Origin of the sequence: Pseudomonas sp. NFX15 (assembly GCF_049132105.1) — a bacterium.
GTDB lineage: Bacteria > Pseudomonadota > Gammaproteobacteria > Pseudomonadales > Pseudomonadaceae > Aquipseudomonas.
The window spans coordinates 1-56312 of the sequence record NZ_JAFMPV010000032.1; the positions used below are offsets into that span (position 1 = coordinate 1).

Consider the following 56312-nt stretch of genomic DNA (forward strand, 5'->3'; position numbering starts at 1 on the left):
TCAGAAGAAGACACGGATTGATGAATCGAACTATGATTTTTCATGGACTCGCCCTCGCTGTCGTTGGCTGTTTAGACTGCCACCGTGGCGCATTGACGCCTCGGCTTGGGCGAGTCCATCCAATTACGGGTTGGCTGTCGTTCAAATAATTTATGTTCAACGTAAATACTGTAGGAGCTGGCTTGCCAGCGAAAGCGGTGTGACAGGCGAAATGGAGATTGACTGTACCGACGCCTTCGCTGGCAAGCCAGCTCCTACAGGTTTTGCAGGCATAAAAAAACCCCTGAAGTCAGGGGCTGTTTTTTAATGCGGATTGGCCACCGTCAACATCTGGCCTGGCTTGAGTGCCTGGCCGACACGCGGGTTCCAGCGCTTGAGGTGCTGCATTTCAACGTTGAAACGCTTGGCTACCATGTACAGCGAGTCACCCTGTTGCACCTTGTATTTGGTTTGCTGTTTCTTGCTGTTCGCCGCAACCACGGTGTTGACGCGCCCGGAGCCGCCCTTGACGGCCTCGTGCATCACCAGCGTCTGGCCTGGCTTGAGGTTCTTGCCGGTCAGCTTGTTCCAGCGCTGCAGATCCTTCACGTCGACATTGTTGGCCTTCGCGATGGAGCCGAGGTTGTCGCCGCGCTTGACCCGGTACGACCGACGGACCGTGGCGATCCGCGTCTCGTCGGCGCCTTCGAAGACGGGCTTGAGGGGTTTCTTGCTGATCAGTTCTTCCGGACGCATGGTCTGCAGGCTGCTGGTCAGCAGTTGCGCCTTGGACGTCGGCACGAGCAAATGCTGCGGACCGTCGATAGTGGTGCGCTGCTTGAAGGCCGGGTTGAGTTGGAACAGTTCGTCTTCGTCGATGTTGGCGACTTCAGCGACCTTGGACAGGTCCATGCGCTGGTTGATCTCGACGACCTGGAAGTACGGTTCGTTGGCAATCGGGTTGAGGTTCACGCCGTAGGCTTCGGGCGACATGACCACTTGCGACAGGGCCAGCAACTTCGGCACATAGGCCTGGGTTTCGGCAGGCAGCGGCAGGTTCCAGTAGTCGGTCGGCAGGCCGAGGCGCTCGTTGCGCTCGATGGCCCGGCTGACGGTGCCTTCGCCGGCGTTGTAGGCCGCCAGGGCCAGCATCCAGTCGCCGTTGAACATGTCGTGCAGGCGGGTCAGGTAATCCAGCGCAGCGGTGGTCGATGCGGTGATGTCGCGACGGCCATCATAGAAACGGGTTTGACGCAGGTTGAAGTAACGACCGGTGGACGGGATGAATTGCCACAACCCCACCGCATCGGCCCGGGAATAGGCCATCGGGTTGTAGGCGCTTTCAATCACTGGCAGCAGCGCCAGTTCCAGGGGCATGTTGCGCTCTTCTAGGCGTTCGACGATGTAATGAATGTAGAGGCTGCCGCGTTCGCCGGCGTTTTCCAGGAAGGACGGGTTGCTGGCGAACCACAGGCGCTGCTGCTCGATGCGCGGGTTGACGCCCAGCCCGTCCTGCAACTGGAAGCCCTGGCGCATGCGCTCCCAGACGTCCTGCGGGATTTGCGGGCTGGGTTTTTCGCTGAGCCAGATCGGTTTTTGCTTGGCGCGCGCGGCGATGTTCGGCGAGTGCGAGACATCGGTCGGCGCATGGCTGGAACAGCCCGCCAAGGTGGCGGACACAGCCACCGCGATGGCTTGAGCCAGGCGGGTCAATGCGTCTGAATTGATGGCTTTGCGAATAGGTGACGACATTGGCTGGAAGTAAGTTCCGGGCAAAAATGTCGGGCGATTCTAGAAAGCGCACCCTGCGCGGTCAACCTTTCAGAATTGTTGCAGTCTTTGGAGAGCCTTTTAGAACGAGTCTTTCCAGCCTCGAAGCGCAGCAAAAACCATATCGGGCGCCGAGTTATCGGTGCCGGTCCGTTCGTCCGCTTTTTCTTTAACGGATGTTTCACCGGCACGCAAAAACGGGTTTGTGAGCTTTTCCAGCGCCAGGGTCGATGGCAGCGTCATGATCCCGGACTCGCGCTGGCGGCTGACTTTGGCCAGGCGTTCGGCGGTATCCGGATTGTTCGGCTCGACGGCCGCGGCGAATTTCAAATTGCTCAGGGTGTATTCGTGAGTGCAATACACCAACGTGTCTTCAGGCAATTCGGCGAGGCGTGTCAGCGAGCGGTACATTTGTTGTGGCGTGCCCTCGAACAAACGTCCGCAGCCAGCGGCAAACAGCGTGTCGCCGCAGAACAACAGGCCGTGATGGTAATAGGCAATATGCCCCAGGGTGTGGCCGGGGACGGCGAACACATCGAAGTCCCAACCGAGCACGCTGACGGTGTCGTTGTCCTTGAGCGCAACATCGCGCGCCGGGATCTTTTCGCTCGCCGGCCCATAGACTTTCGCGTTTGTCGCTTTCTTCAGCAGTTCGACGCCGCCGACGTGGTCATGATGGTGGTGAGTGATCAGAATATCGCTTAACACCCAGCCCGGATTGGCCTCGAGCCAGGCTTGTACGGGGGCGGCATCACCCGGGTCGACGACCGCGCAGCGCTTGCTGCCGTGGTCTTGTAACAACCAGATGTAGTTGTCGGTGAAGGCGGGGAGCGCAGTGATCTGTATCATCGTCGGATTCGCCAAGCGGGAAACAATGGCGCATCTTAGAACTTCCTGGCGCGTTGGAGAATGCAATGACTGATAAAGCGTTCGCACAGGCCGATCCTGACTGGCTGGCGTTGATCAGCGCGGCCCGCGAGTGGCTGGCCGGCCCTCTCGGGCAATTTCTGCTGGATGAAGAGCGGCGCATGCTCGAAGACGAGCTCGGGCGGTTCTTTGGTGGCTATCTGGTGCATTACGGTCCGTCGGCCCAGGCACCGCCGTCAGCGCCGCAGGTGCAGCGCAATGTGCGCCTGGGGGCACCGTTGCCGGGGGTCGAGATCGTCTGCGAGGAACAGGCCTGGCCCTTGAGCGAGCACGCCGCCGACGTGGTGGTGCTGCAACATGGCCTGGACTTCTGCCTGTCGCCCCACGGTTTGCTGCGCGAGGCCGCGAGCAGCGTGCGCCCCGGCGGGCACCTGCTGATCATTGGCATCAACCCTTGGAGCACGTGGGGCCTGCGCCATGTGTTCGCCCATGATGCCATGCGCAAGGCGCGCTGCATTTCGCCGTCACGGGTCGCGGACTGGTTGAACCTGCTGGGCTTCGCGCTGGAGAAACGCCGCTTCGGGTGCTATCGTCCGCCGCTTGCGTCACCGGCATGGCGAACCCGCCTGGCCGGTTGGGAACGCAAGGCCGGCGATTGGCAATTGTCGGGTGGCGGCTTCTATTTATTGGTGGCGCGCAAGATCGTGGTGGGCCTGCGACCGGTCCGCCAGGAACGTCGCGAACCGATGGGCAAGCTGATTCCGTTGCCGATGGCCAAGGTCAACCGGCGCAACATCGAACCGTAATACTCACTTTTATTTGTGGCCGGGCTTGCCCCGGCTTCGGGCGTCGTCGATCTGTGATCGGCGGGCCAACGCATTTTCTGGATAGATAGGCATGAGCGATAGCGTAGAACTGTTCACCGACGGCGCCTGCAAGGGCAACCCTGGCCCTGGCGGCTGGGGCGCACTGCTGGTGTGCAAGGGCGTCGAAAAGGAGCTCTGGGGCGGCGAAGCCAACACCACCAACAACCGCATGGAACTGATGGGCGCGATCCGCGGCCTGGAAGAACTCAAGCGTCCCTGCGAGGTGCTGCTGGTGACCGACTCCCAATACGTGATGAAAGGCATCAACGAATGGATGGACAACTGGAAGAAGCGCGGCTGGAAAACCGCGGCGAAGGAGCCGGTGAAAAACGCTGACCTGTGGAAGTTGCTCGACGAGCAGGTCAACCGCCACAAGGTTACCTGGAAATGGGTCCGTGGGCACATTGGCCACCACGGCAACGAGCGGGCCGACCAGTTGGCCAACCGTGGAGTAGATGAAGTGCGCGGGTACAAGCAGAGTTGATTCGGCTTTAACCGATACATTGAGTTGCGGCTGATCGCGAGCAGGCTCGCGCCTACAAGTGGTCTTCGTCTGTAGGAGTGAGCCTGCTCGCGATCGACGTTGCACGGTCTTCCTGAAAGCCCCCGACAAGCGTGTTAACATCGCCGCTTTTGCGCGATTGACCGATTGAGAGCTGAGCACTGATGGCCACCAGATCCGTTGTACTCGACACCGAAACCACCGGCATGCCGGTGACCGACGGCCACCGGATTATCGAAATCGGTTGTGTCGAGTTGATGGGCCGCCGCCTGACCGGCCGGCACTTCCATGTGTACCTGCAACCCGATCGCGAAAGTGACGAGGGCGCCATCGGCGTCCACGGCATCACTAACGAATTTCTCGTGGGCAAGCCGCGTTTTGCCGAAGTGGCCGAAGAGTTCTTCGAGTTCATCAAGGGCGCGCAGCTGATCATCCACAACGCGGCTTTCGACGTTGGCTTCATCAACAACGAATTTGCCCTCATGGGCCAGCACGAGCGTGCGGACATCACGCAGCACTGCTCGATCCTCGACACCCTGATGATGGCCCGGGAACGTCACCCGGGGCAGCGCAACAGCCTCGACGCCTTGTGCAAGCGCTATGGCGTCGACAACTCCGGCCGTGAACTGCACGGCGCCTTGCTCGATTCCGAGATTCTCGCCGACGTCTACCTGACCATGACCGGCGGCCAGACCAGCCTGTCCCTGGCCGGTAATGCTTCCGATGGCAACGGCTCTGGTGAAGGGGCGGACAACTCGGCCACCGAAATCCGCCGCTTGCCCGCCGACCGCCAGCCGACACGCATCATCCGCGCCAGCGAAGACGACCTGGCGCGCCACGCGGCGCGCCTGGAGATCATCGGCAAGTCTGCGGGGGCGCCGGCGTTGTGGGTGCAGTTGGCTGAGGCGTAAGGCCAGGCTTGATCCCACACTTGTGCTGAGTAGCTTTTGTGGCGAGGGGGCTTGCCCCCGTTCGGCGGCGAAGAATGCTCGTCCCTCGCCACAAAATGGTGCATCGTGCTCGCCACATCCTCTGCAACCCTCTACCCTGAGGTGATTGGCAGGCTCCGGCCTGCCGCCTCAGGACACTGAGTCTCATGTATAAGGATTTGAAATTCCCGGTATTGATTGTCCATCGCGACATCAAGGCCGACAACGTTGCCGGCGACCGCGTGCGGGGGATTGCCCGTGAGCTGGAGCAAGAGGGACTCAGCGTCGTCTCGGCGGTGGACTACACCGAAGGACGGCTAGTGGCCTCGACTTACCATGGCCTGTCCTGCATGTTGATTGCCTCCGAGGACGCCAGCAGCCATTCCCATTTATTGCAAAACATGGCCGAACTGATCGGCCTGGCGCGGGTGCGTGCGCCGGACTTGCCGATCTTTGCCCTCGGCGAAAAAGTCACCCTGGAAAATGCGCCGGCCGACGCCATGGCCGAGCTCAATCAGTTGCGCGGCATTCTTTACCTGTTCGAAGACACCGTGCCCTTTCTCGCCCGGCAGGTGGCGCGCGCTGCACGCAAATACCTGGATGGCCTGCTGCCGCCGTTTTTCAAGGCGTTGGTGCAGCACACGGCAGACTCCAACTATTCCTGGCACACCCCCGGACACGGCGGCGGTGTGGCGTATCACAAAAGTCCGGTGGGGCAGGCGTTTCACCAGTTCTTCGGGGAGAACACCCTGCGCTCGGATCTTTCGGTGTCGGTGCCGGAACTCGGCTCTCTACTTGATCACACCGGCCCGCTGGCCGAAGCCGAGGCCCGTGCGGCGCGTAACTTCGGTGCCGATCACACCTTTTTCGTGATCAATGGCACGTCCACGGCCAACAAGATTGTCTGGCACTCGGTGGTCGCGCGCGACGACCTGGTGCTGGTGGACCGCAATTGCCACAAATCGGTGCTGCACTCGATCATCATGACCGGCGCCATCCCGCTGTACTTGTGCCCGGAGCGCAATGAGCTGGGGATCATCGGCCCGATTCCTCTGAGCGAGTTCAGCCGCGAATCGATCCAGGCGAAGATCGACGCCAGTCCGTTGACCAAAGGCCGTTCACCGAAGGTCAAGCTCGCGGTGGTGACCAATTCCACCTACGACGGCCTCTGCTACAACGCCGAGCTGATTCGCCAGCAACTGGGTAACAGTGTCGAGGTGCTGCACTTTGACGAGGCCTGGTATGCCTATGCGGCGTTCCATGAGTTTTTTGCCGGGCGCTATGGCATGGGCACCTCCCGTGATGAACACAGCCCGTTGGTCTTCACTACCCATTCCACCCACAAGTTGCTCGCGGCATTCAGTCAGGCGTCGATGATCCACGTGCGCGATGGTGGCGCCCGGCAACTGGATCGGGATCGCTTCAACGAAGCGTTCATGATGCACATCTCGACCTCGCCGCAGTACGGCATCATCGCTTCGCTGGATGTTGCGTCGGCGATGATGGAAGGGCCGGCCGGGCGTTCGCTGTTGCAGGAAATGTTTGACGAGGCCCTGAGCTTTCGCCGGGCGCTGGCCAATTTGCGCCAGCACATCGCCGTCGATGACTGGTGGTTTTCGATCTGGCAACCGCCGTCGGCAGAAGGCAATGAGCGGGTCGTCACCGAGGACTGGCTGCTGCAACCGGATGCCGACTGGCACGGCTTTGGCGGCGTGACCGACGACTACGTGCTGCTCGATCCGATCAAGGTCACGCTGGTGATGCCCGGGTTGACCGCTGGCGGTGCCCTCAGCGAGCGCGGGATTCCGGCGGCGGTGGTCAGCAAATTCCTGTGGGAACGCGGCCTGGTGGTCGAAAAGACCGGGTTGTATTCGTTCCTGGTGTTGTTCTCCATGGGCATCACCAAAGGTAAATGGAGCACGCTGCTCACCGAACTGCTGGAGTTCAAGCGCAGCTACGATGCCAACGTCAGCTTGGCCAGTTGCCTGCCTTGCGTGGCGCAAGAGAATCACGCGCGATATCAAGGCATGGGCCTGCGTGATTTGTGCGACCAATTGCACGCCTGTTACCGCAGCAACGCCACGGCCAAACACCTCAAGCGCATGTACACGGTATTGCCGGAAGTCGCGATGAAGCCGGCCCACGCCTATGATCAGTTGGTGCGCGGTGAAGTCGAGGCTGTGTCGATCGATGCGCTGGGCGGACGCATTGCCGCGGTGATGCTAGTGCCGTACCCGCCGGGCATCCCGTTGATCATGCCGGGCGAGCGCTTTACCGAGTCGACCCGCTCAATCATCGACTACTTGGCGTTTGCCCGTACGTTCGATAGCAGTTTCCCGGGGTTCGTTGCTGATGTGCACGGATTGCAACATGAAGACGAGGGCAATGGACGGCACTACACCGTCGATTGCATCAAGGAGTGAGGACCTTTCCCAGTATGCAGCCGGTAATCAATCCAAATTTTCCAGGGCTGTCGGTGCGGGTCGCCGATGACGGTTTCGCCGCCTATATCTGGGGCAGTGATTTCAGTTTTGAAGTTGCCGCCTACGGGTCGGCTGAAATCGGCATGCCAGTCTCGCAATGGCCGGTGACGCCGATCACGCCGTATCGCAAGTGCTACGGCATCGACCCCGAGGAATTCAACAGCTTTCGCGATGCTGCCGACAGCGCGATTTTCATGGCCTATCTGGATGACCAGCCCGTGGGGCACCTGGTGGTGAGCACCAACTGGAACGGCTTTGCCCATATCGACGAGTTGGCGGTGCATGCCCCGGCCCGACGGCATGGCGTGGCCAAGGCGTTGCTGGATGTGGCGCAGTTCTGGAGCCGCAAGAAAAAACTCCCCGGCATCATGCTCGAAACCCAGAACAACAACCTCGGTGCCTGTCGGCTCTATGAGCGCTGCGGCTACGAGATTGGCGGAATCGATCACTTGCGCTATCGCGGGATTGATCCGAACACCGCCGAAGTTGCGCTGTTCTGGTATCGAATATTCGAAAACCCGCTGGAAAATCCGTTCAGCTCGTCAGCATCGCCGCGGCTTGTTCCGTGATGATTGCCAATAAGGTCTGAATCGCCGTTGAAGGCTCGGCGCTCTTCAACGACAGGGCGTAGAGGCTGATCGGCACGGCCGGTGCCAGCGGGCAGGTGTCCAGCCCCGAGGCTTTGGCGCCAAGGGCGGTGAAGGGGTCGACAATGGCCAGGCCTTCGCCGGCCTCGACCATGCTGCGCATCATCTGGTGCGACTGCACACGGGTCTGGATCACCGGCGCAGGGCGCAGGCTGTGCAACTTGTTGTCGAGCGTCGGGCTCAGCGGGTCGTGCCCCTCCAGGCCAATCATCGACTGACCGGCCAGGTCCTGAAGCGAAATGTATTTCTGTTTCGGTTGCAGCCAGCCATGGGGCGCGAGCACTTGCAGTTTGCCCTGGGCAATCACCTGGCACTGGATATCGGTGTGATCGGGATGATGCAGGCTCAACCCCAGCTCGCTCTCACGCAGCAACAGGCTGCGCACGATGTCGCGGGTGGGTTGGCTGAGCAGGGTGCAGGGCGCATCGGGCAGGCGTCGGCGCAGGGCGGCGATGCTGTGAGGCAAAAGGTGATTGGCGAGCGGCGGGGTGCAGATGATGCGCAGCGGTGGCGCCAGGTATTGCCGAAGGCTGTTGGCCAGGCGTTGCACCGGTTCGAGCGCATCGTAGACGTTGGTGATGGCGGCTTGCAGCTCCCGCGCCTCGCGAGTGGCCTGCAAGCGACCGCGAACGCTGGCGAACAGCATGAAACCCAACTGATCCTCGGCATCGCGCAGCAACCGCTCGACTTCGGCCACCGGCAACTGCAGCCATTCGGCGGCGGTGCCCAGGTGACCGGTCTGCAGGAGCGCCTGGATCACTTCGATATGGCGTAAGCGCATGCGTGAAGTCCATGTTCAGCAGGTGGAGGAGTCAGTGGCTGAATCCTACCCCAAGTCTGCGCATATGACTTCTGATCATAACGTCGGGTTATGAAGCGCTGGCGGTCAGGGGTTCGCGGGTAATGGTAATGCCGGCTTGTACCAGCAGGAATTCATTGTCGGCGACCTTGTTGACGCGGTCGCCAATCGCCAGTTTATACGTGGTGACAGGCGCTGAACCGTCTGCCGCCGGGGTGGATTCCTGGAACTCGTGCACCGAATAAATGCGGCCTTCCGCATCTCTTGCATGGAACTGACCGACGAGTACTGCTGCCATCTGCTTAGAACCTCTGGAGATAAATCACTCAATTTGCGGCTCTGTAGACCGTGCTTGGGCGAGGTAAGTTTTCCTACCGGAAAAAAATAGTCAGGGACGCTGATTTCAACCGTCCGCTGCTTGAATCGTCATCTATAACTACTAACTCTTCATATCGGACAGTCGAGAATCTCCCATGAGCAACGTCTATACGATCGCCGTCGTGGTCGGCAGCTTGAGAAAGGATTCGATCAACCGCAAGGTCGCCAAGGCCCTGGCTGAGCTGGCACCGGCCAATCTCAAGCTCAATATCATCGAAATTGGCGATCTGCCGCTCTATAACGAAGACATCGATGGTGCTGCACCGCCGGCAGCCTACAGCACTTTTCGGCAACAGGTGAGTTCATCCGACGCGGTGCTGTTCGTCACCCCGGAATACAACCGCTCGGTGCCGGCTCCGCTGAAAAATGCGATTGACGTGGGTTCGCGCCCCTACGGCAAAAGTGCCTGGAGTGGCAAGCCCGGCGCCGTTATCAGTGTTTCGCCGGGGGCCGTTGGCGGGTTTGGGGCCAACCACCATCTGCGTCAGTCCATGGTGTTTCTCAATGTGCCGATGATGCAGCAGCCGGAAGCTTATCTGGGCGGGGCCGGTTCGGCGTTCGACGAGGCGGGCAAACTGTCCGAGTCGGTGAAGCCGTTCTTGCAGAGTTTCATCAATGCCTACGGGCAATGGGTCGAGCAGCACAAGAAAGTCTGAGGTTCGCGCACCAGCGCTTCGGCCTACGAGGCGCTGGTCAATGCGACCAGGCGCTTGACCCGGACAGGCCAGGCCAGGTCCTGGGCTTGCACGACGTCTTCTTCCAGGCGCTTCAACAAATCATCCAGGCAATGCCGGGCATACCCGCAGAGCAAGGCTTCCTTGCTGGGGAAATGGTCATACAGCGTGCCAACCGCCACACCAGCTTCCAGTGCCACCTCGCGGGTGGTCAGGCCGGCCCAGCCGTCGCGTTGCCAAATCCGAACAAACGCCTGGTAAATCGCCTCGACGGTGAAGATCGCCCGGGCCTGGCTTGGCCGTTTCAGCGGCTTGGCGCGGGCATTGAGGGTGGGCACGCCGCCCTTTGAGTTTCCGAACCCGCTCTTCATCGGCTGTCATTACTCTTGTGGGACCCGCCACTGTGACGCAGCAGGAGACCGAACAAGCTGCTTCGCAGGCTCGGCGCAAAGCACGGGCGAGGCGCGTTTGACGGCAATCGAAGGGCCGCAACCGGTGTTCTTCTTCGCGCCGATACAAATCCGCAAGCGCAATGCCGAATGGGGGCCAGAAGGAGTCAGCCAGCATATTGGCGAAGGGTTGGTCGAGTTTTTTCGGCAGGTGACGGGGGGCGAAAAGCCGTTGATGGAGGTCATTGAGAGCCGGGGGTACGAGGCGGCGCAAACGGTTATTTCCCGTTTGTTTCATGGCCAGGTTCCGCCGGTTGAGGGGCATGTGATTCGTTTGTGATTTGTTTAAACCGGGCGGCCCCTTCGCTGGCAAGCCAGCTCCTACGCGCAGATTTTGTAGGAGCTGGCTTGCCGACGAAGAGGCCCGACCAAACAACACCATACTCAACTTTGCCCCGGCACATTCGGCCAAAGATCCGCCACCAGAAACAAACGTTCGGCCTCTTCCCAATCACCCTCGGCATTTTCCACCAGGCGCACCAGCAGTTGTGCGGGTGACAGTGGGTCCAGTTCGTCGAGCCAGGCCTGCATTTGCTCAGGGTTCCAGGTGTGTTCCGCTGCGTAATGCGCCGGTGCCAGCCAGGCATGGCGGGGCAGGGGTTGCCAGCGCCCGGGCGCGCTCTGGGCCAATAACGCCGACCAATCCTTCTGATGCAACCAGCGCCCGCGCAAATGCTGCGGATGGGCGCCCGCTGGCGGTTCGGCCCGTCCGGGCCAGGGATACAGCAAATAACCGCCCAGCCACAAATGCGCGTCGAAGGCCTGGATATCCAGTGCCGCCAGCACTTCACGGCTTTCGGGTCGGGCGGAAATCGGCAATTGATGTTGACTCAGGTGCGCCAGTTTGCGGTCGAGCCGGTCGTGACAGCCAGGGCCCAGCCACTGGGCAGTGTCGTGCCCGTCGCCGGCTTGCGGCCCGAGGTAGAGCTTGATCGCCAGTTCCAGGTGGTGTACGCCGTCGCGGTCGCGCAGCAGCATGTCCAGTTCACCGAGGGTATGGCCTTCGCGGCGAATGGGCAGGTTGGCGGCAATCAACTCGATGCCCGGGGCATGCTGCACGGCGAATTGCCAGAGGCGCTCGTAGTACAGGCCCAAGCGTCGGGTCCGGGCCTGGGCCAGCCAGTGCAGCAGGCCATAACTGTCACGATCCAGTTGGCGAAGCCATTGCTCCAGATGCTGCGGTGCCTGCACCCAATCGCTGCCGGCCAGCGGATGACGCTGCGGCCACGGGGTGTCGACGAGCATAGGCGGGGCGAGGATGACCCACGCCAGGTCACGCACTTCAGGATGGCGTAACTGATGGGGCAGGCGGAGCAAATCGGGAAATAGCATCATCTTGCGAGCATAGCCCGAAACCCGGGCACACCCTTGAAGCTGAAAGGATTTTGTCTACGGGCGGCTTTCGCCCATAATCGTGCTTTTCGCCGCCACGCAGATCCCCGCAGGAGCCCCATGGAGCAATTTCGCAATATCGGCATCATCGGTCGCCTGGGCAGTTCCCAGGTGCTGGATACCGTCCGCCGACTGAAACGGTTTCTGCTCGATCGTCACCTGCACGTGATCCTCGAAGACACTATCGCCGAAGTGCTGCCGGGGCACGGCCTGCAAACGTCGTCGCGCAAGATGCTCGGCGAAGTCTGCGACATGGTCATCGTGGTCGGCGGCGACGGCAGTCTGCTCGGTGCAGCCCGGGCGCTGGCCAGGCACAATATCCCGGTGCTCGGCATCAACCGTGGCAGCCTGGGTTTCCTCACCGACATCCGTCCCGACGAGCTGGAAATCAAGGTCGCCGAAGTGCTGGATGGCCACTACCTGGTGGAAAACCGCTTCCTGCTGCAAGCCGAAGTCCGCCGCCACGGCGAGGCCATCGGCCAGGGCGATGCGCTGAACGATGTGGTCCTGCACCCCGGCAAATCCACGCGAATGATCGAGTTCGAGCTGTACATCGACGGCCAGTTCGTCTGCAGCCAGAAGGCCGACGGCCTGATCGTCGCCACGCCGACCGGTTCGACCGCCTATGCGTTGTCTGCCGGCGGGCCGATCATGCATCCCAAGCTCGACGCTATTGTGATTGTGCCGATGTACCCCCATACCTTGTCGGGTAGACCGATCGTGGTCGATGGCAACAGTGAGCTCAAAATCGTCGTGTCCAAGGATATGCAGATTTACCCGCAAGTCTCGTGTGACGGGCAGAACCACTTCACCTGCGCGCCCGGCGACACCATTACCGTGAGCAAGAAAGCCCAGAAGCTGCGGCTGATTCATCCGCTCGACCACAACTACTATGAAGTCTGCCGGACCAAGCTCGGCTGGGGCAGCAAGTTGGGGGGTGGAGGCGACTGATGCTCGATCCCGCGCGTAGCTACGACCTGATCGGTGACGTGCACGGTTGCGCTCTGACCCTGGAGCACTTGCTCGACCGACTGGGTTACCACAAACAGGGCGGCGTCTGGCGCCATGCTTCGCGCATGGCCGTGTTCGTCGGCGACATCATCGACCGCGGCCCACGTATTCGTGAAGCGCTGCACATCGTCCACGACATGGTCGAGGCCGGTCAGGCGCTGTGCATCATGGGCAACCACGAATTCAATGCCCTGGGCTGGGTCACGCCGGCGCTGCCCGGCAGCGGTAAGCAGTTCGTGCGCGAACATACGCCGCGCCATGCACGCCTGTTGCACGAAACCCTGACCCAGTTCGAACACCATCCGGGTGACTGGCATGACTTCCAGCAATGGTTCTATGAGCTGCCATTGTTCGTAGATGCCGGGCGTTTTCGCGTGGTGCACGCGTGCTGGGATGCCGGGCTGATCGAGCCGCTGCGGGCGTTGTTCCCCAACGGTTGCATCGACGAGCATTTTCTGCAGACGTCGGCCGAGGCGGGTTCCTTTGCCTGCACTGTGTTCGACCGCTTGCTGCGCGGCACCGACATGCGCTTGCCCCACGGCCTGACCATGACCAGCGGCGATGGCCTGGTGCGTTCATTCTTCCGCACCAAGTTCTGGGAAGATGATCCGAAGACCTACGGCGACATCGTGTTCCAGCCGGATGCCTTGCCGGAACCGGTGGCCCAGACACCGCTGAGCTCCACTGAAAAGAACAGGTTGTTGCGCTATGGCAGTGATGAACCGTTGTTGTTCGTCGGTCATTACTGGCGCAGCGGCAAACCGGCGCCGATCCGCCCGAACCTGGCCTGCCTGGATTACAGCGCCGTGCTGTACGGCAAACTGGTGGCCTATCGTCTGGATCAGGAAACCCGCCTCGATCCGAATAAATTTGTCTGGGTCGATGTCGAGCGGCCCGAGGTATTGCAATGAGTGCTGTAGCGGTATTGCGTCTGCCCCTGGCGGTGGATTTGAGCGGGTTCGTCACGCTGCTCAAACGCATGCAAGTGCCCCATCGGGTCAGCGAAGAAGCGGGCGAGCAGGTGCTGTGGGTGCCGAGTAACATCAGTGAAGACGTGCGCGCATTGTACGAACGCTTTCCGGCGGGCGACCCCGACCAACAGTTGGATATCCCGGTGGCGCAAACCGTCAAGCGCCCGGGTTTTGTCGAGCAGTTGAAACACGCCAGGGCTACCGCGCTGATATTGCTGCTGAGCATCATCGTTGGCGCCGTCACCTTGCTCGGCGACAACCTGGAAACGATGCGCTGGCTGACGTTCCTGCAATTTCGTGTGGTCGGCGAATACATTCACTTCACACCGCTGGCCGACACCCTGGCGGCGGGGCAGTGGTGGCGACTGGTGACGCCGATGCTAATCCACTTCGGCATCCTGCACCTGGCGATGAACGGCATGTGGTACTGGGAGCTGGGGCGGCGCATCGAGTCGCGCCAAGGCAGCATCAACCTGATCGGCCTGACCCTGCTGTTCAGCCTGGTGTCCAACTACGCCCAGTATTATTTCAGCGGGCCGACCTTGTTCGGCGGCTTGTCCGGCGTGCTGTACGGCCTGCTCGGGCATTGCTGGATCTTCCAATTGCTGGCGCCGAACCCGGCTTATCGCCTGCCGCGCGGCGTGTTGGTGATGATGCTGGTGTGGCTGCTGCTGTGCCTGTCGGGGCTGGTCTCGATGATCGGCTTCGGCGAAATCGCCAATGCGGCCCACGTCGGCGGGTTACTCATCGGATGCTTCACCGGTTTGTTGGGCGGTTTGTATAACCGCCGTAAACTGGCCGCCTAATTCAAGAACACGCAATAAAGAGACGGAGACCCAATGTCCTCTTTTAACGAAATGATCCAGAACATCACCCCCGATATCTACGAGAGCCTGAAACTGGCCGTGGAAATCGGCAAATGGTCCGACGGTGGCAAACTCACCGCCGAACAACGCGAGCTGTCCCTGCAGGCGATGATCGCCTGGGAAATCCAGAACCTGCCAGAAGACCAGCGTACCGGCTACATGGGCCCGCAGGAATGTGCCTCGAAGTCGATCGAAGTGCCGAACATCCTGTTCAAGTCGGATGCCATCCATTGATCGAGATTGGCCGCGGTGCAATCAGTAAAATGTCGGCACGCCTGGACGGGCCGAACGTGCAATACGCTTTGCGCCTGGGCGACACCGAGGTGCCGGTCAATCCGTTGATCGGCACCACCGTCCGCCTGGAGTTCCTGGGTGCCATCCATTGCTCCCATTGCGGGCGCAAGACCAAAACCAGTTTCAGCCAGGGCTACTGCTACCCATGCATGACCAAGCTGGCCCAGTGCGACGTGTGCATCATGAGCCCGGAGCGATGCCACTTCGACGCCGGCACCTGCCGTGAGCCGCAGTGGGGCGAGAAGTTCTGCATGACCGATCACGTGGTCTACCTGGCCAACTCCTCGGGGGTGAAAGTCGGAATTACCCGCGCCACCCAACTGCCGACCCGCTGGCTCGACCAGGGTGCAAGCCAGGCCTTGCCGATCATGCGTGTCTCGACTCGCCAGCAGTCCGGTTTCGTCGAGGATCTGTTTCGCAGCCAGGTGGCCGACAAGACCAACTGGCGTGCTTTACTCAAGGGCGATGCGGCGGCGGTGAACCTGGCCGAGGTGCGCGACCAACTGTTCGACAGCTGCGCCGACGGCCTGCTGGGCTTGCAGCAACGCTTTGGCTTGCAGGCGATCCAGCCGGTGACCGATGTCGAACCGCTGGAAATCCGCTACCCGGTCTCGCAGTACCCGGCGAAGATCGTCAGCTTCAACCTGGACAAGAACCCGATTGCCGAAGGCACGCTGATGGGGGTCAAGGGCCAATACCTGATCTTCGACACCGGCGTGATCAACATTCGTAAATACACGGCTTACCAGCTCGCCGTGCATCAGTAAGGACTCCAGCATGCGCACCGAACAACCGAAGATGATCTACCTCAAGGACTATCAGGCGCCCGAGTACCTGATCGACGAAACGCACCTGACCTTCGAGTTGTTCGAGGACCACAGCCTGGTCCATGCGCAACTGGTGATGCGCCGCAACCCCGAACGTGGCCCGGGCTTGCCGCCGCTGGTGCTGGACGGCCAGCAGCTGGAACTGCTCTCGGTCACCCTGGCTGACCAGGAACTGTCTGAGTCGCAGTACCAACTGAGCGAGAACCACCTGACCTTGCACCCGACCAGCACCACCTTCACGGTCGACACCAGCGTGCGGATCCACCCGGAAACCAACACCGCGCTGGAAGGCCTGTACAAGTCCGGCACGATGTTCTGCACCCAGTGCGAGGCCGAAGGTTTCCGCAAGATCACCTATTACCTCGACCGCCCGGACGTGATGAGCACGTTCACCACCACGGTGGTCGCGGAACAACACAGCTATCCGGTGCTGCTGTCCAACGGCAACCCGATTGCTTGCGGCCCTGGCGAAGACGGCCGGCACTGGGCGACCTGGGAAGACCCGTTCAAGAAACCGGCGTACCTGTTTGCGTTGGTGGCCGGTGACCTGTGGTGCGTCGAAGACAGCTTCACCACCCTGAGCGAGCGTAACGTGGCGCTGCGCATTTATGTCGAGCCGGAAAACATCGACAAGTGCCAGCACGCGATGAACAGCCTGAAGAAATCCATGCGTTGGGACGAAGAGGTCTACGGTCGTGAGTACGACCTGGACATCTTCATGATCGTCGCCGTGAATGACTTCAACATGGGTGCCATGGAGAACAAGGGCCTCAACATCTTCAACTCCAGCGCCGTGCTGGCCAAGGCCGAAACCGCCACCGACGCCGCGCACCAGCGGGTCGAGGCGATTGTGGCCCACGAATACTTCCATAACTGGTCGGGCAACCGCGTGACCTGCCGCGACTGGTTCCAGCTGTCGCTCAAGGAAGGCTTCACCGTGTTTCGCGACGCCGGGTTCTCCTCGGACATGAACTCGGCGACAGTCAAGCGCATCCAGGACGTGGCGTACCTGCGTACCCACCAGTTCGCCGAGGACGCAGGTCCCATGGCCCACGCCGTGCGCCCGGACAGCTTCATCGAGATCTCCAACTTCTACACCCTGACCGTGTACGAAAAGGGCTCGGAAGTGGTCGGCATGATCCACACCTTGCTCGGCGCCGAAGGTTTCCGCCAAGGCAGTGACCTGTACTTCGAACGCCACGACGGCCAGGCCGTCACCTGCGATGACTTCATCAAGGCCATGGAAGATGCCAACGGTGTCGACCTGACCCAGTTCAAGCGCTGGTACAGCCAGGCGGGTACACCTCGTCTGGCGGTGAGCGAGTCCTATGACGCCGCGGCGAAAACCTACAGCCTGACCTTCCGCCAGAGCTGCCCGCAAACCCCGGACAAGGTTGAAAAACTGCCGTTCGTGATCCCGGTGGAACTGGGACTGCTGGATTCCAAAGGCGCAGCGATTGCCCTGCGTCTGTCCGGTGAAGCGGCAGCACAAGGCACGTCGCGGGTCATTTCCGTGACCGAGGCCGAGCAGACCTTCACCTTCGTCGACGTCGCCGAACAACCGCTGCCCTCGTTGCTGCGTGGCTTCTCAGCGCCGGTGAAACTGAGCTTCCCGTACAACCGCGACCAGTTGATGTTCCTGATGCAGCACGACACTGACGGCTTCAACCGTTGGGATGCCGGCCAGCAATTGTCGGTGCAGGTGTTGCAAGAGTTGATCGGCCAGCAGCGCAAGGGCGAGGCGCTGGTGCTCGATCAGCGTCTGGTGTCGGCGCTGCGTACCGTGCTGTCGGACCAATCGCTGGATCAGGCGATGGTCGCGGAAATGCTCTCGCTGCCAAGCGAGGCGTACCTGACCGAAATCAGCGAAGTGGCGGATGTCGAAGCGATTCACACGGCGCGTGAGTTTGCCCGTAAGCAACTGGCCGATGCGTTGTTCGAAGGCTTGTGGCTGCGTTACCAGGCCAATCGCGACCTGTCCAAGCAGACGCCGTACGTGGCCGAAGCCGAGCATTTCGCCCGTCGTGCCTTGCAGAACATCGCGCTGTCTTACTTGATGCTCAGCGGCAAGCCGCAAGTTCTGGCGGCAACGCTGGAGCAGTTCGACGCCTGCGACAACATGACCGAACGCCTGACGGCGCTCGCGGTGTTGGTCAATTCGCCCTTCGAGGCTGAGAAAGCCAAGGCGCTGGCGAGTTTTGCCGAACACTTCAAGGACAACCCGCTGGTCATGGACCAGTGGTTCAGCGTGCAGGCCGGCAGTGTGTTGCCCGGTGGCCTGGCACGTACCAAGGCGCTGATGCAGCACCCGGCGTTCAACATCAAGAACCCGAACAAGGTGCGCGCACTGGTTGGTGCGTTTGCCGGACAGAACCTGATCAACTTCCACGCCGCCGACGGTTCCGGGTATCGCTTCCTGGCGGACCTGGTCATCGAGCTGAACGGTTTCAACCCGCAGATCGCCTCGCGCCAACTGGCACCGCTGACTCGCTGGCGCAAGTATGACGATGCGCGTCAGGCGTTGATGAAAGGTGAGCTGGAACGCATTCGTGCTTGCGGCCAACTGTCTAGCGATGTGTTTGAAGTGGTCAGCAAAAGCCTCGCTTGATCCTGATGACGCGGCCTGTCTTGCAGACCGCGTCGCTTCAATCGCGAGCAGGCTCACTCCTACAAGGTATCGCGCAAACCTTGTAGGAGTGAGCCTGCTCGCGAAGGCGTCAGTTCAGGCGCCATCACCCTTCCTGATATTCCCCCATTCACCCACCCACGTTATTACCGCGGTTAACAAAAGATAACGTGGCGTCGATTGTCAGACATTAAAAAACACCGATAGGATAGGCCAGCTTCCGAAGGGGCTCTGGATTGCGGGTTTCAGGACTATGCCCTGAAACACCCGGTCCAGGCATGTACCCTTGCGGCGCCCAGAAAGGTTGAACGACCTAACAATAATAATGGGAGAAGGTCTATGAGTGTGCCTGTCATGGGTGTGGGTATCTGCCGCCCGCCGGCTTTACGCAAAGTCGCGTTGCTGGCTACGGCGCTCTCGCTGTTGGGCTCTGCCATGCTGTCGACCCCTGCGCTGGCCGCAGCGGCGCCAGCATCCGATGTTGTTTATTCCATTGAATCTGCCAAGGCTGCCAAAAGCCTGATGCTCGATGTCGTCCATGCCGGCAAGCGCCTGGTGGCGGTCGGGGATCGTGGGCATATCCTGTATTCCGATGACCAGGGTGCCACCTGGACGCAAGCCAAGGTCCCGACCCGCGCCCTGCTGACGTCGGTGTTTTTCGTCGACGACAAGCATGGCTGGGCCGTCGGCCACGACGCGCAAATCCTCGCCAGCGAAGACGGTGGCACGACCTGGACCAAGCAATTCGAAGACCTGAAGCGCGAATCGCCGCTGCTCGATGTCTGGTTCAAGGACATCAACAGCGGCTTTGCCGTGGGCGCTTACGGTTCGCTGATGGAAACCACCGACGGTGGCAAGCATTGGGAAGACGCCAGCGACCGCCTCGACAACGCAGACCAGTTCCACCTGAACGCGATTGCCGCGGTCAAGGACGCCGGGCTGTTCATCGTCGGCGAGCAGGGCAGCATGTTCCGCTCCGCAGACTGGGGCCAAACCTGGGAAAAACTCGAAGGTCCGTACCAGGGTTCGCTGTTCGGCGTGATCGGCACGGCGCAGCCCAATACGTTGTTGGCCTACGGCCTGCGCGGCAACCTGTACCGTTCCACGGATTTCGGCACCACCTGGGCGCAAGTCGTGCTCCAGGCTGAACGCGGTGCCCTGGAATTTGGTTTGTCCGGCGGCACGCTGCTCGATGACGGCACTATCGTCATCGTTGGCAACGGCGGTTCGGTGATTCGCAGCACTGACAATGGCGAAACCTTCAACGTGGCCAACCGTGCGGATCGCATCTCCGTTTCGGCAGTGACGGCAGCAGGCAATGGCAATCTGGTTCTGGCCGGGCAGGGCGGCGTTCACGTCTCCTCGCCAAACGGCACCGAGTCGGGCAAATGAGCCGGGTTAATAATAAGAAGGCGCAGCTATGACTTCCTTGAGTTCTCATCACCAGGACAAGGCGACGTTCCTCGAGCGCCTGATCTTCAACAACCGCCCGGCAGTGATTACCATCTGCCTGCTGGTCAGCATTTTTCTGTTCTGGCAGGCGACGCTGATTCGTCCGTCCACCAGTTTCGAGAAAATGATCCCGCTGGAGCACCCCTTCATCCAGAAGATGATGGAGCACCGTAACGATTTGGCGAACCTTGGCAACACGGTGCGGATCTCGGTGGAAGCCACCGATGGCGATATCTTCTCCAAGCAGTACATGGAGACCCTGCGCCAGATCAACGACGAGGTGTTCTACATCTCCGGTGTTGACCGTTCCGGCCTCAAATCGCTGTGGAGCCCGAGCGTTCGCTGGACCGAAGTGACCGAAGAGGGCTTCGCCGGCGGCGAGGTGATTCCGCAGAGCTACAACGGCTCCCAGGAAAGTCTCGATTTGCTGCGCAACAACGTACTCAAGTCCGGGCAGGTTGGGCGCCTGGTGTCCAACGACTTCAAGTCGAGCATCGTCGACATCCCGTTGCTGGAGTCCTACCCGGACCCGCAGGACCAGGGCAAGTTGCTGGCACTGGATTACCGCCAGTTCTCCCACGAGCTTGAAGACAAGATCCGCACCAAGTTCGAAGCGCAGAACCCGAACGTGAAGATCCACATCGTCGGCTTTGCCAAGAAAGTCGGTGACCTGATCGACGGCCTGGTGATGGTGGTGATGTTCTTCGGCATCGCGTTCATCATCACCTTGATCCTCTTGCTGTGGTTCACCAACTGCCTGCGCAGTACCGTCGCCGTGTTGAGCACGACGCTGGTGGCGGTAGTCTGGCAACTGGGGTTGATGCACTTCTTTGGCTTCGGGCTCGACCCCTATTCGATGCTGGTGCCGTTCCTGATCTTTGCCATCGGTATTTCCCACGGTGTGCAGAAGATCAACGGGATCGCCCTGCAATCGAGTGAGGCAGACAACGCCCTGACGGCGGCACGCCGGACTTTCCGTCAATTGTTCCTGCCGGGAATGATCGCGATCCTCGCCGACGCCGTCGGTTTCATCACGCTGCTGATCATCGACATCGGCGTGATCCGAGAGCTGGCCATCGGTGCGTCCATCGGCGTGGCGGTGATCGTGTTCACCAACCTGATCCTGCTGCCGGTGGCGATTTCCTATGTCGGCATCAGCAAGCGTGCGGTCGAGCGCAGCAAGAAAGACGCAGTGCGCGAGCATCCGTTCTGGCGCCTGCTGGCAAACTTTGCCAGCGCCAAGGTTGCACCGGTTTCCATTCTGCTGGCGCTGATCGCCTTTGGCGGTGGCCTGTGGTACAGCCAGAACCTGAAGATCGGCGACCTCGACCAGGGTGCTCCGGAACTGCGTCCGGACTCGCGTTACAACAAGGACAACAACTTCATCATCAACAACTACTCGACCAGTTCCGACGTGCTGGTGGTGATGGTCAAGACCAAGGCCGAAGGGTGCTCGCGCTACGAAGCCATGGCGCCGATCGACGAGTTGATGTGGAAGATGCAGAACACCGAGGGCGTGCAGTCGGCGATTTCCCTGGTGACCGTGTCCAAGCAAATGATCAAGGGCATGAACGAGGGCAACCTGAAATGGGAAACCCTGTCGCGTAACCCTGATGTGCTGAACAACTCCATCGCCCGTGCTGACGGCCTGTACAACAACAGCTGCTCCCTGGCGCCGGTGCTTGTGTTCCTCAACGATCACAAGGCCGAGACCCTGGATCGTGCCGTGCATGCGGTGCAGGCGTTCGCCAAGGAAAACAACAAGGATGGCCTGGAGTTCATGCTCGCGGCCGGTAACGCCGGGATCGAGGCGGCCACCAACGAGGTGATCAAGAAGTCCGAGCTGACCATCCTGATCCTGGTGTACATCTGCGTCGCGGTCATGTGCATGATCACCTTCCGCTCGTGGGCGGCGACCTTGTGCATCGTGTTGCCGCTGGTGCTGACTTCGGTACTGGGCAACGCCCTGATGGCCTTCATGGGCATCGGCGTGAAAGTCGCGACCCTGCCGGTCGTGGCGCTCGGGGTGGGGATCGGCGTGGACTACGGCATCTACATCTACAGCCGACTGGAAAGCTTCCTGCGTGCCGGCCTGCCGCTGCAAGAGGCCTACTACCAGACGCTGAAGTCCACGGGTAAGGCGGTATTGTTCACCGGTTTGTGCCTGGCCATCGGTGTGTGCACCTGGATCTTCTCGGCTATCAAGTTCCAGGCCGACATGGGCCTGATGCTGACCTTCATGCTGTTGTGGAACATGTTCGGTGCGCTATGGCTCTTGCCGGCACTGGCGCGGTTCCTGATCAAGCCAGAGAAACTGGCAGGGCAGAAGGGCAACTCGCTGTTCGCCCACTGATCGACAGCTGAACCAAAAAAGCCGCAACCTCAGGGGTGCGGCTTTTTCATATCTGAACCCCACACAACCCCTGAACGCACTGGCTTGTGTAGGAGCTGGCTTGCCAGCGAAGACGGTTTAATGCTCGGCATCGATGTGGCTGACACTCAACCTTCGCTGGCAAGCCAGCGCCTACAAGGGTTGGGGTAATCAGTGAGAATCGGTGCCCAGTACGACATTCAACGCACTGCGCGCATCATCGAGCTGCACCAGCGTTGCATGCCGTGCGCCGAGAGCGTCGCGGTTTTCGATGGCGGTCAGGATTGCCTTGTGTCGCGGCAATGCCAGTTCATGCAGGTTCGGCCGCTGGTTGGAATGCTTCAAGGCTTCGGCAATGGCCACCGAGAGCATGTTGCACAGGTTGGCCAGCAGGTCGTTGTGGGTGGCATCGGCGATGCGGCTGTGGAAATCCAGGTCCGGTTGCAACAGGGCCTCGGGTGTCGGGGCGGCTTCCATGCGCTGGTAGGCTTCACCGATGGAGGCGATGTCGGCCTCGGTGGCGAACTGCGCGGCGAGGGCGGCAGCGGCCGGTTCGATGATGCTGCGCACGCTGGTCAGCAGGTCGAAAAACTGATTCTGCGGACTGCTCTGCATCAGCCAATGCAGCACATCCGGATCGAGCATGTGCCAGTCCTTGCGTGGCTTGACCACGGTCCCGACCCGCGGGCGCGAATACACCAGGCCCTTGGCAACCAACACCCGTGTGGCTTCACGCAACACCGGCCGGCTGACCGCATATTCTTCGCACAACAATGCTTCGGCAGGCAGTTTATCGTCTGGCAGGAAACGTCCTGAGACGATCTGCATGCCCAGTTCCTGGACGATGCGCGAGTGCATGCTTTTGCGGTCGGAGGGTTTGCGGTAATCCATGGGAAACGGCGCGGTCCTGTGCGGAGAGGTGTCGCGCATGATAGCAGGCGCGACGCATTCTTGAGGCGAGGATAAGACATTGTAGGAGCTGGCTTGCCAGCGAAGGCGGCCTGACAGTCAACACTAATGTCTGCTGTCAGGGCCTCTTCGCTGGCAAGCCAGCTCCTACAGGGGAAGGGTGGTGTCAGTGCGAGTGACGCGGCACTTCGGCCCCTCGACAGCCGACCAGGAAGTCGAAGTCGCAACCTTGGTCCGCTTGCAGCACATGGTCGATGTATAGCTGGCGATACCCACCGACGATCAGGTTCTGCGGCGGTTGCAGGTCAGCCATCCGCGCCGCCAGTTCTGCGTCCGGGATGTCCAGGTGCAAGCGGCCGCTGGCGCAATCGAGTTCGATCCAGTCGCCTTCCTTCACCGCAGCCAACGGTCCGCCGGCAGCCGCTTCGGGGGCGACGTGCAGCACAACGGTGCCATACGCGGTGCCGCTCATGCGCGCATCGGAAATGCGCACCATGTCGGTCACACCCTGGGCCAGCAACTTGGCCGGCAGGCCCATGTTGCCGACTTCGGCCATGCCCGGATAACCCTTCGGCCCACAGTTCTTCATCACCAGGATCGAGTGGGCATCCACGTCCAGTTCCGGGTCGTTGATGCGCGCCTTGTACATGTCAAAGTTCTCGAACACCACGGCACGGCCGCGATGCTGCATCAACTCAGGGCTTGCGGCGGATGGCTTGAGCACCGCACCCAGCGGTGCCAGGTTGCCGCGCAACACGCAGATGCCGCCGTCGGCGCGGATCGGATTGTCGAGGGTGCGGATCACTTCGTCCTCGCCGTAGATCGGCGCGTCCTGGGTGTTCTCGCCAATGGATTTGCCGTTGACGGTCAGGGCATTCGGGTTGGGGATCAGGTTGGCTTCGCCGAGGCGACGCAGCACCGCGGGCAAGCCGCCGGCGTAATAGAACTCTTCCATCAGGAAGCGCCCGGACGGTTGCAGGTCGACGATCGTCGGCATGCCGCGACCCATGCGGGTCCAGTCGTCCAGATCCAGCTCGACGCCAATGCGCCCGGCGATGGCTTTGAGGTGGATCACCGCGTTGGTCGAACCACCGATGGCGGCGTTGACGCGAATGGCGTTTTCGAAGGCTTGCTTGGTGAGGATCTTCGACAGCTTCAAGTCTTCGCGCACCATCTCCACGGCACGCATGCCGGACATGTGCGCCAACACATAACGCCGCGCATCCACTGCCGGGATCGCCGCGTTGTGGGGCAGGGAAGTGCCCAGTGCTTCGGCCATGCAGGCCATGGTCGAGGCCGTGCCCATGGTGTTGCAGGTACCGGCCGAGCGCGACATGCCGCCCTCGGCGGCGAGGAAATCATCGATGCTGATGGTGCCAGCCTTGACCTGTTCGCTGAGCTGCCAGACCACCGTGCCGGAGCCGATGTCCTTGCCCTTGTGCTTGCCGTTGAGCATCGGCCCGCCGGTGACGACGATGGCTGGCACGTCGCAACTGGCCGCGCCCATCAACAGCGCCGGGGTGGTTTTGTCGCAACCGGTCAGCAGCACCACGCCATCGATCGGGTTGCCGCGAATGGCTTCCTCCACGTCCATGCTCGCCAGGTTGCGGGTGAGCATGGCGGTAGGGCGCAGGTTTGATTCACCGTTGGAGAACACCGGGAACTCCACCGGAAAGCCACCGGCCTCGATCACACCGCGTTTGACGTGCTCGGCAATCTGCCGGAAATGCGCGTTGCACGGCGTCAGTTCCGACCAGGTGTTGCAGATGCCGATGATCGGCTTGCCATGGAACTGATGGTCGGCGATGCCCTGATTCTTCATCCAGCTGCGGTACATGAAGCCGTTCTTGTCGGCGGTGCCAAACCATTGGGCGGAGCGCAGGGTGGGTTTCTTATCAGACATGATCGATTCTCTTATTGTATGACTATATTGTTCGAGCTGAAGCGTAACATAAGCGCAAATTGCTGAGTTTGGAAGTGTTGTTGGTTAAATAGTATTACTATATAGTCGGCTCAAACGGAGGGATGACCCTGGCGATTTTTCGCGAGAGGTGTCCCCCGAGGTTCTATAACAACAACAATCGGAGACCGATCTCATGAGCCAGGAACTGCGGCTTGTCCGGCGTATCACGCTGAAACTGATTCCCTTCCTGATCCTGCTGTACCTGATCGCCTATGTGGACCGTTCCGCGGTGGGCTTCGCCAAGCTGCACATGGGCGCCGACATCGGCCTGGGCGATGCGGCCTACGGACTGGGTGCGGGGTTGTTCTTCATTGGCTACTTCCTGCTGGAAATCCCCAGCAACCTGATGCTCGACCGCTTCGGTGCACGACGCTGGTTCGCGCGGATCATGATCACCTGGGGCGCGATCACCATCGGCATGGCCTTCGTCCAGGGGCCGAACAGCTTCTATGTGATGCGTTTCTTGCTCGGCGCCGCCGAGGCCGGGTTTTTCCCCGGCGTCCTGTACTACATCACCCAATGGTTCCCGGTTCGCCATCGCGGCAAGATCCTCGGGCTGTTCATCCTGTCGCAACCTATAGCAATGATGGTCACCGGCCCCGTGTCTGGCGGCTTGCTGGGCATGGACGGCGTGCTCGGGCTGCACGGCTGGCAGTGGCTGTTCATCGTCATCGGTACCCCGGCGATCCTGCTGACCTGGCCGGTACTGCGCTGGTTGCCGGACGGCCCGCAACAAGTGAAATGGATGGACCAGGCGGAAAAGGACTGGCTCAGCGGTGAGCTGAAAAAGGACCTGGAGGCATACGGCCAGACCCGTCATGGCAATCCGCTGCACGCCCTCAAGGACAAGCGCGTCCTGCTGCTGGCGCTGTTCTACTTGCCGGTGACGTTGAGCATCTACGGCCTGGGCTTATGGCTGCCGACACTGATCAAGCAATTCGGCGGCAGCGACCTGGTAACCGGTTTCGTCTCCGCGGTGCCGTACGTCTTCGGGATCGTCGGGCTGCTGATCATTCCGCGCAGTTCCGACCGCTTGAATGACCGTTATGGTCACCTGGCCGTTCTTTACGTGTTGGGTGCGGTTGGCCTGTTCCTCAGTGCCTGGCTGTCAGTACCGGTGCTGCAACTGGCCGCCCTGTGCCTGGTGGCGTTCGCCCTGTTTTCCTGCACGGCCGTGTTCTGGACCTTGCCGGGTCGGTTCTTTGCCGGCGCGAGCGCGGCGGCAGGGATCGCGTTGATCAACTCGGTGGGCAACCTCGGTGGCTATCTCGGGCCATTCGTGATCGGTGCGCTCAAGGAGTACACCGGCAATCTGGCATCGGGTTTGTACTTCCTTTCCGGAGTGATGGTGTTCGGGCTGTTCCTGACGGGCGTCGTCTATCGCCTGCTAGAGCGCAAGCACGTGCTGCCGGCCGATGAGTTTGCGGCGAGCGCGCGGGGCGCGTCCCGTACCTGAAACACACCGACTTTGTAGCTGGCTTGCCAGCGAAGGCTATCGGTCAGCCACCCGCAATGTTGGATGTTCTGTCGCATTCGCTGGCAAGCCAGCGCCTACAGGGGGCTGCGGCGATTTTGAGATTTGCTTAACAGGAGAATTTTCATGCGTTTGGTTCAGTTCGAATTGAGTAACGGCGAGCGCCGTGTCGGCGTGGTCGAGGCAGGGCTGGTGCGTGAAGTGCAGGAGGCGCGCACCGTTCGCGACCTGGCATTGGCAGCGATTGAAGCGGGCGCCAGCCTTGAGCAACAGGTGCAAAGCCTCGGCCTGGGCATCAGCCACGACTATGCCGAGCTGCTCACGCAACGGCGCATCCTGCCACCGCTGGACCATCCGGACCCGGCGCACATGCTGGTCAGCGGCACCGGCCTTACCCACCTGGGCAGCGCCTCGGCCCGGGACAAGATGCACCAGCAGAGCGGCGACGAATCGGCGATGACCGACACCATGCGCATCTTCAAATGGGGCCTGGAGGGCGGCAAGCCGGCAGCGGGTGAAGCCGGTGTGCAACCGGAATGGTTCTACAAAGGCGACGGAAGCATTGTCGTTCGGCCCGGCGAGCCGTTCCCGCTGCCGCCATTTGCCGAAGACGCCGGCGAAGAACCGGAGATCGCCGGCCTGTACTTGATCGGTCATGATGGCAAGCCGTATCGCCTGGGGTTTGCCGTGGGCAACGAGTTCTCTGACCACGTCATGGAGCGCAAGAACTACCTGTACCTGGCCCACTCGAAACTGCGCAGTTGCAGCTATGGCCCGGAACTGCGGGTCGGCGAATTGCCGCAACACCTGGCGGGCACCAGCCGCATCCTGCGCGACGGCGAAGTGCTGTGGCAGAACGAGTTTCTCAGCGGCGAAGCGAACATGTGCCATAGCCTCGCCAACCTTGAATTCCATCATTTCAAGTACCGCCAGTTCCTGCGTCCGGGGGACGTGCACATTCACTTCTTCGGCACCGCGACCCTGTCCTTCGCCGACGGCGTTCGCACGCAACCGGGTGACGTATTCGAAATCACCCAGGCCGAGTTCGGCGCGCCTTTGATCAACGGTATCGCACCGGTCGAAGCGGTCTTCGAACCCGGCACCATCGGCACACTTTGAGGCGTTACCCATGACCCGGATTCTTGGTCACAACTACATCGGCGGCCAACGCAGCGCCGCCGGCAACGTCAAGTTGCAGAGTGTCGATGCCACCACTGGCGAGGCCTTGCCCGACGATTTTTATCAGGCCAGTGTGCAAGAAGTCGAAGCAGCGGCCAACGCAGCAGCGGCCGCCTATCCGGCTTATCGCAGCCTGAGCGCGGAGCGTCGGGCGCAGTTTCTCGATGCGATTGCCGATGAACTCGACGCTCTTGGCGATGACTTTGTCGCGGTGGTCTGCCGCGAAACGGCGCTGCCTGCGGGGCGCATCCAGGGTGAGCGCGCACGCACCAGCGGCCAGATGCGCCTGTTTGCCAAGGTGCTGCGTCGCGGTGACTTCTACGGCGCCCGCATCGACCGGGCATTGCCGGAGCGTCAGCCGTTGCCGCGCCCGGACCTGCGTCAATACCGCATCGGCCTGGGGCCTGTGGCGGTGTTCGGTGCGAGCAACTTTCCGTTGGCGTTCTCCACCGCCGGGGGCGATACCGCTTCGGCGCTCGCCGCCGGCTGCCCGGTGGTGTTCAAGGCTCACAGCGGTCACATGGCCACGGCTGAGTGGGTGGCCGATGCAATCATTCGCGCCGCCGAAAAAACCGGCATGCCGGCCGGCGTGTTCAACATGATCTACGGCGGTGGTGTCGGTGAGGCACTGGTCAAGCATCCGGCGATCCAGGCGGTTGGCTTCACCGGATCGCTCAAGGGTGGTCGGGCCCTGTGCGACATGGCCGCGGCCCGTGCGCAGCCGATTGCGGTGTTCGCCGAGATGTCGAGCATCAACCCGGTGATTGTCCTGCCCCAAGCGTTGCAGGCGAGGGCTGACTCGGTCGCCCGGGACCTCACGGCCTCGGTGGTTCAGGGTTGCGGGCAGTTCTGCACCAATCCCGGTCTGGTGATCGGAATCCGCTCGGCGTCATTCAGCGCCTTTGTGCAGCAAGTGGCCGGGTTGATGGCCGATCAGGCAGCGCAAACCATGCTCAATGCCGGCACCTTGAGCAGCTACGACCGAGGCTTGCAAAAACTCCTCGCACATCCGGGCATCGAGCATCTGGCGGGCCATCCACAGCAAGGCAATCAGGCACAGCCTCAGTTGTTCAAGGCCGACGCCAGTCTGCTGGTCGATGGCGATGAAGTGCTGCAAGAGGAAGTGTTCGGGCCGACCACGGTGGTGGTCGAAGTGGCGGATCAGGCGCAACTGATCGTTGCGTTGAATGGCCTGAACGGCCAGTTGACCGCCACGGTCATTGGCGAGCCGCAAGACTTCGAACAGTTCGCCGGGCTGACGCCGTTACTGGAACAAAAGGTCGGACGCATCCTGCTCAATGGCTATCCGACGGGTGTGGAAGTCTGCGATTCGATGGTGCATGGCGGGCCTTACCCGGCAACATCCGATGCCCGTGGTACCTCGGTGGGCACGCTGGCGATCGATCGCTTCCTGCGGCCGGTGTGCTTTCAGAACTACCCGGACAACTTGCTGCCGGACGCGCTGAAGAACGGCAACCCGCTGCGCATCCAGCGGCTGGTAGATGGCCAGCCTTCGCGTGAAGCCCTCTAACGGCCAGTCACATGCCCTGTAGGTGCTGGCTTGCCAGCGAAGGCGCCCTTGAGGTCACCGTTCCATTTACGGGCCTCTTCGCTGGCAAGCCAGCGCCTACAGGTTTGTGTGAGGCCCGGATTGGGTGCATGAGCTATCATTGGCGCTTTCCCCCTTCAAAGATTGACTGCCATGACTGCCGTAACCGACACCTTGCTCAACGTCCTCGAACACTGCGATATGGTGGAAATCGATGGCTTGCACGCTTTCGAATTCTCCCTCGACGAGGACGATAACCTGCACATCGAATGCATGGATGGCCGCGCCGCCAAGCACTGGGAATTCACGCCAGCGCAGATCCAGGCAGCGACCTTCGATCCCACCCTGCAAAGCTGGCTGATCACCGGGGATTCCGGCGAGCATCGGCTGGTGTGCATGAACGCAATTCGCGGAGACAACGATGACGATGACGTCGAAGATGCGTAATTTCTGGCCGCTGTTGATGGCCGGCAGTATCGGCGCGATGGGCATCCAGGCCGCATCCGCCCAGGACTATCAATTGCTCGTGGGTTCCTACACCGCCGGACAAAGCCAGGGTATCTATCGCCTGGCGTTTGACAGCAACACCGGGCAGATCAACGCCAAGCCCCTGCAAGTGGTCAAAAGCGAAAACCCGTCGTGGCTGACCCTGTCCAAAGATCAGCGGCACCTGTTTGTGGTCAACGAAAACGGCCCGGGCCAGCGCGATCCGGTCGGGCGTGTCAGCAGTTATACGATTGATCCCAAGACCCATGCCCTGAGCCTCATCGGCCAGGTGCAAAGCCTGGGCAATGAGCCGACGCATTCGAGCCTCAGCGTCGATGGCAGCCATTTGTTCGTCAGCAACTACTGTGTAGCTGAAGACCCGGGCGGCACCCTCGCGGTGCTGCCGGTGGCAGCTGATGGCAAGCTCAGGACGGTGGTGCAGATGAGCAGCCACCCGGCGAGCCGGGTCAATCCTGAACGTCAGGCCTCGGCCCACGTGCATTCGACGATACCGTCGCCGGACGGCAAATACGTGTTCTCCAATGACCTGGGCGCCGACAAGGTGTTCGTCTACCGCTACGACCCCAAGGCCAACCCGGACCTGCCATTGACCCCGGCCAGCCCGGCATTCGTGCAGCTGCCAGCGGGCAGTGGGCCACGGCATTTGCTGTTCAGCGCCGATGGCAAACACGCCTGGCTGAGCATGGAAATGAGCGCACAAGTGGCGGTGTTCGATTACCACGATGGCCAGCTTGAGCAGACGCAGATGGTCGACCTGGCGGCCGGGCAACCGGTGTCAGACAAGGCAGCCGCGGCGCTGCATGCCTCGGCCGACGGCAAGTTCCTCTACGTCAGTAATCGTGGCACGGCCAATCAAATGCTGGTGTTCGCCATCGATCCAGCGACCGGCCACCTCAGCGAGCTGCAACGCCGGACGGTGGAGGGCGATCATCCTCGGGAGTTCAGCCTCGACCCGAGCGGCAAGTTCCTGTTGATCGCCAACCAGAAGAGCAACCAGATTGTCGTCGTCGAACGTGACGCCAAGACCGGTCTTTTGGGCAAAACCGTGCAAAAACTGCCGATGGACGCCCCGAGCGACGTCAAGTTTTTGCTGCGTCAATAAGCCGCAGGCCCCGGTACACGGGGCCTGTCCGCTTTTATCAATGACGCTGATATGTGGTAATGCTACAAAGCATTTCAAGGCACCGACCCTCGAGGGTTAAGTTTGCTTCACGGCCCCACCGGGCAAGCAAGCCAACTGAATCCGAGGACTACCGCCATGAACTTCAATCTCTTCTCCGTCATCGCCGCTTCCGCCATCTCTGCCACCGTTGCATTGCCAGCCAGTGCCAACGTTGAAATCGGCGACAAAAAAGCCCACGCCCAAAGCTACACCCAGAAGTACCTGCAACAGAGTGCCAACTTCTACGCCGCGCTGGATCACAAAACCCAAGCCTGAGCGCTTATCCCTGCCTTTATGCAGGAGCGAAATCACTGATGATCCAACACGTTTGTGTTGAAAACGATCAGAGTGATGTCGCTCCTGCATAACGCATTTGCGACAGTATTAATTTGCTACCCATGTCGCGCTTGATATCACATAGCCACCCGTTTAAATTGACGCTGATTTTTTGACTCCCCCCTTACGGCAAGGATCGGCAGCATGGTGACGCGTCTGGTTTTGGTTCTTCTGTTTCTCTATTCCACCCCCATTCTGTCGGCGGCCGACCCTTTTCCAGGTGAGCCTGAGGCTGCGCATGAGCGCTTGATGAGTTTTATTGAAGACTGAAATAGTCTGGCTTAATGATCAACGAAGCTGATGGTCACTATGGATAACCCTGAGTGGTTACCCAGGCTTTTTTGATCGATTCTGTGGGCATTGAAACTTGCCTGCGGAGAACATCATGGCCAGCGCAATCCTCACTTCTGCCAAACACGGCGCCTACGTGGCGATCGGTCTTTACCTGGCCATGGTGCTGCTGGTCAGCCTTTCGGCGCAGTCGCAAAACACCTTCGAAGCACCGATCCAGGTCGCTCATCCCGGCATCCAGTTTGAACATCGTGCGCAAGCCGTGGGCGGTGATCAGCCTGAGCTCGCAGGAGTCGCCGGCGCATGAACGGGTGCAAGCTTTTGATCATCGCCTTCCTGGCCTTCATCACCAATGGATTTTCCTTGCTGGGAATCGGGCAAGGTTCGATAGGCGGCGTAGCGCGTGCCATGGAGGCCAACCACAACATTGCACGCAACATCGAGACCGCCAAGGCGATGGGGCTGTTGGCAGGCAATCCGCCGATCAGGAATGAAGGCGTGGTGTTCGGACCGTTCCAGGTGGATTGCTCGGCGATCGGGATGTGTGGGGTGTTGGCCTGAACCTTGGCGGGCGATTGAGTTTTTTGTGGCGAGGGGGCAAGCCCTCTCGCCACAGATAATCTGCCAACCTTGCACAGTTGTAGGGCTTACTTCTTCATAACAGCGCTGAACAACTCCGACTCCAAAAACCGCTGCAACCATGCCTGTAACCGCCGATACGGCGTCTGCGCCAACCATTCGCGGTCGACGTGGGCGAACTGGCGCACAAAGGGCATCAGCGCCACATCGGCCAGGCTCGGGTGATCGGCCAGGAGATAGTCGCGTCCCTGTAGCAACGCCTCCAGCTTGCGCAAAATCACCTCGCCTTCGGTGCGATAAGCTTCGATCGGCTGCTCGGGATAGCGCTCGGCGTATTTGTAGTGGTTCAAGTGCACCTTGAACACCTGGTCATTCTGTTCGATGAGGCCAGGGATTTGCGCCGCTGCGGCGGGATCACCCTCGAGCAACCAGTCCTGCGGATCGTTCTGCGCCAGGGCCCAGCGCATGATGTCGAGGCTTTCGTCAATCACCCGGCCATCGGCGTTCAGCACCGGCACCGTGCCTTTGCCCGACAGCGCGAGCATCTCGGCAGGCTTGGCCTTCAGGCTGACTTCGACGATGTCCACGGCCACGCCCGAATAGCGCAGGGCCATGCGTGCACGCATGGCGTACGGGCAGCGGCGAAAGGAATACAGCGTGTTCATTTCACCTCCAGGGTGCTCAGGCCGTTGCCCTGGCGTCGCACCTGAATCTGCACCGGAATCCGTTCATGCATTTCCTGCACGTGGGAAATCACCGCGACCTTGCGGCCCTGGGCCTGCAAGCCGTCGAGGGCGTCCATGGCCAGTTGCAGGGACTCCGGATCGAGGCTGCCGAAGCCTTCGTCGATGAACAGTGACTCGATTTTCAACGTGCTCGATGCCATCGAGGCTAAACCGAGGGCCAGCGCCAATGACACCAGGAACGTCTCGCCACCGGACAGCGAATGCACCGAGCGCAGTTCGTCGCCCATTTCGGTGTCCATCACCAGCAAGCCGAGCATGCTGCCGCCGCGCTTGAGGCGATAGCGGCGCACCAGTTGGCGCAACTGCACGTTGGCGTGGTGCACCAGCAGGTCGAGGTTGTAGGCCTGGGCGATCTTGCGGAAGGTGTCGCCGGTGGCGGAACCGATCAGCGCATTCAGGCGTGCCCAGCGCTGGTACTCGCCGTAGGCGTCGGCGATCTGCTGCGCCAGGGCTTGGTTGGCATTCTGCCGGCGCTGGTCCTCGGCCTGCTCGGCACGCAGTTCGGCGCAGTGTTGCTCGCTGGTGGCCGCGAGGTGTTGCAGGTCGACCAGCGCGCTGGCCACTTGCTCGGCGTCGAGATTGCCGTTGCGTTGCGCTTGATGGTCGAGCAAGCGCTGATCACGTTCCTGCAACAGGACCTTGGCCTGTTCGATGGCTTTTTCGTTGTGTTGCAGGCGTTGGCGCAGTTCATTGACTTGCGTGTCATCGACCCGCAGCAGGTCTTCTAGGCCGCCGTCATCCAGTTCAGGATGACGGCCACGCCAGTCGGCGATTTTCTCGGTGAGATCGCGATCTTCGATGTCCAGCGCCTGCAAGCGATCTTGCTGCGCCTTGAGTTCGGCAGCGATCTGCACGCGTTGGGTACGCACGTTTTGCAGTTGCTGCGCTGTGGTTGTTTCGGCACCGCGGGCGAGTTCGACGGCGTTTTCCAGTCCTTGCTGCCACTGTTCGGCGCTGCTGTGCTCGCCCAGCAAGTCGGCCAGTTGCTGCTGGCAGGCCTGTTGCTGCTCGGCCAGCGCACTGAACTGCTGCTCGGCAGTTTGCCGTTGTTGCACGCGGGTTTGCTGGCGATCCTGTTCTTTCTCCAGCGTTTGTTGCCGCTGTTGCTGTTCGGTCAGTTCTTCTTTTTGCTGATCGAGTTGTGCAAGGCGTTCGGCGATCTGTCGATCCAGTTGCATGAACGTCGCAGCCGGTTCCAGCCGTAGCGCTTCGAGGGTGTCGGCTGGCAGCAGGGGACCGAACGCGGTGAGTTCCTCGTCGAGCCGTTGACGGTCATTGCTCAATTCACGCTGCTGGTTGTCCAGGTGCTGGGCCGCTTGTTGATGCGCGGTTTCAGCGAGGCGCAATTGCTGGGTCAAGCGCGCGGCGTCTTGCTGCAGGGTGAGCAGGGCGCGCTGGCGTTGTTCGTCCTGCGCGATGCTCTGGTTCAACTGATCGTTGTGGCGGGTCAGCCAGGCGTCCCGCTGTGCGGCGTCCTGGTCCAACAGCTGTGGGGCCAGCGGATGCGCGTTGAGGCTCGGCGCTAAGGCTTGTTGCTGGGTATTCAACTGCTCCTGTTGTTGCAGCAGCTCCTTTTGCTGGGCGATGACGCCCACCACCTCGGCGCGCAACTCGGTGAGCTTTTCCTTGAGCTGGTCGACGGCTTGCTGCGCAGTGGCCTGTTCATTTTCGTCGTGACGACCGAGGCTTTGCAGCAGCGCTTCGGGCTGATGGTAAGGATGCTCAATGCTGCCGCAGACCGGGCACGGTTGGTCGTCCTGCAACTGCATGCGCAACTCTTCGACACTGGCGCTACGGGCCAGGCGTTGGCGCTCCAGCAGTTCTCGGGTGACGTTGAAGGTTTGTTCGGCCACCGTCAGTTCGGCTTTGGTTTTCACCCCGTCCTGAGTCAACCGGTCACGTTCCAGTTGTGCGGTGAGCTGGCGCTGTTGCAGCTCGGCGCCGCGCTGGTCCAGTTCCTGCTGGCTGGCCCACAGTCGCGTCAGGTCTTCGACAGCGCGTAGCTGTTTGCGGTTGTCCTGCAACAGGTTGCCGAGGATTCCAATCTGCTCGGCCACGGCGTCCGGTTCCGCGCCGGCCTCTTTGAACAGGACTTCCAGTTGCTGCTTTTGTAAGGCAAGTTCTTCGGCGCTGCGGGTGGCGTTGTCTTCGAGGGTCGCCAGCTCAGCCTGGCCTTTGTTCAAGCGGTTGCCGATCAACATCAACTGTTGCAGACGATCCCGATAGGCATTCCAGGCGTCGCTGAGTGATGCCAGATGGCTGCTGTGTTCCAGCTCGGTGGCGATGCGCTGCAAACGCTCGGCAACCAGGGTCTGCTGTTCCAGCAAACTCTGAATGGCGCTTTGGCCTTGCAGGCAAACCTGTTCTGCCGTGTGCTTTGTCTCGGCACTGAGGGCGACGTCCTTGGCCAGGCGGGCGAGGGTGCTTTGCTCCTCAAAGGCTTGACGCAATCGCGGAGCGTTTTCGGTTTGCCGTTGTTGGGCTTCGCTAAGGGCGACTTGCGTGGCGGCGAGAGTTTGCTCCAGCAACGTCTGGCGTTCAGTCAGCTCGTGCTGCTGCCGGGTATGGTCGGCGATCTGTGCGGCCAGTGGCGTCAACAGGGCATCGAGTTCGGTTTTGCGGGCGAACTGGTGTCGCTGCGGGGCGAGTTGTTCCAGCCGCGTCAGCTTCAGGCGTTCGCCGGCCAAAGCTTCCCATTGCTGTTGGGCGCTGTGCAGTTGCTCGGTCGCTGCGTGCTGCGCGTCCTGCAACAGACCAAGATCCTTGAGCCAGGTGTGCTGCTGCTCAAGCTGCTTGAATTGCGCCTGCTGCAACTTCAACTGCTGCTGCGCTTCATGCAAGCGCCCATCCAGCTCGGCGCGGGCTTCGGGCGACAGCGGCGTCACGCCGCTGGCTTGATCCTGCAACTGCTTGTGGGCTTCGCGCGCTTGCTTGGTCTTGTCGAAGGCACGACGACCGAGGCGGGTGTAGAGCGCGGTATCGGTGAGTTTTTCCAGCAGCTCGCTGCGGTCGTTGTCGTCCGCCTTGAGGAAGGCGCTGAACTCGCTCTGGGCGAGCAGCACGGCGCGGGTGAACTGCTCGAAATTCAGGCCCAGCGCGGCTTCGAGCTGGGTCTTGTACTCGCCTTTCTGGCTGGCCAGAATTTGATCCTGATCGATGTCACGCAAGCTCTGGCGACTGGCCTGCAGCTTGCCGCCGGCCTTGTCCCGGGCGCGATTGGCTTCCCAGCGGGCGCGGTAACGACGGCCGTCGACACCAACGAAATCCACCTCCGCATAGCCTTCACCCGTGCCACGACGCAGCAGGGTGCGCGGGTCGCCGGTGCCGATTTCGCCGTCGGCGTCTGGCACCTTGGCGTCGCGACCGGTGTTGTTCAGGCGCGGGACGGCGCCAAACAGCGCCAGGCACAGGGCATCGAGCAGGGTGCTTTTGCCGGCGCCAGTGGGGCCGGTGATGGCGAACAGTCCTGCACTGGCCAGCGGTTCGGCGGTGAAGTCGATTTCAAACGGCCCGGCCAGGGAGGCGAGGTTTTTCAGGCGGATCGCGAGGATTTTCATGGCTGTTCGCTCTCCATCTGCACGTCCTGCAACAGCTCGGCAAAGTCCTTGAGGGTCTGCTCGTCGACTTCGCTGCCGTAGTTGTCCTGCCAGGCGCGGCTGAACAGTTCTTGCGGCGTGAGTTGGTCCAGTTCGATCAGCGTGCGGCCTTCGTCGGCACCATCACGGCCACCGTTGCCGGCGTATTCAGCCGCGATGCGCACCAGACGCACGGCCTTGCCTTGCAGGGCGGTTTCCACCTGGTTGCGCAGGTCCGGTTGCGGCTCATCGAGGCGCACTCGCACCTCCAGCCATGGCTGGCGCTGGAAGTCGGCCAACAGGTCGATGTTCGGCAGGTCTGCCAGTTGCAGCAGGGCCTCGCTCAAGGGCGCCGGGCCGATGCGTTGCAGATTGACGGCGCGGGGGATGAGTTTTGGCTCGACGCTGAGCAGGGTTTCGCCGTCGAGCTTGATGTCGAGGATCTGGTGCTGATAGCTGATTTCGGAGAACGACAGCGGAATCGGCGAGCCGCTGTAGCGGATGCGTTCCTCGCCGTTGACCTTCTGTGGCTTGTGCAGGTGACCGAGGGCCACGTAGCTGATGCTCGGCCCGAACAGGCTGGCGGGCAGCGCCTCTGCATTGCCGATGATCAGGCTGCGCTCGGAGTCTTCCGATACCGAACCGCCGGCCATGTGCGCGTGGCTGATGGCAATCAGTGCCTGGCCCTTCTTGCGCTTGGCGTTGGCCGCCTCGATCAGCCACTCATGAACCTGGCCAATGCCGCGCAGGTAGTTGTCACCCAGGTGGGCTCCGGTGACTTCGGCAGGGCGCAGGAACGGCAGCGCCAGGCACCAGGCGACCGTTTTACCCTTGGCATTGGGTAGCGGCAGCAACAGACGCTCGGCGTCCAGTTGCCCGTCGTCCAGCCACAGCACCCGGCCTAGCGCGTGGGTGCGCAAACGGCGCATCAACGGTGCAGGCAGTTCGATCCGGGAGCCGGAGTCGTGGTTGCCGGCGATCATGACGATGGTCAGCAGCGGCTGTTGCTCGTGGGCGCTGACGATGAAGTCGTAGAGGCGTTCCTGGGCTTTGACCGGCGGATTGACCGTGTCGAAGATATCGCCCGCGATCAACAGCACATCCGGCTGGTCCAGTTTCAGCTGGCGCAACAGCCACTCGAGAAAACAACCGTGTTCGAAATCGCGATCCTGGCCGTGCAGGTTCTGCCCGAGGTGCCAGTCGGAGGTATGAAACAAGCGCAAGGCGGACTCCGCTACAAAATGGGTAATGGCCGCGTGAACAATGAAGGCGGCGAAAGGAGGAGAGTTTACTGGCAAACAGAACAGGTTGCTGAATGCCTCCGCGTTTGTAGGAGCTGGCTTGCCAGCGAAGGCGGCCCGCAGGCCTGCACAATATCTGCCAGAGCTTCGCCGGCAAGCCGGCTCCTACAGGTTGGGCAGGGTGTTTATTTGGGATAGAGCGGTGGCAACCCACTGTCACCCACCGGGTCCTGCACCTGTTCGGCCATCGGGATCGCCTTGATTGCGCGCCACAACTCGTCACCTTGCCAGTGCTGGCCGGTTTCGCTGTACAGCGCGCCGTTCAAGCCGTCGAGGGCGTCGGACAGCGGCACGAAGCGCGCGGCCATGTCGGCCAGGGTTTCCGGCTGCTGCCGGGCCCAGGCGTCGAGGGCCTGGCGGGTGGCGTGTGGGTCGTTGGCCTGGCAGGCGCGCTTGAGGTCATCCAGCACGGTGCGCGGGCTCGGGCCGGTTTGCGCCACACGCGCCACCGCCGGTTGCCAGCGGCCACGCCACCAGAGGCCGAAGCCGAGCAGGGTGGTGCACGCCAGGATCAAGGTGCTGAGCTTCCAGCGCCAGAGCGCTTCGCTGTCGGCGCCGGCGTCAACCGGCGCGTTGCCTGCCGGCGTGTCGATCACCAGGCTCGGGTTGGCCGCTACGTGCAGCGTGCGGGCAGCCAGGCTGCTGTGTTCCAGGTGGTCTTCGAAGGTGTTCCACCAGACCACGTCGACGGTCGGCAGCTCGATGACGCCAGTGCGTGTCGGCACCAGCGCCTCGCGGTCTTCACGGCTGCCGATCAGGCCGCGTTCGCTGTTCTGGTTACCGAGCACCGGTTGATCCGGGTAGCGGCGCAGGCCGCCGACGTCGGTGCCGGGCAGCGGTGGCAGCTGGGTACTGGACAAGCCTTCGGCCTTCACCGTCAGGCTGCGGGTCAGTGAGTCGCCGACCTGGGCGTGATCCGGCACGGGGTTCCAGCTTTCGCCCAGGGTCAGGCTGCGCGCTGGCAGCCACGGCGCATCGGCTGGGTAAGTGATGGGCTTGGCCTTGACGGTCAGCAGCAACTCGCTGGAACTAACCCGCATCAGCTTGCCGGTTTTTGGGTCCTGAGGGGCGGGCGATTGTAGGGGATGCGCGTCCACCAGCGCGGCGTTGAAGGTCTGCGCCGGAATGATCAGTTCGCCACTGTTCTGCGGGTAGATCGCATAGCGTTTTTCGATGACCCCGTGGCGCACGCCGTCGATGTCTTTTTCATAGGTGCGCGGATCACCCAGGGACTCAATGCGGGCATCGGGAATTTGCAGGGGCGGCAGGCTGCTGTCGTCGTACAGCGACACCGAATGGTAGACGCGCAGGGTCAGGATCGCCTGCGCCTGGACGTACACGCTGGTTTGATCGAGGCTGGCGTCCATGAATACCGCCGCGCGTTTATTGGCGTTGTCCGGTGTCTCGCTCTCGACCACTTGCAGGGTGATCGGCTGGCTTTGCAGCTCGCCCAATTGCAGGGGCGCAATCACCACGCTGCCGTTTTCCTTGGGCAGCAGGGTCACGATCCAGCGCGTGGTCGCCTGGTTTTCGCCGCTGAGGGTATTGAGCTGGTTGACCTGGCGCGTACCGCGCACTTCGAACAGCGTCTCCAGCGGTGTCAGGTCGGGTTTGCCGAATTGCGTGACATCGGTGGATTCCAGGGTCAACTCGACCGTCTCGCCCGAGCTCAGGCGACTGCGGTCCACACTGGCGACCAGTTCCCCCGCCTGCGCCTGGACAGCGCAGAACAACAGGCCTTGCAACAGCGCGAGCAATAAAACGGTGAAGCGGGTCATCGAGTTTTTTCCTGATCCTGATGTTGTCGCTGTTCGTACCAGAATTTGCGCCTGAGCAGCTCGCCGGGGTCATCCGGGATCTGCCGCAGCCATTGCTCCAGTGCCTGGCGCTGTTCACCTTCGATGCTGTCGGTGGCCGGGCGCAAGGGCGGCGTGGTGTGTTGTTCGTCTCCCAGTTCGCTGCCCGGAACCTCATTGGCGCCGGGTTTGGGCGGCGTCGTTGGCGGTTGTTCGGTGTCGGCGCTGGCCTGCGGTGAGGGCGCTTGCGGTTCGCCGTTGTCCGAAGTTTGCGTCGCGGCACCGGGCGGCGACTGCTGTTCAGTGGTCGGGGGCTCGTCGCTGTCCGGTTTGTCCGGTTCGACAGGGGGCGGGCTGTTTTTCTGCTTGAGCAGCGCTTCGACCAACGCTTTGTTGGTCAGTGCCGGGCGCAGATCCGGTTGCTGCTCCAGTGCCTGTTCGTAGGCGTCCAGGGCAGCCTCCAGCTCACCGCTTTTGGCCAAGGCATTGCCTCGATTGTAGTGGGCGCGGGCGTCGTTGCCTTCAGCGAACCGCTCGGCGGCGCCGGCGTAGTCGCCGGCCTCGTAGAGCGCCACGCCTTGCCACTGAGGGTCCTCGAAGCGCCGGGCAGCCTCGGTCGGGCGCTGGTGCTTGAGCAACTGCACGCCTTGTTGATCGGGTCGCAGCCACAGGTCTGCAAGGTCGAAGGCGTAGCTCGGTTGCGGCAACGCCAGCAGCAGCGGCAGGCAGAGCAGCCAGCCGCGACGGCCAGCGCAGGCCGCGAGCAGCAACAAGGGCAGCAGCAACCAGTAACCCTGGTCGGCCCAGGTGTCGAGGCGCAGGGTCTGGCCGTCGTTGCGCAATTGGCGAGGCCCGTCGAGCAATCCCATGGCATGCAGATCGCTGTCGTCCAGCCGGGCATGGCGATAGCGCCCGTCCAGGTCGTTGGCGAAGCCTTTCAGGCCGGGCTCGTCCAGGCGTGGCACGAGGATCGCGCCTTGTTCGTCCTTGAGGAAACTGCCGTCCTCTTGGGTGATCGGCGAGCCCTCGGCGGTGCCGATGCCAAGCATCAGGAACTGGGTCGATTTGCCGGCCATGGCCCGGCGAATGCCCTGGCGTTCCGCATCGTTGAGCGACGAGCCGATCAGCAGGATCCGCCCATCGCCGAGGGCGGCCTGTTTCAGCAGGTCCAGGGCCTTGATGACCGCCAGGTCGGCGCGATGACCGGCCTGGGGCATCAGCGACGGCTTGAGCGCATCAAGCAGGTTGCGGCTGGTGGACAGGTCATCGGACAGCGGCACCAGCGTGTGCGCGCTGCCGGCATACACGACGATGGCGGTCTGTGAGTCGCTGCGCGCCTGCAGCAGGTCGAGCAACTTTCGCCGGGCCTGTTGCAGGCGATTGGGCGTCACGTCGGTGGCGAGCATTTCCGGCGTCAGCTCAAGGATCGCCACCAGCGGGTCGGCAGGTTTCTGGCTGGTCTGCTCGACGCGCTGCCAGCTTGGCCCGAGCAGGGCGAACACGGTTAGCATCCACGCCAGGCCCAGGGCGATCCACGGCAACTTGCTGTCGCGGCCGTTGCCGCCGCTCAGTAGCGCGGCGTGAAAGGCCGGCGGCAAAATCATCTGCCAGCGCCCGGCGCGTTTCTTGCGATGCCAGAGTTGCCAGAGCAGCCACCCGAGCACCGGCAACAACAGCAGCCACCAGGGGCGGAACCAGTACGGCCACAGCGCACTCATCGGCGCCTCCGCAGACGCAAGCGCTTGAGACGCTGGCGCCAGTCGGGCAGCAATTGCGTTTGCAAAAACAGATCCTTGGTAAACAGGCGTTCCAACGGGTTATCCGGCCACAGCACGCGGGCTACCAGCAGCAGGCTCAACCACAGGGCCAACGCCAGTGGCCAGTGATACAGCGCCTGGGCCGGACGGGCCTGGGTCGGTTGCTGGGCCACCGGTTCCAGTTGGTCGAGGGTGTCCTTGATCGATTGCAGTTCCTTGCCATCGTGGGCGCGGAAATACTGACCGCCGGTGGCGTCGGCGATGGCCTTGAGGGACGGCTCGTCGAGGTCCAGGCTCGGATTGACCCCGAGAAATCCCACCGAGCCGCTCTGTTCCGGATCGGCGCCGATGCCGATCGGGTAAATTTTCACCCCTTCCTTGGCCGCCAGGCGCGCGGCGGTGAGCGGGTCGATTTCACCGCCATTGTTGGCGCCGTCGGTGACCAGTATCAGCACGCGGCTCTGTGCCGGACGCTGGCGCAGGCGTTTAAGGGCCAGGCCGATAGCGTCGCCGATGGCGGTGTTTTTCCCGGCGATGCCGATGCGCGCTTCGTCGAGCCAGACGCGCACGGTGTGGCGGTCGAAGGTCAGCGGTGCTTGCAGGTAGGCCTGGCTGCCGAACAGGATCAGGCCGACCCGGTCGCCGTCACGGTTTTCCAGGAAGTCGCCAAGCAAGTGCTGCACCAGCGAAAGCCGACTGACGTCTTCGTCCTGCCACTTCATGTCGGGGAAATCCATGGAGCCGGAAACGTCGACCGCCACCAGCAGGTCACGGCCACTGGCGGCAATCGGCAACGGTTCACCGAGCCACTGCGGGCGTGCCGCGGCCACCACCAGCAGCAGCCACATCACGATGAAGGGCGCCTGTTGTCGCCAGGCCGGCAGATTAGCCCGTGCGCGGCGCCCGGCGAGGCCTTCCAGATCACTGAGGAAGCTGACTTTGAGCGCCGGTTCGCCACTGTCGGCCACCGGCAATACCAGGCGCATCAACCACGGCAACGGCAACAGGGCGAAGATCCACGGCCAGGCGAATTCAAACATGTTTGCGAATCCAGGTGTCGACGGCCTGGGTCAGCCCGGCGATGGCCTTGTCGTCGAGTCGGCATTCAGGTTTGTAGGCGCCTTCGACCAGCACCATCCAGCGCGTCAGCCCGGCGGCCGGGCAGCGGTTGTCGAGGAAGGCCAGCCATTTGCGCCCGTTGAGAGTATGGCTCTGGCTGTAGGGGTAGTGGTTGCGGCACAGGCGCTTGAGCAGGCCGTTGAGTTGCTGCAGCCAGGCGCCGGCCGGTGCACCGTCGTACGGTTTGGGCATTCGCGCCAATTCCGCCAAGGCGGCCACGCGTACCGGGTCCAGGGGTTGTTCAGCACGCACCACAGGGCGTTTTCGGGGGATCAAGCGCCGTAGCTTCCACAACCCGAAGCCGATCAGCGGCAGCAGTAGCAGGAGCAACCACCAGCCTGGCGCCGGTGGCCAAAATTCGACGGGCGGTGGGGAAATCAGAGGCTGCAATTGTTCGAGTCCGTTCATCGTCCTTTCCCCGCATTCTGTGGGTTCAGGTATTCGCGCAGTTGCTCGACCATCTCGCTCTGGGTGCTCAGCGGCATCAGCAACACACGCAGTTTTTGCGCCAGCAGTTCCCAGCGAGCGATGCGCGCTTCGGCCTGGGCGCGGTAAGTCTGGCGCAGGTCGAAATTCAGCGTGTCGAGCTCCAATTGCGCACCGCGCTCGGCGAAACGTAACAGGCCGGCGGCGGGCAGGGCATGGTCCAGCGGATCGGACAACGGCAATAGCAACAGGTCGCAATGGCGCGACAGCAGGCTCAGTTGTTGCTCGGCACTCTCTGTCAGTGCGCGCTCATCACAGATCACGATCACCAGGCTCCCCGGACGCGACACTTCCCGCGCGCGGCGCAAGGCAATGCCAAAGGCATCGCGGTCCGGCTCGCTTTCGCTATTGAGCGACTGGTTGACCCGCACCAGTCGGTTGAGCAATTGCAGCAGGCTTTGCTTGCTGCGCCGGGGCTTGATTTCGTAATGCTCGTTGTCGCCGTACACCAGCCCGCCGACCCGGTCGTTGTGCCCCAGTGCCGCCCAGCCGATCAGGCTCGCCGCCTGGGCCGCGAGCACCGATTTGAACATCAGGCCCGAACCGAAAAACAGCCGGCGACTTTGCTCGACCATGATGAAGATCGGCCGCTCGCGCTCTTCGTGGAACAGCTTGGTGTGGGGTTCCTGGGTGCGCGCCGTCACGCGCCAGTCGATGGTGCGCACATCGTCACCGGCCTGATAGACCCGCACCTGGTCGAAGTCGACGCCACGGCCGCGCAATTTGGAGTGGTGCAAGCCAATCAGCGGACTGCGCTGGCTCGGCGTGGAAAACAGTTGCACTTCGCGCACGCGATGGCGCATCTCGATCAGGTCGGCGAGGCTGACGCGGATGCCCGGCTCGGGCGGCAGGCTGGCGTTCATCAGGGTCAAGCGACGGCTACGACGTCGAGAATTCGCTGGACCACACGGTCCTGATCGATGCCAGCGGCTTCGGCTTCAAAGGAAAGAATGATGCGATGGCGCAATACGTCGAACAGCACGGCCTGGATGTCTTCGGGACTGACGAAATCACGGCCGGCCAGCCAGGCGTGGGCGCGGGCGCAACGGTCCAGGGCAATCGAGCCGCGCGGGCTGGCGCCGTAGGCGATCCACTCGGCCATTTCCGGATCGAATTTGGCCGGGGTGCGGGTGGCCATGACCAGTTGCACCAGGTATTCCTCCACGGCGTCGGCCATGTACAAACCGAGGATTTCCTTGCGAGCGGCAAAAATTGCCTGCTGACTGACCCGGCGCTCGGGCTTGGTCTCGCCGTTCAGCGCTTCGCCGCGGGCTTGTTGCAGGATCTTGCGTTCAACCGTGGCGTCCGGGAAGCCGATTTTCACGTGCATCAGGAACCGGTCGAGCTGGGCTTCGGGCAGCGGGTAGGTGCCTTCCTGTTCGATCGGGTTTTGCGTGGCCATCACCAGAAACAGTGGCGACAGCTCGTAGGTGCTGCGCCCGACACTGACCTGGCGCTCCGCCATGGCTTCGAGCAGGGCCGACTGGACCTTGGCCGGGGCGCGGTTGATTTCGTCCGCCAGTACCAGGTTGTGGAAAATCGGCCCTTGCTGGAACACGAAACTGCCGGTTTCCGGGCGATAGATTTCCGTGCCGGTAATGTCGGCCGGCAGCAGGTCGGGGGTGAACTGGATGCGGTGGAACTGAGCTTCGATGCCTTCGGCGAGTTCTTTGATGGCCTTGGTCTTGGCCAGGCCAGGGGCGCCCTCGACCAGCATGTGGCCGTCGGCGAGCAGGGCGATGAGCAAGCGCTCGATGAGTTTTTCCTGGCCGAGAATCTGCGTTGAAAGAAAGGTTCGCAGCGCGAGCAGCGCTTCACGATGTTCCATCTGTGACTGTTCCTGCAAAAGGGTGGCCGAGGACGCTCGAAATACGCCAGGGCCGGGGGCGTTACTTTAATCCATCGCGGGGGGTGGCGACTAACGGCATTTTGCGCAATTTGGGGGAAATGATCGGGACAATGGCTGGATTTTTTCAGCGGGGGAGTGATCGGGTGGCTGTGCCGGCCTCATCGCGAGCAGGCTCACTCCCACATCGACGGTGTACGACGATCAATTGTAGGAACGAGCCTGCGCACGATGAGGGCCGGTCATGCACCTCAAATCTGGCGGATATAAGTCCCGGTGTCCTTGAGAATGTTCTGCAAGGTTTCTTCCAGCTCGTCCATGTCCGTCATGTCCGCATCAAAACTGATTTCCAGCACATCGTCCCCATTCAGCGCATCGGCATCGGCCGCGGCGATTTCGATCTTCAGCAGGGAAGGGCTGAGGGTGATTTTCACGCCGTCGAGGGTCGAGGGTTCGCCGTCGAGGGTGATTTCCAACTCGTCTTCATCCGGGTAGCGGCTCATCAGGAACATCTCGCCCTGGTCGCTGTGGCAGCAGAGCATGGCCATGTTGTCTTCTTCGTCGTCGCACGGGTTGACAATCAAGAGGGCGGTTTTCATTTTCATGGGAAATTCCTGGCTCGACGAGCGCGGTAAAGGCAACAAAACGCGATTCTGCCAGTGCGCGCCAATTTCTGCTCGTCCACGTGTCAATGACCGGCTTTTGAGCGAGCAGAGTGTTACTGGTCATTTCTGGTACGCAAGTCCCGTAAAACCGGACGGAAAACCGTCATTTTCCTGTGCGAATGCTAGTGTTGTTCGATGCGCATGCCTTGCGCTGCGTACCGTTGACCGAATATGTCGCAGCACCGCAAGCATGGGCCTTGCCGCACTCGTTAAGCTGCGCAACGGATGAGCACCCGTAAAGACATTGCGCTGTACGTGGCCCAGTCGTTTTTGCAGATGCCCATTCACGGAAGGTGAATGTGACCTGAGTGTCTCGTCCGGCTTCACCCACCTGTCACCCTGTTTCCTCTGCCCGAGAATCAGGAGCCGGGTGACGGTAACCCCAAAAGGGGTGTTGCACGCGACGCTTTCATCAATAACAAGCCCAAGCGGAGTACCACAGATGGCGTTCTTCACCGCAGCCAGCAAAGCCGACTTCCAGCACCAACTGCAAGCGGCACTGGCGCAGCACATCAGTGAACAGGCACTGCCACAAGTGGCGCTGTTCGCTGAACAATTCTTCGGCATCATTTCCCTTGACGAGCTGACCCAACGTCGGTTGTCCGACCTTGCTGGTTGCACCCTTTCTGCATGGCGCCTGCTTGAGCGCTTCGATCACGCGCAACCGCAAGTGCGCGTCTTCAACCCCGATTACGAACGCCACGGCTGGCAGTCGACCCACACCGCGGTCGAAGTACTGCACCACGACCTGCCCTTCCTGGTGGACTCGGTGCGCACCGAGCTGAACCGCCGCGGCTACAGCATCCACACCCTGCAAACCACCGTGCTCAGCGTGCGTCGTGGCAGCAAGGGCGAGTTGCTGGAAGTCCTGCCCAAAGGCACCCAGGGCGATGACATCCAGCAAGAATCGCTGATGTTCCTGGAGATCGACCGCTGCGCCAACACCGCTGAGCTCAACGTGCTGAGCAAAGAGCTGGAGCAGGTGCTTGGTGAGGTCCGCGTGGCCGTCGGCGATTTCGAGCCGATGAAGGCCAAGGTCCAGGACATCCTGGCCAAGCTGGACAACAGCCAGTTCGCCGTCGATGCCGACGAAAAGAACGAAATCAAGAGCTTCCTGGAATGGCTGGTGGGCAACCACTTCACCTTCCTCGGCTATGAAGAGTTCGTGGTCAGCGACGAAGCCGATGGCGGCCACATCGTCTACGACAAGGACTCCTTCCTCGGCCTGACCAAACTGCTGCGCGCCGGCCTGACCCACGACGACCTGCGCATCGAAGACTACGCCGTGAACTACCTGCGTGAACCGACCCTGCTGTCGTTCGCCAAGGCCGCGCACCCAAGCCGTGTCCACCGTCCGGCTTACCCTGACTACGTGTCGATCCGCGAAATCGACGCCAACGGCAAGGTCATCAAGGAATGCCGTTTCATGGGCCTGTACACCTCGTCGGTGTATGGCGAGAGCGTGCGGGTGATCCCGTTCATTCGCCGCAAGGTCGAGGAAATCGAACGCCGTTCGGGCTTCCAGTCCAAAGCTCACCTGGGCAAGGAACTGGCGCAGGTGCTCGAAGTGCTGCCGCGCGACGACCTGTTCCAGACCCCGGTGGACGAGCTGTTCAGCACCGTGATGTCGATCGTACAGATCCAGGAGCGCAACAAGATTCGCGTGTTCCTGCGCAAAGACCCGTACGGCCGTTTCTGCTACTGCCTGGCCTACGTGCCGCGTGACATCTACTCCACCGAAGTGCGCCAGAAGATCCAGCAAGTGCTGATGGATCGCCTGAAGGCGACCGATTGCGAGTTCTGGACGTTCTTCTCCGAGTCCGTGCTGGCCCGCGTGCAGTTGATCCTGCGTGTCGACCCGAAAAACCGTCTCGACATCGACCCGCTGCTGCTGGAAAAAGAAGTGGTGCAGGCCTGCCGCAGCTGGCAGGACGACTACGCCGCGCTGACCGTCGAAAGCTTCGGCGAAGCCCACGGCACCAACGTGCTGGCTGACTTCCCGAAAGGCTTCCCGGCCGGTTACCGCGAGCGTTTCGCTGCGCATTCGGCTGTGGTCGACATGCAGCACCTGCTGAGCCTGAACGAAAAAAATCCGCTGGTGATGAGCTTCTATCAGCCGCTGGGCCAGGTGTCCGGCCAGCGCATGCTGCATTGCAAGCTGTATCACGCCGATACCCCGCTGGCGCTGTCCGACGTTCTGCCGATCCTGGAAAACCTTGGCCTGCGTGTGCTGGGTGAGTTCCCGTATCGCCTGCGTCACACCAATGGCCGCGAGTTCTGGATTCACGACTTCGCCTTCACCGCCGCCGAAGGCCTGGACCTCGACATCCAGCAACTCAACGACACGCTGCAGGACGCCTTCGTCCATATCGTGCGTGGCGATGCCGAAAACGATGCGTTCAACCGCCTGGTGCTGACCGCCGGCCTGCCATGGCGCGACGTGGCGCTGCTGCGTGCCTATGCCCGCTACATGAAGCAGATTCGCCTGGGCTTCGACCTGGGCTACATCGCCAGCACCCTGAACAACCACACCGACATCGCTCGCGAGTTGACCCGGTTGTTCAAGACCCGTTTCTACCTGGCGCGCAAGTTGTCGGGTGACGATCTGGAAGACAAGCAGCAACGCCTGGAACAGGCCATCGTTACCGCGTTGGACGACGTTGCAGTGCTCAACGAAGACCGCATCCTGCGTCGCTACCTGGACCTGATCAAGGCCACGCTGCGCACCAACTTCTACCAGACCGATGCCAACGGCCATAACAAGTCGTACTTCAGCTTCAAGTTCAACCCGCACTTGATTCCGGAGCTGCCGAAGCCGGTACCGAAGTTCGAAATTTTCGTCTACTCGCCGCGCGTCGAAGGCGTGCACCTGCGCTTCGGTAACGTCGCCCGTGGCGGCCTGCGCTGGTCCGACCGTGAAGAAGACTTCCGCACTGAAGTCCTGGGCCTGGTAAAAGCCCAGCAAGTGAAAAACTCGGTCATCGTGCCCGTGGGCGCGAAGGGCGGCTTCCTGCCGCGTCGCCTGCCACTGGGCGGTAGCCGTGACGAGATCGCGGCCGAGGGCATCGCCTGCTACCGCATCTTTATTTCGGGCCTGTTGGACATCACCGACAACCTGAAGGACGGCGCCCTGGTACCGCCGGCCAATGTCGTGCGTCATGACGATGATGACCCGTACCTGGTAGTAGCGGCGGACAAGGGCACTGCGACCTTCTCCGACATCGCCAACGGCATCGCCATCGACTACGGCTTCTGGCTGGGTGACGCGTTTGCGTCCGGTGGTTCGGCCGGTTACGACCACAAGAAAATGGGCATAACCGCCAAGGGCGCGTGGGTCGGCGTACAGCGCCACTTCCGCGAGCGCGGCATCAATGTCCAGGAAGACAGCATCACTGTAGTGGGCGTCGGCGACATGGCCGGTGACGTGTTCGGTAACGGTTTGCTGATGTCCGACAAGCTGCAACTGGTTGCGGCATTCAACCACCTGCACATCTTCATCGACCCGAACCCGAACCCGGCGACCAGCTTCGTCGAGCGCCAGCGCATGTTCGACTTGCCGCGTTCGTCCTGGTCGGATTACGACACCAGCATCATGTCCGAAGGTGGCGGTATCTTCTCGCGCAGCGCGAAGAGCATCGCGATCTCCCCGCAGATGCAGGAACGCTTCGACATCAAGGCCGACAAGCTGACCCCGACCGAACTGCTGAACGCCTTGCTCAAGGCGCCGGTCGACCTGCTGTGGAACGGCGGTATCGGTACCTACGTCAAGGCCAGCAGCGAAAGCCACGCCGACGTGGGCGACAAGGCCAACGATGCATTGCGCGTGAACGGTAACGAATTGCGCTGCAAGGTTGTGGGCGAGGGCGGTAACCTGGGCATGACCCAACTGGGTCGCGTCGAATTCGGCCTCAATGGCGGCGGTTCCAACACCGACTTCATCGACAACGCCGGTGGCGTGGACTGCTCCGACCACGAAGTGAACATCAAGATCCTGCTGAACGAAGTGGTTCAGGCCGGCGACATGACCGACAAGCAACGCAACCAGTTGCTGGCGAGCATGACCGACGAAGTCGGTAACCTGGTGCTGGGCAACAACTACAAGCAGACCCAGGCCCTGTCCCTGGCAGCCCGTCGCGCCTTGCCGCGGATTGCCGAGTACAAGCGCCTGATGAACGACTTGGAAGGTCGCGGCAAGCTGGATCGCGCCATCGAGTTCCTGCCGAACGAAGAGCAGATCAACGAACGCGTCGCGGCGGGCCATGGTCTGACCCGCGCCGAGCTGTCGGTGCTGATCTCGTACAGCAAGATCGACCTCAAGGAACAGTTGCTGGGCTCCCTGGTGCCGGACGACGATTACCTGACCCGCGACATGGAAACCGCTTTCCCGCCCACGCTGGTCAACAAGTTCTCCGCGGCCATGCGTCGTCACCGCCTCAAGCGCGAAATCGTCAGCACCCAGATCGCCAACGACCTGGTCAACCACATGGGCATCACCTTCGTTCAGCGACTCAAAGAGTCGACCGGCATGAGCCCGGCGAACGTGGCCGGTGCCTACGTGATCGTGCGTGACATTTTCCACCTCCCGCACTGGTTCCGTCAGATTGAAGCCCTGGACTACCAGGTCGCCGCCGACGTGCAACTGGAGCTGATGGACGAGTTGATGCGCCTGGGCCGTCGCGCTACGCGCTGGTTCCTGCGTGCCCGTCGCAACGAGCAGAACGCTGCCCGTGACGTCGCGCATTTCGGCCCGCACCTGAAGGAGTTGGGCCTCAAGCTCGACGAACTGCTCAGTGGCGAGATCCGCGACACTTGGCAGAGTCGTTATCAGGCGTACGTCGAAGCCGGTGTGCCGGAGCTGTTGGCGCGCATGGTGGCTGGCACTTCGCACCTGTATACCCTGCTGCCGATCATCGAGGCCTCCGACGTGACCGGCCAGAACCCTGCGGACGTGGCCAAGGCCTACTTCGCCGTGGGCAGCGCGCTGGACATCACCTGGTACCTGCAACAGATCAGCGCTCTGCCGGTTGAGAACAACTGGCAGGCCCTGGCCCGTGAAGCGTTCCGCGATGACGTCGACTGGCAGCAACGTGCGATCACCATCTCGGTGTTGCAACAGGACGGCACTCAGGACGTGGAAGCACGCCTGGCGCTGTGGATGGCGCAGCACGAGAACATGATTGAACGCTGGCGCGCCATGCTGGTGGAAATCCGTGCCGCAAGCGGCACTGACTACGCCATGTACGCGGTGGCCAACCGTGAACTGCTGGACCTGGCGTTAAGCGGTCAAGCGGCGGTACCTGCCGCTGTCGCCGCCGAGTTGGAACCAGCAGCCTGATCAGGCGCTGAATGAAAAAGCCCCGCATTGAAAGATGCGGGGCTTTTTTTTCATTTACTGGCGCGAAGGTCACTTCCTTTCGACTCGGACACAGCCTCTTGCATTTGTGGTCAGACCGCATGCCGCTTGAGTATATTTAGTTCGAATTTCACGATGTCTCCTGAACGATCATTAAAAACCGAGTAACGGTCGGTGTTCGTTGTTATTTGTTTTCTGATAACCCCCGCGTTGCGGGCTTTCAAGTAAACGGTAGACCTGTCGGAACGCAAGTCATCAAGGGTGATGATGTTGTGAGCAACGTCCAGCAAGTTGAATGAAGTGGTGTTCGCACCCGCGGGCGGAAGGGCTGCCAGAACGGGTTTGTCGTTATGGCTGATGTACATTTGATCATAAGGGCCCCCGACTATTTTCATATTGTAATAGTCGCCATAGCATATGAAATGCACCACCACGGTGTCTTTGGTTGGGATCGAGTAACCGACGGGAACCATTTCGTTAGTAAATGGATCACGAACCAGTTTGGGGGCTCGATCATAGTCGTTTTGAGCCGTGATGATGTTTTTTGGCAATGCCTCAGTATTGAGAAGAGCCGGTAACATAAGTTCCTGGAGAAAGGTGATGGGGCTGCCGTTGCAAGTAACACGTGCGATGAATGAACGTTCTTCGTTTGTGCTCATAAATACTCCTTTATTTAATGTGTTGTATCCCTTGATGGAGTTTCAGAGTAACGTCAGTCAGATGTTTGGTGCAGTAGTTATTCGTTTCGTATATTTTCACGATGCTGGCGTTTGATCGTAACAACCCACTGCGTGACCAGCCCCGTCATTTGAAGAAGCAGGGCCGATCACAATAAGTGCGCTCAGAAGGTCTTGCGGTCCGTTGTGGTTTCAATGGCCGAAAGATTATTTGTCGGTTGGGCCATCATGTTGTTGAGCGACTGATCAAACTTCCGCAGTGCCCTTACTTGAACGTTTTGTTGCTCGTTGATATCGGCAACAATTTCTTCACTGCGTTTGAAATCAGCCCATACCGGACTCAGCGCCTTGGCGTCATGACCTTGGGCCGTCCCGATGTAGTTGAAGTTGTGATCATAGAAGTCGGCGCTGACGTTGGACTCGACATCCGAACTGCGAGAGGTGATCAGTTGGCTGCGTGTGTCGACGATGGCCATCACATCCGGTTTCGCGGCCTTGAGGCTTTGCATGTCCGGATAAACCGTCACGGAACCAAACTGGCGTTGCAGCGAGGCCTTGACCCAGTCCACCGCGAGGTCAGGTTTTGAGGTGGCGACATAGGCGTCATGGATCGGTTGCACCAGCAGGCTCTGGCCGAAGCCAGTGCCAGCATTGGCCTGGTACTCCTGAAGATAGGCGCGGTTGGCCTGTGTGTTCTGGCTGTAGACGATGCCCAGCGAGACATGGCTACCGTTGGTAATGTGGGTGGACGCGCTGCGGCCGACCGGCTCGGTAAAAATGCCGTTCAGCGAAGAAACGGCTGTCGGCGCGGTGGGGATCGAGCAACCGGTTAAAACAACCGCCATGGTCAATGTACTGGCAAGCGCAAGTTTCATGGTGTTTCTCCAGTGAAACAATTCAGTCGGAAGTTGTAATTGCCGGTGTTATGCCGGCGGTGACTCAAGACTAAACCCTGGATGATTTATTTAAATCGCCCATCTGTGCACTTAAATGCCGAACAATAGTTTTGTTTGGTTTAAAGATTTCCGGTTAATTGCGTGAAGAAATAAAAAGGCCCGAATTCGCGATTCAAGCCTGTTTATTTATGGCTGTCCGTTCAGCCATCAGTGTTCCAGGGGGATCAAAACTTTCTGATCCGGGGCCAGTACCATGAACACCAGTAACTTGGCAGGTTGTGTAGCGCTGGCGTTTTTCGACACCAGGTGTTCCGAACCCGCTGGCTCATACCAGAACTCTCCGGGCTTGTAGGTTTTCTCGGGCTGGCCCTTGACCTGGGAGGTGATTTCGCCGGACAGGACATAGGCCATGGTGCTGCCTTCATGTTTGTGGGCGATGGAAGACTGGCCGGGCTTATAGTCGACTTCGACCATCAGCGCTTTTTGACCCGGGACGTTTTTCAGCATTTCGTCCTGCAAAACGGTGATCTTTTCCGACGGGTCACGGGCGAAAGCCGATGCAGAGGCCAATAGAGTCAGGGCGGCAAGGGGGGCAGCACAGAGGCGCAACACGTTCATGGTTCTTTACCTGCGGTGGGTGAGTTGTCGAAGACAACAGTAGTGCGCAAGTGGTGGGGATCAAACAGCCAATATTCGGGAAGGAGAGGGGACCAATCAGAGAGTATGCCGGACCAGAGGTAAACCGTGGCGAGGGAGCAAGCTCCCTCGCCACAAGGGTTCACCACAGGTCTGGGTTAAACGATCGGGAAACTGTTGAAGTCCACGGCATTGGCCAGCTGACTATCGATCAGGCCGATAAAACCCTGGACTTGCGGGCTGTTGAAATGCGATTGCATCGCCGCTTCCGATTGCCAGCGGGCGCTGACGGTCCAGCGATTGCTGTCCTCTGGGCAGCGGTCGACCATATAGGAATCGCAGCCCGGTAGTTCGCGCAGGGTTTCGACAATCTTTTGCAGTTGTTTACCCAGTTCATCCGAGCGGCCGGCGGCGGCCTGCACCTGTACGGTATTGATCACTTCATAGGACATTGCTCACACTCCTGAATCAGGCCGGACGAATCCTGCTCATTGAGGGATAACGCCCCTGCAGGATAGGCCTGCACCCCGGGACCGCCAATAGCCAATCGCCGGATAAAGCCGCAGGCCAATCCGTCAGGCCACTTGTTGCAGGATGTCGCGTAAGCGGTCCAGGGCGGTGTCGATGTCGAGGGTTTCGATAGCGCCAAAACCCAGCAGAAGCCCGGCCTTGGGCGCTTGCTGATAGTAAAAACTGTCGATGGCATAGAGCCCGACTTCGACTTTTTTCGCCAGTTCGATCACCAGTGGAATATCCAGCGGCACCTTGCACATCACCACCATGTGGAAGCCGGCCGTGGAAGGTATCGCCTCAAGCCAGGGCACGAGGTCGCCGGCCATGCGCGCCAGGATCCGCTCGCGGCGCTGGGCATAGACCGAATGGCAGCGCCGGATGTGCTTGAGCAGGCAGCCCTCAGCGATGAACTTGGCCAAGGCCCATTGCGGCAAGGTCGAAGTGTGCAGGTCGGTGAGTTGCTTGGCCCGCACCACGGCCTCGAGGATTGCCGGCGGCAGGATCGCATAACCCAGGCGCAACTCCGGCAGCAGGGTTTTGGAGAACGTCCCGATGTACGCGACGATGCCTCGTTCGTCCATGCTTTGCAGGGAGTCGGTGGGACGGCCCTCGTAGCGGAATTCGCTGTCGTAGTCGTCCTCGATGATGATTGCGCCCAGTTCATGGGCCTTGGCCAGCAACGCGACCCGCCGTGCCTGGCTCATCGGCATGCCCAGCGGGAACTGGTGCGACGGGGTGACGTAGATCAGGCGAGTGCCACGAGGAATCTGCTCGACCACGATGCCTTCGGCGTCCACTGGCACGCCGATCACCGTGGCGCCATGGCTGCCGAACAGCAATCGCGCCGGTGGGTAGCCGGGGTCTTCCATGGCGACCAGGCTGCCCGGACTGATCAGCACCCGGCCGATCAGGTCCAGCGCCTGCTGCGCGCCATTGCACACCACCACATCCTCGTCCTGGCAATTGACCCCGCGGGAGAACGCGATGTGCCGGGCGATGGCGTTGCGCAGGGCCGGCAAGCCTTCGGGCAGGCTGTAGAAACCCTTGGACGCCGCCATCTGGCGCAGCGCATGGGCGGTGCAGCGCCGCCAGTCATCCTGGGGGAACTGGCCCTTGCTGGTGGCGCCGCCGATGAAGTCGTAGCGCAGCGCGCCTTCCAGTGTCGGGTGGCGCAGAAACACCGGCAGGTTGCGCCAGGACTCGATGACCTCGAAACCACCCAGCTCGGTATGGCTCTGTTTACGCTGCACGCTGGAGGTGCGCGCATTGACGTAGGTGCCTTTGCCGACGACCCCGGTGAGGAAGTTTTCGTAGGTCAGCTGGGCGTAGGTGTCGGAAATGGTCTTGCGCGAAATGCCCAGTTGTTCGGCCAGTAGTCGACTGGGCGGCAGTTGCGTGCCGGCGGCCAGGCGCCCGGTTTCGATGGCGCTGCGCAGTTGGTTGTACAGCTGGCCCGCCAGGTCCTTGCGGCCGTTGATGACAACGTGTAGTTCCATGCCGGCGAGGCTCCGGGGCTGTGGGGGCGCGTGTGCGTCGCGCAAGATTACCCCTAACTGCGCGTGATACAGAAGTTGTGCAGTGGAAAAACCGTTAATTGGCTTGGCGGGCCTGGTCCCCGGGGAAATCGGCGGATTGGATCTGTCATGCCTTCGCGCGGGCGATTACCGTGAACATGACTTCAAGGCAGCCCGAGACCCCTCGATGAATCCCCGACTGGACTACTACAGTGCGTCCCCCAAAGCGATGAAAGCCATGATCGCCATGGAGGCGCTGACCAGCAGCCTGAGCATCGAGCAGGGCCTGTTGCACCTGATCAAGATCCGCGCCTCGCAGCTTAATGGGTGTGCCTTTTGCACCGACATGCACTCGGTGGATGCCCGGCGTCTGGGCGAAAGTGACCGGCGCCTGTATTCCATCGTGGTCTGGCGTGACAGCAACTTCTTCAACCCCCGCGAGCGCGCCGCACTGGCCTGGACCGAAGCAGTCACCTTGCTTGCCGAAAGCCACGTGCCGGATGATGTCTATGCGCTCGCCCGTGAGCAGTTCAGTGAGGGTGAAATGGTCGACCTGACCATCGCCGTGGCCACCATCAACAGCTGGAATCGCCTGGCGGTCAGCTTCCGGCAAACCCCCAATGCCTGAGGCATTGCCACGTCAGGTTAATGAACAGAACGCAGGATGGACACTGTCAGTTTCAGGTCGACAGGGAGTCCTCGATGTCATTCATGGAACCAGCGCGCCCGCCGTTGCCAGTGGGTATCGTGCGCCCCTCGCTAAAAACACGTCGTGGCGCCAGTTGGCGTCGGGCATCGATGCAGACCAGGCGCAATGTTTCATCGCCAGTGTCCGATGTGGATGTTTCTTGCAGGCCGCCCGCAGTCTCAACATCAAGTCCATCCAATTACACGGGATTGAGGCCAGACGCCGGTATCGTGAACACCCGCAAACCTGTAGGAGCTGGCTTGCCAGCGAAGAGGCCGGCACGACCAGAAGTGATGTTGCCTGACACACCGCCTTCGCTGGCAAGCCAGCTCCTACACGGGATTGAGGCCAGACGTCGGTATCGTATACACCAACAAACCGGTAGGAGCTGGCTTGCCAGCGAAGAGGCCGGCACGTCCAACATCGATGGTGCCTGACACACCGCCTTCGCTGGCAAGCCAGCTCCTACACGGGATTGAGGCCAGACGCGGATACCGTGAACACCCCCGAGACCTTTGTAGGAGCTGGCTTGAAGTGGTCCAGTTTTTTTAGACCATTCTGTAGGAGTATTACGCCGCTAGCTTTTCAAAGATGGCTGGCGGCAGGTTGTTCGAGGCGGTGTGACAGCGTCTGTGGTTGTAA

48 protein-coding genes and 2 pseudogenes are annotated in these 56312 nt (G+C 61.1%); 27 read left to right on the forward strand and 23 right to left on the reverse strand.

All coding sequences use genetic code 11. The features are described from left to right. Positions 1 to 307: pseudogene (locus J1D76_RS24190) on the forward strand (hypothetical protein); the annotation flags it as partial. On the opposite strand, the gene J1D76_RS24195 reads toward J1D76_RS24190, so the two are convergent. Both J1D76_RS24195 and gloB read right to left on the reverse strand, forming a co-directional pair. Then, a complete protein-coding gene (locus tag J1D76_RS24195; protein ID WP_421140860.1) occupies positions 304 to 1731 on the reverse strand; it encodes a transglycosylase SLT domain-containing protein in 1428 nt (475 codons plus the stop codon). The pseudogene J1D76_RS24190 and the gene J1D76_RS24195 sit on opposite strands and share 4 nt — an antisense overlap. A 99-nt stretch (positions 1732 to 1830) precedes the next feature. Beyond that, positions 1831 to 2598 (reverse strand): hydroxyacylglutathione hydrolase, encoded by a 768-nt coding sequence (gloB, locus tag J1D76_RS24200; protein ID WP_421140916.1) that lies wholly within the window; start codon positions 2596 to 2598, stop codon positions 1831 to 1833. Positions 2599 to 2663: 65 nt separating this feature from the next. Between gloB and J1D76_RS24205 the strand changes: the two genes are divergently transcribed. From J1D76_RS24205 to J1D76_RS24225, 5 genes are all read left to right on the forward strand, one after another. Next, positions 2664 to 3422, forward strand: a complete 759-nt coding sequence (locus J1D76_RS24205) for a methyltransferase domain-containing protein (protein ID WP_421140862.1) — start codon at positions 2664 to 2666, stop codon at positions 3420 to 3422. Positions 3423 to 3513: 91 nt separating this feature from the next. After that, complete coding sequence (rnhA, locus tag J1D76_RS24210) at positions 3514 to 3966, forward strand: ribonuclease HI (protein WP_053158774.1); 453 nt, start codon at positions 3514 to 3516, stop codon at positions 3964 to 3966. Positions 3967 to 4148: 182 nt separating this feature from the next. Continuing rightward, complete coding sequence (dnaQ, locus tag J1D76_RS24215; RefSeq protein WP_421140864.1) at positions 4149 to 4895, forward strand: DNA polymerase III subunit epsilon; 747 nt, start codon at positions 4149 to 4151, stop codon at positions 4893 to 4895. 185 nt (positions 4896 to 5080) lie between these two features. Beyond that, positions 5081 to 7336: an Orn/Lys/Arg decarboxylase N-terminal domain-containing protein gene (locus J1D76_RS24220; RefSeq protein ID WP_421140865.1), complete on the forward strand. Its 2256-nt coding sequence runs from the start codon at positions 5081 to 5083 to the stop codon at positions 7334 to 7336. Between the two features lie 14 nt (positions 7337 to 7350). Next, positions 7351 to 7965 carry a GNAT family N-acetyltransferase gene (locus tag J1D76_RS24225; RefSeq protein WP_421140866.1) on the forward strand — a complete coding sequence of 205 codons (615 nt, stop codon included), beginning with the start codon at positions 7351 to 7353 and terminating at the stop codon, positions 7963 to 7965. Here J1D76_RS24225 and J1D76_RS24230 read toward each other — a convergent pair. Together J1D76_RS24230 and J1D76_RS24235 are read right to left on the reverse strand one after the other, a co-directional pair. Continuing rightward, entirely contained in the window at positions 7931 to 8824 is an 894-nt protein-coding gene (locus J1D76_RS24230) for a LysR substrate-binding domain-containing protein (protein ID WP_421140867.1), read from the reverse strand. The two genes, J1D76_RS24225 and J1D76_RS24230, sit on opposite strands and share 35 nt — an antisense overlap. 88 nt (positions 8825 to 8912) lie before the next feature. Next, positions 8913 to 9140: a hypothetical protein gene (locus J1D76_RS24235; RefSeq protein ID WP_421140868.1), complete on the reverse strand. Its 228-nt coding sequence runs from the start codon at positions 9138 to 9140 to the stop codon at positions 8913 to 8915. A 175-nt stretch (positions 9141 to 9315) separates the two neighbouring features. On the opposite strand from J1D76_RS24235, the gene J1D76_RS24240 reads away from it, so the two are divergent. Beyond that, on the forward strand, positions 9316 to 9876 hold the full coding sequence (locus tag J1D76_RS24240) for an NADPH-dependent FMN reductase (RefSeq protein WP_421140869.1): 561 nt from the start codon (positions 9316 to 9318) through the stop codon (positions 9874 to 9876). A gap of 35 nt (positions 9877 to 9911) precedes the next feature. On the opposite strand, the pseudogene J1D76_RS24245 reads toward J1D76_RS24240, so the two are convergent. Then, positions 9912 to 10265, reverse strand: a pseudogene (locus tag J1D76_RS24245) (TetR/AcrR family transcriptional regulator); the annotation flags it as partial. Between J1D76_RS24245 and J1D76_RS24250 the strand changes: the two are divergent. Continuing rightward, positions 10225 to 10623, forward strand: a complete 399-nt coding sequence (locus tag J1D76_RS24250) for a DUF2855 family protein (protein WP_421140870.1) — start codon at positions 10225 to 10227, stop codon at positions 10621 to 10623. The pseudogene J1D76_RS24245 and the gene J1D76_RS24250 overlap by 41 nt on opposite strands. Before the next feature lie 104 nt (positions 10624 to 10727). Here the strand turns inward: J1D76_RS24250 and J1D76_RS24255 are convergent, their stop codons facing one another. After that, positions 10728 to 11678 (reverse strand): DUF1853 family protein, encoded by a 951-nt coding sequence (locus J1D76_RS24255; protein WP_421140871.1) that lies wholly within the window; start codon positions 11676 to 11678, stop codon positions 10728 to 10730. Between the two features lie 117 nt (positions 11679 to 11795). Here J1D76_RS24255 and J1D76_RS24260 point away from each other — a divergent pair, with 117 nt between their 5' ends. From J1D76_RS24260 to J1D76_RS24295, 8 genes are all read left to right on the forward strand, one after another. Then, the gene (locus J1D76_RS24260) at positions 11796 to 12686 is read left to right on the forward strand and encodes an NAD(+) kinase (RefSeq protein WP_041480619.1); all 891 of its coding nucleotides are present in this window, start codon (positions 11796 to 11798) and stop codon (positions 12684 to 12686) included. Continuing rightward, on the forward strand, positions 12686 to 13657 hold the full coding sequence (locus J1D76_RS24265) for a metallophosphoesterase (RefSeq protein ID WP_421140873.1): 972 nt from the start codon (positions 12686 to 12688) through the stop codon (positions 13655 to 13657). The genes J1D76_RS24260 and J1D76_RS24265 overlap by 1 nt, the downstream gene beginning before the upstream one ends. Further along, the gene (locus J1D76_RS24270; protein ID WP_421140875.1) at positions 13654 to 14523 is read left to right on the forward strand and encodes a rhomboid family intramembrane serine protease; all 870 of its coding nucleotides are present in this window, start codon (positions 13654 to 13656) and stop codon (positions 14521 to 14523) included. The genes J1D76_RS24265 and J1D76_RS24270 overlap by 4 nt, the downstream gene beginning before the upstream one ends. Before the next feature lie 33 nt (positions 14524 to 14556). Further along, the gene (locus J1D76_RS24275) at positions 14557 to 14817 is read left to right on the forward strand and encodes a YeaC family protein (RefSeq protein WP_007979148.1); all 261 of its coding nucleotides are present in this window, start codon (positions 14557 to 14559) and stop codon (positions 14815 to 14817) included. After that, a complete protein-coding gene (locus J1D76_RS24280; protein ID WP_421140876.1) occupies positions 14814 to 15644 on the forward strand; it encodes a DUF2797 domain-containing protein in 831 nt (276 codons plus the stop codon). The genes J1D76_RS24275 and J1D76_RS24280 overlap by 4 nt, the downstream gene beginning before the upstream one ends. Before the next feature lie 10 nt (positions 15645 to 15654). Continuing rightward, on the forward strand, positions 15655 to 18312 hold the full coding sequence (gene pepN / locus J1D76_RS24285) for an aminopeptidase N (RefSeq protein ID WP_421140877.1): 2658 nt from the start codon (positions 15655 to 15657) through the stop codon (positions 18310 to 18312). A 357-nt stretch (positions 18313 to 18669) separates the two neighbouring features. Continuing rightward, positions 18670 to 19722, forward strand: a complete 1053-nt coding sequence (locus J1D76_RS24290; protein ID WP_421140878.1) for a WD40/YVTN/BNR-like repeat-containing protein — start codon at positions 18670 to 18672, stop codon at positions 19720 to 19722. A gap of 28 nt (positions 19723 to 19750) precedes the next feature. Continuing rightward, complete coding sequence (locus J1D76_RS24295) at positions 19751 to 22135, forward strand: efflux RND transporter permease subunit (RefSeq protein WP_421140880.1); 2385 nt, start codon at positions 19751 to 19753, stop codon at positions 22133 to 22135. A 189-nt stretch (positions 22136 to 22324) separates the two neighbouring features. Here J1D76_RS24295 and J1D76_RS24300 read toward each other — a convergent pair whose 3' ends face one another. Further along, entirely contained in the window at positions 22325 to 23044 is a 720-nt protein-coding gene (locus J1D76_RS24300) for a FadR/GntR family transcriptional regulator (RefSeq protein WP_421140917.1), read from the reverse strand. 184 nt (positions 23045 to 23228) lie between these two features. Further along, the gene (locus tag J1D76_RS24305; protein ID WP_421140881.1) at positions 23229 to 24965 is read right to left on the reverse strand and encodes an IlvD/Edd family dehydratase; all 1737 of its coding nucleotides are present in this window, start codon (positions 24963 to 24965) and stop codon (positions 23229 to 23231) included. A 193-nt stretch (positions 24966 to 25158) separates the two neighbouring features. Between J1D76_RS24305 and J1D76_RS24310 the strand changes: the two genes are divergently transcribed. The 9 genes from J1D76_RS24310 to J1D76_RS24350 all read left to right on the forward strand — a co-directional run bounded on the left by J1D76_RS24310 (position 25159) and on the right by J1D76_RS24350 (position 32084). After that, entirely contained in the window at positions 25159 to 26481 is a 1323-nt protein-coding gene (locus J1D76_RS24310) for an MFS transporter (RefSeq protein ID WP_421140883.1), read from the forward strand. 144 nt (positions 26482 to 26625) lie between these two features. After that, positions 26626 to 27618: an AraD1 family protein gene (araD1, locus tag J1D76_RS24315; protein WP_421140885.1), complete on the forward strand. Its 993-nt coding sequence runs from the start codon at positions 26626 to 26628 to the stop codon at positions 27616 to 27618. 10 nt (positions 27619 to 27628) lie between these two features. Beyond that, on the forward strand, positions 27629 to 29209 hold the full coding sequence (locus J1D76_RS24320; protein WP_421140886.1) for an aldehyde dehydrogenase (NADP(+)): 1581 nt from the start codon (positions 27629 to 27631) through the stop codon (positions 29207 to 29209). Between the two features lie 171 nt (positions 29210 to 29380). After that, complete coding sequence (locus J1D76_RS24325) at positions 29381 to 29674, forward strand: DUF5629 family protein (protein WP_421140888.1); 294 nt, start codon at positions 29381 to 29383, stop codon at positions 29672 to 29674. Next, positions 29667 to 30836, forward strand: coding sequence for a lactonase family protein (locus J1D76_RS24330; protein WP_421140918.1), 1170 nt, complete (start codon positions 29667 to 29669; stop codon positions 30834 to 30836). Before J1D76_RS24325 ends, J1D76_RS24330 begins: the two co-directional genes overlap by 8 nt. A 156-nt stretch (positions 30837 to 30992) precedes the next feature. Then, a complete protein-coding gene (locus tag J1D76_RS24335) occupies positions 30993 to 31172 on the forward strand; it encodes a hypothetical protein (protein WP_421140890.1) in 180 nt (59 codons plus the stop codon). Between the two features lie 204 nt (positions 31173 to 31376). Next, the gene (locus tag J1D76_RS24340; RefSeq protein ID WP_421140891.1) at positions 31377 to 31502 is read left to right on the forward strand and encodes a hypothetical protein; all 126 of its coding nucleotides are present in this window, start codon (positions 31377 to 31379) and stop codon (positions 31500 to 31502) included. 115 nt (positions 31503 to 31617) lie between these two features. Continuing rightward, positions 31618 to 31830: a hypothetical protein gene (locus J1D76_RS24345; RefSeq protein ID WP_421140893.1), complete on the forward strand. Its 213-nt coding sequence runs from the start codon at positions 31618 to 31620 to the stop codon at positions 31828 to 31830. After that, positions 31827 to 32084 (forward strand): hypothetical protein, encoded by a 258-nt coding sequence (locus J1D76_RS24350; RefSeq protein ID WP_421140894.1) that lies wholly within the window; start codon positions 31827 to 31829, stop codon positions 32082 to 32084. The genes J1D76_RS24345 and J1D76_RS24350 overlap by 4 nt, the downstream gene beginning before the upstream one ends. Before the next feature lie 86 nt (positions 32085 to 32170). Here J1D76_RS24350 and J1D76_RS24355 read toward each other — a convergent pair whose 3' ends face one another. The 10 genes from J1D76_RS24355 to J1D76_RS24400 form a co-directional block, all read right to left on the reverse strand. Further along, entirely contained in the window at positions 32171 to 32767 is a 597-nt protein-coding gene (locus J1D76_RS24355) for a glutathione S-transferase (RefSeq protein ID WP_421140896.1), read from the reverse strand. Continuing rightward, complete coding sequence (locus tag J1D76_RS24360) at positions 32764 to 36405, reverse strand: AAA family ATPase (protein WP_421140898.1); 3642 nt, start codon at positions 36403 to 36405, stop codon at positions 32764 to 32766. The genes J1D76_RS24355 and J1D76_RS24360 overlap by 4 nt, the downstream gene beginning before the upstream one ends. Next, a complete protein-coding gene (locus J1D76_RS24365) occupies positions 36402 to 37646 on the reverse strand; it encodes an exonuclease SbcCD subunit D C-terminal domain-containing protein (protein WP_421140899.1) in 1245 nt (414 codons plus the stop codon). Before J1D76_RS24365 ends, J1D76_RS24360 begins: the two co-directional genes overlap by 4 nt. Before the next feature lie 203 nt (positions 37647 to 37849). Further along, positions 37850 to 39502 carry a BatD family protein gene (locus J1D76_RS24370; protein WP_421140900.1) on the reverse strand — a complete coding sequence of 551 codons (1653 nt, stop codon included), beginning with the start codon at positions 39500 to 39502 and terminating at the stop codon, positions 37850 to 37852. Further along, positions 39499 to 41238: a VWA domain-containing protein gene (locus J1D76_RS24375; RefSeq protein WP_421140901.1), complete on the reverse strand. Its 1740-nt coding sequence runs from the start codon at positions 41236 to 41238 to the stop codon at positions 39499 to 39501. The genes J1D76_RS24370 and J1D76_RS24375 overlap by 4 nt, the downstream gene beginning before the upstream one ends. Further along, positions 41235 to 42317, reverse strand: coding sequence for a vWA domain-containing protein (locus tag J1D76_RS24380; RefSeq protein WP_421140902.1), 1083 nt, complete (start codon positions 42315 to 42317; stop codon positions 41235 to 41237). The genes J1D76_RS24375 and J1D76_RS24380 overlap by 4 nt, the downstream gene beginning before the upstream one ends. Further along, on the reverse strand, positions 42310 to 42804 hold the full coding sequence (locus tag J1D76_RS24385) for a DUF4381 domain-containing protein (protein ID WP_421140904.1): 495 nt from the start codon (positions 42802 to 42804) through the stop codon (positions 42310 to 42312). The genes J1D76_RS24380 and J1D76_RS24385 overlap by 8 nt, the downstream gene beginning before the upstream one ends. After that, positions 42801 to 43745 carry a DUF58 domain-containing protein gene (locus J1D76_RS24390; RefSeq protein ID WP_421140919.1) on the reverse strand — a complete coding sequence of 315 codons (945 nt, stop codon included), beginning with the start codon at positions 43743 to 43745 and terminating at the stop codon, positions 42801 to 42803. The genes J1D76_RS24385 and J1D76_RS24390 overlap by 4 nt, the downstream gene beginning before the upstream one ends. Before the next feature lie 5 nt (positions 43746 to 43750). Further along, positions 43751 to 44710, reverse strand: a complete 960-nt coding sequence (locus tag J1D76_RS24395; RefSeq protein ID WP_421140906.1) for an AAA family ATPase — start codon at positions 44708 to 44710, stop codon at positions 43751 to 43753. A gap of 269 nt (positions 44711 to 44979) precedes the next feature. After that, the gene (locus J1D76_RS24400) at positions 44980 to 45333 is read right to left on the reverse strand and encodes a hypothetical protein (RefSeq protein ID WP_421140907.1); all 354 of its coding nucleotides are present in this window, start codon (positions 45331 to 45333) and stop codon (positions 44980 to 44982) included. A gap of 502 nt (positions 45334 to 45835) precedes the next feature. On the opposite strand from J1D76_RS24400, the gene J1D76_RS24405 reads away from it, so the two are divergent. After that, positions 45836 to 50728 (forward strand): NAD-glutamate dehydrogenase, encoded by a 4893-nt coding sequence (locus tag J1D76_RS24405; RefSeq protein WP_421140908.1) that lies wholly within the window; start codon positions 45836 to 45838, stop codon positions 50726 to 50728. 110 nt (positions 50729 to 50838) lie between these two features. On the opposite strand, the gene J1D76_RS24410 is transcribed toward J1D76_RS24405, so the two are convergent. From J1D76_RS24410 to J1D76_RS24430, 5 genes are all read right to left on the reverse strand, one after another. Then, complete coding sequence (locus J1D76_RS24410) at positions 50839 to 51405, reverse strand: hypothetical protein (RefSeq protein WP_421140910.1); 567 nt, start codon at positions 51403 to 51405, stop codon at positions 50839 to 50841. Between the two features lie 182 nt (positions 51406 to 51587). Beyond that, the gene (locus J1D76_RS24415; RefSeq protein WP_421140911.1) at positions 51588 to 52298 is read right to left on the reverse strand and encodes an ATPase; all 711 of its coding nucleotides are present in this window, start codon (positions 52296 to 52298) and stop codon (positions 51588 to 51590) included. Between the two features lie 228 nt (positions 52299 to 52526). Then, positions 52527 to 52937, reverse strand: coding sequence for a cupin domain-containing protein (locus tag J1D76_RS24420; protein WP_421140912.1), 411 nt, complete (start codon positions 52935 to 52937; stop codon positions 52527 to 52529). A gap of 176 nt (positions 52938 to 53113) precedes the next feature. Further along, positions 53114 to 53407 carry a putative quinol monooxygenase gene (locus J1D76_RS24425; protein ID WP_421140913.1) on the reverse strand — a complete coding sequence of 98 codons (294 nt, stop codon included), beginning with the start codon at positions 53405 to 53407 and terminating at the stop codon, positions 53114 to 53116. Between the two features lie 123 nt (positions 53408 to 53530). Further along, entirely contained in the window at positions 53531 to 54964 is a 1434-nt protein-coding gene (locus J1D76_RS24430) for a PLP-dependent aminotransferase family protein (protein WP_421140914.1), read from the reverse strand. 205 nt (positions 54965 to 55169) lie between these two features. Here J1D76_RS24430 and J1D76_RS24435 point away from each other — a divergent pair, with 205 nt between their 5' ends. Next, complete coding sequence (locus J1D76_RS24435) at positions 55170 to 55610, forward strand: carboxymuconolactone decarboxylase family protein (protein ID WP_421140915.1); 441 nt, start codon at positions 55170 to 55172, stop codon at positions 55608 to 55610. The last annotated feature ends 702 nt before the right edge of the window (positions 55611 to 56312 follow it).

Excerpts from the sequence above, each read along its gene's own strand:
- J1D76_RS24270 (WP_421140875.1), top strand. The coding sequence starts at position 13,654 with ATGAGTGCTGTAGCGGTATTGCGTCTGCCCCTGGCGGTGGATTTGAGC.
- J1D76_RS24225 (WP_421140866.1), top strand. The coding sequence starts at position 7,351 with ATGCAGCCGGTAATCAATCCAAATTTTCCAGGGCTGTCGGTGCGGGTC.
- araD1 (WP_421140885.1), top strand. The coding sequence starts at position 26,626 with ATGCGTTTGGTTCAGTTCGAATTGAGTAACGGCGAGCGCCGTGTCGGC.
- J1D76_RS24360 (WP_421140898.1), bottom strand. The coding sequence starts at position 36,405 with ATGAAAATCCTCGCGATCCGCCTGAAAAACCTCGCCTCCCTGGCCGGG.
- J1D76_RS24265 (WP_421140873.1), top strand. The coding sequence starts at position 12,686 with ATGCTCGATCCCGCGCGTAGCTACGACCTGATCGGTGACGTGCACGGT.
- J1D76_RS24305 (WP_421140881.1), bottom strand. The coding sequence starts at position 24,965 with ATGTCTGATAAGAAACCCACCCTGCGCTCCGCCCAATGGTTTGGCACC.
- J1D76_RS24385 (WP_421140904.1), bottom strand. The coding sequence starts at position 42,804 with ATGAACGGACTCGAACAATTGCAGCCTCTGATTTCCCCACCGCCCGTC.
- J1D76_RS24230 (WP_421140867.1), bottom strand. The coding sequence starts at position 8,824 with ATGCGCTTACGCCATATCGAAGTGATCCAGGCGCTCCTGCAGACCGGT.
- J1D76_RS24195 (WP_421140860.1), bottom strand. The coding sequence starts at position 1,731 with ATGTCGTCACCTATTCGCAAAGCCATCAATTCAGACGCATTGACCCGC.
- J1D76_RS24300 (WP_421140917.1), bottom strand. The coding sequence starts at position 23,044 with ATGGATTACCGCAAACCCTCCGACCGCAAAAGCATGCACTCGCGCATC.
- J1D76_RS24390 (WP_421140919.1), bottom strand. The coding sequence starts at position 43,745 with ATGAACGCCAGCCTGCCGCCCGAGCCGGGCATCCGCGTCAGCCTCGCC.
- J1D76_RS24350 (WP_421140894.1), top strand. The coding sequence starts at position 31,827 with ATGAACGGGTGCAAGCTTTTGATCATCGCCTTCCTGGCCTTCATCACC.
- J1D76_RS24345 (WP_421140893.1), top strand. The coding sequence starts at position 31,618 with ATGGCCAGCGCAATCCTCACTTCTGCCAAACACGGCGCCTACGTGGCG.
- J1D76_RS24375 (WP_421140901.1), bottom strand. The coding sequence starts at position 41,238 with ATGAGTGCGCTGTGGCCGTACTGGTTCCGCCCCTGGTGGCTGCTGTTG.
- J1D76_RS24330 (WP_421140918.1), top strand. The coding sequence starts at position 29,667 with ATGCGTAATTTCTGGCCGCTGTTGATGGCCGGCAGTATCGGCGCGATG.
- J1D76_RS24255 (WP_421140871.1), bottom strand. The coding sequence starts at position 11,678 with ATGATGCTATTTCCCGATTTGCTCCGCCTGCCCCATCAGTTACGCCAT.
- J1D76_RS24410 (WP_421140910.1), bottom strand. The coding sequence starts at position 51,405 with ATGAGCACAAACGAAGAACGTTCATTCATCGCACGTGTTACTTGCAAC.
- J1D76_RS24235 (WP_421140868.1), bottom strand. The coding sequence starts at position 9,140 with ATGGCAGCAGTACTCGTCGGTCAGTTCCATGCAAGAGATGCGGAAGGC.
- J1D76_RS24415 (WP_421140911.1), bottom strand. The coding sequence starts at position 52,298 with ATGAAACTTGCGCTTGCCAGTACATTGACCATGGCGGTTGTTTTAACC.
- J1D76_RS24420 (WP_421140912.1), bottom strand. The coding sequence starts at position 52,937 with ATGAACGTGTTGCGCCTCTGTGCTGCCCCCCTTGCCGCCCTGACTCTA.
- J1D76_RS24400 (WP_421140907.1), bottom strand. The coding sequence starts at position 45,333 with ATGAAAATGAAAACCGCCCTCTTGATTGTCAACCCGTGCGACGACGAA.
- J1D76_RS24275 (WP_007979148.1), top strand. The coding sequence starts at position 14,557 with ATGTCCTCTTTTAACGAAATGATCCAGAACATCACCCCCGATATCTAC.
- J1D76_RS24320 (WP_421140886.1), top strand. The coding sequence starts at position 27,629 with ATGACCCGGATTCTTGGTCACAACTACATCGGCGGCCAACGCAGCGCC.
- J1D76_RS24395 (WP_421140906.1), bottom strand. The coding sequence starts at position 44,710 with ATGGAACATCGTGAAGCGCTGCTCGCGCTGCGAACCTTTCTTTCAACG.
- J1D76_RS24340 (WP_421140891.1), top strand. The coding sequence starts at position 31,377 with ATGGTGACGCGTCTGGTTTTGGTTCTTCTGTTTCTCTATTCCACCCCC.
- J1D76_RS24205 (WP_421140862.1), top strand. The coding sequence starts at position 2,664 with ATGACTGATAAAGCGTTCGCACAGGCCGATCCTGACTGGCTGGCGTTG.
- J1D76_RS24355 (WP_421140896.1), bottom strand. The coding sequence starts at position 32,767 with ATGAACACGCTGTATTCCTTTCGCCGCTGCCCGTACGCCATGCGTGCA.
- J1D76_RS24310 (WP_421140883.1), top strand. The coding sequence starts at position 25,159 with ATGAGCCAGGAACTGCGGCTTGTCCGGCGTATCACGCTGAAACTGATT.
- rnhA (WP_053158774.1), top strand. The coding sequence starts at position 3,514 with ATGAGCGATAGCGTAGAACTGTTCACCGACGGCGCCTGCAAGGGCAAC.
- J1D76_RS24405 (WP_421140908.1), top strand. The coding sequence starts at position 45,836 with ATGGCGTTCTTCACCGCAGCCAGCAAAGCCGACTTCCAGCACCAACTG.
- J1D76_RS24380 (WP_421140902.1), bottom strand. The coding sequence starts at position 42,317 with ATGTTTGAATTCGCCTGGCCGTGGATCTTCGCCCTGTTGCCGTTGCCG.
- J1D76_RS24220 (WP_421140865.1), top strand. The coding sequence starts at position 5,081 with ATGTATAAGGATTTGAAATTCCCGGTATTGATTGTCCATCGCGACATC.
- J1D76_RS24435 (WP_421140915.1), top strand. The coding sequence starts at position 55,170 with ATGAATCCCCGACTGGACTACTACAGTGCGTCCCCCAAAGCGATGAAA.
- pepN (WP_421140877.1), top strand. The coding sequence starts at position 15,655 with ATGCGCACCGAACAACCGAAGATGATCTACCTCAAGGACTATCAGGCG.
- gloB (WP_421140916.1), bottom strand. The coding sequence starts at position 2,598 with ATGATACAGATCACTGCGCTCCCCGCCTTCACCGACAACTACATCTGG.
- J1D76_RS24425 (WP_421140913.1), bottom strand. The coding sequence starts at position 53,407 with ATGTCCTATGAAGTGATCAATACCGTACAGGTGCAGGCCGCCGCCGGC.
- J1D76_RS24295 (WP_421140880.1), top strand. The coding sequence starts at position 19,751 with ATGACTTCCTTGAGTTCTCATCACCAGGACAAGGCGACGTTCCTCGAG.
- dnaQ (WP_421140864.1), top strand. The coding sequence starts at position 4,149 with ATGGCCACCAGATCCGTTGTACTCGACACCGAAACCACCGGCATGCCG.
- J1D76_RS24290 (WP_421140878.1), top strand. The coding sequence starts at position 18,670 with ATGAGTGTGCCTGTCATGGGTGTGGGTATCTGCCGCCCGCCGGCTTTA.
- J1D76_RS24335 (WP_421140890.1), top strand. The coding sequence starts at position 30,993 with ATGAACTTCAATCTCTTCTCCGTCATCGCCGCTTCCGCCATCTCTGCC.
- J1D76_RS24240 (WP_421140869.1), top strand. The coding sequence starts at position 9,316 with ATGAGCAACGTCTATACGATCGCCGTCGTGGTCGGCAGCTTGAGAAAG.
- J1D76_RS24260 (WP_041480619.1), top strand. The coding sequence starts at position 11,796 with ATGGAGCAATTTCGCAATATCGGCATCATCGGTCGCCTGGGCAGTTCC.
- J1D76_RS24325 (WP_421140888.1), top strand. The coding sequence starts at position 29,381 with ATGACTGCCGTAACCGACACCTTGCTCAACGTCCTCGAACACTGCGAT.
- J1D76_RS24370 (WP_421140900.1), bottom strand. The coding sequence starts at position 39,502 with ATGACCCGCTTCACCGTTTTATTGCTCGCGCTGTTGCAAGGCCTGTTG.
- J1D76_RS24430 (WP_421140914.1), bottom strand. The coding sequence starts at position 54,964 with ATGGAACTACACGTTGTCATCAACGGCCGCAAGGACCTGGCGGGCCAG.